The organism is Vibrio sp. Vb0667, from assembly GCF_033391095.1.
Genome location: NZ_JAWPOL010000005.1, coordinates 57,672 through 115,342 on the forward strand (window position 1 = coordinate 57,672; position 57,671 = coordinate 115,342).

A 57,671-nucleotide genomic window follows, 5' to 3' on the forward strand; every position below is an offset into this window, starting at 1 on the left:
TTTCACGAGCTAAACGTTCTTGCTCAGCTTTTGCTATAGCCGCCTCTTTTGCTAAACGCTCCTGCTCAGCTTTACGCACGGCTTCTTCTTTTTCCTTGCGCTCTTTTTCTAGCTTAGCAGCTCGCTCTTTTTCTTTGCGAACACGTTCTTCTTCCTGCTTGCGCTCTTGCTCTTTTTTCTTACGTGCAGCTTCTGCTTCTCGTGCCGCTTGAGCATCTTTCGCTTGCTGCTCTTTCAACTTGCGAATTTGCTCTTCTTCAGCTTTGCGGTTTTTTTCTAGCTGCTCTGCTTCGCGTCTCAGTTTATCAAGACGCTCTTGTTCTTTTTTCGCTGCCTTTTCGCGTTGCTGGCGAATTTCTTTCGCTTGTTGCTGCACAAGTTTTGGATCGATGACAACAGCTTGAACCATTTGTCCTGTAGGCTCTGGTTTAGACATGTTGAAGTCCGTCCCCCAAAGCAGGGCTGCAACTAGAATTGCATGCAAACCAACCGATATTGCTATCGGTTTGGCGTATTGGTTGGGTTTCTTCTTGTGATCTTTCATAGATAATTGATGTCTATTCCCTGATATCGGTCATTAGACCTACCTTAGGGATACCAGCTCGACTTAGTTCATCCAGCAATAGAACAACATCGGCATATGGTGTTGCCGCGTCGCCACCTACCGCAACTGGTGAATCCGGCTTAACCTCTCGCTCCGCTTTCACTCGCACAATAACATCTTGCAACGACAAACCTCGCTGAACTTCTTCATCATTTACGCTTAGGCCTAAATTACCCTCGCTATCAATTTCGATGATAATAAAGCTACTGTCAGTCTCGCCAGCAAGGTCTTGCATAGATTCTGCGGTCGATGTTTTCGGAAGATCAACGTCGACGCCTTGAGTCACAAATGGAGCGGTCGCCATAAAAATGATCAACAGTACGAGCATTACGTCGATATACGGAACAACGTTGATCTCCGCTGTCATTTTTCGCTTTTTAGGTTGATAACCCGCCATGCTTTATTCCTTATCCGCGCTGTCTCGGCCAGCCATCGCTTGACGATGAAGGATGCTGTGGAATTCTTCAGAAAATGTTGCGTAAGTGTGCTCTAGTTTACTCACTTTATTGCTTAGGCGGTTGTACGCCATTACTGCCGGAATAGCCGCAAATAGCCCCATCGCTGTCGCGATAAGTGCCTCGGCGATACCCGGTGCAACCATAGACAGCGTAGCTTGCTTTACTTCACCCAGCGCAATAAAGGCGTGCATGATGCCCCAAACGGTACCAAATAGGCCGATATAAGGGCTTATAGAACCGACTGTTGCCAAAAACGGTAAGCTTGTTTCTAGCTCATCTACTTCACGAGAAACAGCAACGCGCATTGCGCGGCCAGTGCCTTCCATGATGTAAGCTGGTGAATTTGCGTTGCTCTTACGTAGGCGAGCAAACTCTGTAAAACCTGCGTAGAAGATTTCTTCTGTGCCTTCAATTTCGTCTTTACGCGCTTTTACTTTTTGGTAAAGCTGAGAAAGATCAGTACCCGACCAAAATTTGTCTTCAAACTGCTCTGCATTTTTTGATGCTTGAGAAAGCACTTTGCTGCGCTTGATGATCATTGCCCATGACACAATTGACATGCCAAGCAACGTCAGCATCACAAGCTTTACCAACAGACTGGCCTGAAGAAAGAGATCTAAAATGGAAATATCAGCAGTCACTATTTGTTAGCTCCGAATTTATAAAGGTTGGAATAGCTATTGGTTTCATTTTCTTATTATCGATACATGCTACCTTAACCGAGGCCTTGCACAATATCTTGCCTTGATCATTGACCAACTCTTGACAGAATTGCAGAGAAGCACGTTTTATTTCTGACACTCGGGTTACGACTGTCAGATGCTCGTCCAGCCTAGCCCCTTGGTTGAAATCGATATCCATGTGTCGGACAACAAAGCCGATATTTTGTTCCAGTAACACATGTTGAGAAATGCCTTTAGCACGTAACATCTCTGTCCGTGCGCGCTCAAAGAATTTTAGATAATTAGAATGATATACAACACCGCCCGCATCAGTGTCTTCATAGTACACGGTGATCGGCCAGTGAAAGAGATTTGATGTGTCTTGCAAGGGAGTACCAATATATTCAATTCTTTAAAGTAATTACTATAACTGAAGCGACAGCAATTGGTACCGAGCTAAGGAAATATTTTTGAAATTTGTAGAAAAAATAAAAGCTAGGCGAGATACCTAGCTTTTATTCGATGATTTAGTAACCGACTTTATTACAGCATATTTCTGCCTAAATGAAATAAAGTGCCGTTAGATAAATTAAGATAGCTAACGAGAAATAAGGACTAAACAAAACTTGCCAGTACCAGTTTCTTGGCTTGAAGCCCACCCCATACACCATGCTTGAACATACAGACCAAATCAGTGCTGGTGCGATGATTGAGTTAAAACCACCAATTGCTTGATGGTAAGCTTCAGGGTCCCACATCACCAATCCTACGTGCATAAAGCCAAGGATGAGAGATAAGACTCGTAGCAGAGTCTTATCCATTGGTGCGTGAAGTTTCGCTACCTTATCAGCGAGGTTACTCACTGTCTTTATCCATCATTTCTGAGTGCTCTAGCCAAAGAGCGTTGATGATACCGAATGCACAAGCAAGTAGTACACCTAGAATCCATGCGAAATACCACATAGTAAATGCTCCTTAGTAAAGTGAGTTTTTGTTGTCTTCAATGTACTGGTCATCAAGGCGACCAAACATCTTGTAGTAAGTCCAAGATGTGTAACCAAGGATGATTGGCACCATAACAAACGCAACGCCTGTCATTAGGTTCAGAGTCAGCTCAGATGACGTTGCATCCCACATTGTTAAGCTGTGGCTTGGCATTAAGTCTGAAGGCATGATGAATGGGAACATCGCAAAACCTGCAGTAAAGATAACACCAGCAACACCCAAGCTTGAAGTAATGAACGAAATCGCACATTTTTCAAGACGAGATGCCAATACAGCGAGAAGCGGCATTGCAACACCTAATACAGGAGCAGCCCATAGTAGTGGGTAGTTTTCAAAGTTCTTCATCCACGCACCAGCTTCACGGATAACCTCTTTGTTTAGAGGGTTAGAAGCAGCGTTAGTGTCGATACCGCCAACAATGACGTAGCCATCGATATTTTGGATCCAGAAACCAGCCGCTACAAACGCAGCAACCGTCAGTAAACCAGCCAACTGAGCAACGTTGCGCGCACGCACATGCACTTCGCCTGTTGTTTTCATTTGTAGCCAAGTAGAACCTTGCATCAAAATCATGAACAAGCTTACTAAACCACACAACAGTGCAAATGGGTTTAGTAGACCAAAGAATGAGCCATGGTATGTTGGCATCAAGAACTCACTCAATTGGAATGGTACACCTTGTAGAAGGTTGCCAAACGCTACACCAAAGATGATTGGCGGAACAAAACCACTGATTGAGATACAGATATCCCAGGTATTGCGCCATTTTGGATCTTCGATTTTAGAGCGGTAGTCTAGGCCCAGAGGACGAAGCCATAGCGCTGCTAGTGTCAAAATCATCGCTAAGTAGAAGCCTGAAAATGACGTTGCGTAAACCAAAGGCCAAGCTGCGAACAGTGCACCACCAGCAGTGATAAGCCAAACTTGGTTACCATCCCAGTGAGGAGCAATTGAGTTAATCATGACACGGCGTTGCGTGTCGTTTTTACCGATGATAGGTACAAGCGCGCCTACACCCATATCGAAGCCGTCTGTTACTGCAAAACCAACTAGTAGAACACCGATTAGTACCCACCAGATGAGTCGCAAGATTTCGTAATCAAACATCTTGTTATCTCCTTACCTTACGCTTCTACTTGGCGACTAACTTTGTCTTCAACAGAGTCAGCATTTTGCTCGAAGTGGTAGCGACCCGTTTTCAGGCTACTTGGACCTTTACGAGCGAATTTCAACATTAGGTAAACTTCTGCAATCAGGAATACCGTGTATAGCGCCAGAATTGCGAAGAGTGAAGTCCAGATTTCACCTGCAGTTAGTGCAGAAGCTGCAACATGCACTGGTAAAATTTCACCTACAGCCCAAGGTTGACGGCCGTACTCAGCGACGAACCAACCCGCTTCAATTGCAATCCAAGGTAGTGGAATGCTAAATAGTGCAGCTTTTAGAATCCATTGTTTCTGCTCAATCTTCTGACGACACGTTTGGATAAACGCCGCACCAAAGACAAACAACATGATGAAGCCACAAGCAACCATGATACGGAATGACCAGAATAGCGGCCATACTGTTGGGATTGAGTCGTCCGCAGCAGCTTGGATTTGCTCTTCTGTTGCATCAACAACATTGTCTGTGTAGCGTTTTAGAAGTAGACCGTAACCTAGGTCACCTTTCACTTCATCAAACGCAGTCATGTTTTCTTCTGACTTATCGCCCGCACGAAGCTTCTCTAGAAGTTCATAAGCGTACATGCCGTCACGAATACGATCGACGTGTTCATCACGTAAATCACGAAGACCTGTTACTTGCTCATCAAAAGAACGTGTCGCGATAATACCCATTACGTAAGGGATCTTAATTGCGTAATCGGTATGCATCGTTTCCTGGTTAGGAACACCAAATAACGTAAATGCGGCAGGTGCAGGTTCAGTGTGCCACTCTGCTTCAATTGCAGCGAGTTTCACTTTTTGAACTTCACCAAGCTCGTAGCCAGATTCGTCACCAAGAACGATGGTAGATAAGATAGCTGCAATACCGAAAGAAGCAGCAATAGCAAACGAACGACGAGCAAACGCAATGTCACGACCTTTTAATAGGTAGTATGAACTGATGCCTAGAATAAACATTGCGCCACAAGTGTAACCAGAAGCAACCGTATGCACGAACTTAACCTGAGCAACTGGGTTTAGTACAACCTCAGAGAAGCTCACCATTTCCATTCGCATGGTTTCGAAGTTGAAATCTGCGCCTACTGGGTTTTGCATCCAGCCGTTTGCGATAAGAATCCAAAGAGCAGAGAAGTTAGAGCCTAGTGCAACAAGCCAGGTAACCGCTAAGTGTTGGCGTTTAGATAGACGATCCCACCCGAAGAAGAATAGACCAACAAAAGTTGACTCCAGGAAGAATGCGACAAGTGCTTCGATCGCTAGCGGTGCACCGAAGATATCACCTACATAGTGGGAGTAGTAAGACCAGTTCGTACCAAACTGGAACTCCATGGTAAGGCCTGTCGCCACACCAAGTGCAAAGTTAATACCGAATAGCTTACCCCAGAACTTGGTCATGTCCTTATAGATTTGCTTGTTCGTCATTACGTACATCGATTCCATAATGGCCAGAAGGAAGGCCATACCAAGGGTCAATGGTACGAATAGGAAGTGATACATCGCTGTCAGTGCAAACTGCAACCGCGATAGATCAACTACGTCAATCATGGTAACTCCTATGTGTCGGCTGAATGACACTCTCTACATATTGCAATCCATATTCAGGTGTTATTTACACTTGAAAAATGTTGAATTATCACAACTCATTGTTGCAAAAATGTGCTTCATTGGTTAGTTAACTGTTAAGCATCAGCTAATATAGCTGGGGCTAATATTACTTGTAAAAACAGATTGTTTCAAAAGGTTTATAGCCGTAACGCGCTTTGATATACATCAATGTTTATGCGCGGAATTTGCACAAAAATCCATCACATTGATCTAGATCAACCAGTATTGGATACGGATGTTAAGAGAGAGTAATCAGGAGAGAAATTAACCAGTTGCAAGCAAACATCGAGTTAACAATCAATGCTTTTTACTTACTAAACCAGTATGAGAAAAAATTCAAAAAATGTGAGTTTGGTCAACTTTAATGAAGCGCTGGGCAACAAAGGCCCAGCGAGGGAATCTTATTTTTCAATTCCGAAATGCAAATACGCACGATCTGTCGCGATTCTTCCACGCGGAGTGCGTTGTAAATAACCTTGCTGAATAAGATAAGGCTCAAGAACGTCTTCAATAGTGTCCTTTTCTTCACCTATCGCCGCTGCCATGTTGTCGAGCCCGACCGGACCACCACCAAATTTTTCCATAATCGCGAGTAGTAGCTTACGGTCCATGTAATCGAAGCCTTCGGCGTCCACATCAAGCATATTCAACGCCTTATCAGCAACATCGGCACAAATGTGACCATTGCCTTTTACTTCCGCATAATCACGAACACGGCGTAGCAAACGGTTAGCAATACGTGGTGTGCCACGCGCACGTCTTGCCACTTCCAATGCACCTTCAGGTTCCATTGATAAACCTAAACAATCCGCGCTTCGCTGCACGATATCTTGGAGGTCTTTTATCTTATAAAACTCAAGGCGCTGAGTAATACCAAAGCGGTCGCGCAATGGTGACGTCAAAGAGCCCGCTCGGGTCGTCGCACCAATTAACGTAAACGGTGGTAAATCGATCTTAATAGAACGAGCGGCCGGACCTTCACCGATCATAATATCCAGTTGATAATCTTCCATCGCCGGATACAGCACCTCTTCAACCATCGGACTCAAGCGGTGAATCTCATCGATGAACAACACATCGTTTTCTTCAAGGTTGGTTAACAGCGCGGCCAAATCGCCTGCTTTCTCAAGTACAGGGCCTGAAGTAGTGCGAATGTTCACTTCCATTTCATTGGCAACGATATTCGCAAGTGTGGTTTTACCCAAACCTGGGGGACCAAAAATCAAAAGGTGATCAAGTGCTTCGCTACGTAACTGAGCAGCTTTAATGAAGATCTCCATTTGGTCACGGACATGGTCCTGACCTTGGTAATCCGCTAATTTTTTTGGCCGAATAGCACGATCAATGACATCTTCATCACGAAAGGCAGGGTTTTCTGGCGCGATTAAACGATCGGCTTCAATCATCTTTTTACCTTGAAAAATGGTTACCTGAGAGAATAATGCCGCTCGTTTAACAGCAAGTGGCATATTTCTATATCTCGTCATCCTGTACAGCGACGAAGGAGCGTGATACAGGATCTTCTATCCGAGCGATTTATGGTCAAATTGTTTCATTAACCGCTCAGCGTGCTGCTATTAGATTCCCAGTCTCGCCAGGCTCGCTGAAATGACACAAAAAAACATCGTTAAGCGATTGGCATTAACCTTAGAGAATGAGTTATCTTGAACAAATGTTCACTGTGCAACCAGCGTTACACCATTGATTTTAGAGCTTCACGGATCATTTGCTCACTGCTCATGTCCGGTTTAGCGATCTGAGATACCACTTTCGACGCTTGAGTCGGCTTGTAACCTAGAGCTAGAAGCGCACTGATTGCCTCTTCTTCCGCGTTGTTGGATGTCACACTAGAATCCGCAGGAGCAGCATCCGTAAATGGTGTAAATAGATCGCCTGCGCCCCACCCTTTCAAGCGGTCTTTCATTTCAACAACCAATCGCTCTGCGGTTTTCTTGCCAACGCCTGGAAGCTTAACCAGCGTAGAAACGTCTTCATGTTCCACACAAGTAACAAATTGCGTTGCTGTCATACCAGAGAGAATACCAAGACCGAGTTTAGGACCAACGCCATTGGCTTTGATCACTTCACGGAAAAGTGCTCGTTCTTTTACCGTGTTGAAACCATATAGCAATTGCGCATCTTCACGGACAACAAAGTGAGTATAAATAATGGCTTCTTCGCCAACATTTGGCAGTTCGTAAAAACAGCTCATTGGCATCTGGACTTCATAGCCAATGCCATTAACTTCAATTAATACTTCAGGTGGTTGCTTTTCAATCAGTATGCCACGAAGACGTCCAATCACTATAAATACTCTTTGGAAATGAATTTGCGACAGGATAATAAAGAACTGGATAGACATCCAGTTAATTTTATCGATAGCGCCCTTTTCTGGCACTGGTTGCTTTGCCCGCTAAGGCAACGAGAGTCTTGTTAGTATTGGCATGACAAATCGCCACACCTAAAGCATCGGCCGCATCCGCTTGAGGCTTGGCGGGCAATTTAAGCATCTGCTGAACCATATGCTGAACTTGCGCTTTGTCCGCGCCACCAGTGCCTACGACAGCTTGCTTAATAAGACGAGCCGCGTATTCAAATACCGGCAACTCCGCATTCACCGCAGCAACAATTGCACTGCCACGAGCTTGGCCAAGTTTTAGCGCTGAATCCGCGTTTTTGGCCATAAACACTTGCTCGATCGCGAAAACGTCCGGTTGAAACTGGGTAATGATTTCCGTGACGCCTGCATAAATCTGTTTAAGCCGACCCGGAAGTTCTTTTTCTGAAGTACGAATGCAGCCACTACCAAGGTATTGCAAGTGGCGTCCATTTTGACGAATGACCCCATAGCCGGTAATGCGCGAACCTGGGTCAATGCCCAAAATAATTGACATGAATGTTCCTAAAAATGAGGCCTAATTCGGCCTCAGTCTTTTTATTATTACTTGCTAACTTCGGAGCAAATACCGCTCCCGACACCTTGAGTTTAATCTAGCGTAGCCGCAACGTCGTCAGAGATATCACCATTGTGATAAACCTCTTGAACGTCGTCCAGATCTTCCAAAGCGTCAATCAAACGAAGTAGTTTTGGCGCAGTATCCGCGTCCAAATCTGCTTTCGTAGATGGGATCAGCGACACCTCCGCGTTCTCTGCCTCAAACCCTGCGGCATCAAGAGCATCTTTTACGAGTCCAAAATCGCCTGGGGCCGTGTAGACATCAATCGAGCCATCTTCTGCCGTTTCAATGTCATCAGCACCACTTTCTAATGCTACTTCCATTACCGCATCCTCATCTAAACCTGGGCCATATGAAATCACGCCTTTCTTGTCGAAAAGATAGTTGACGCTACCATCCGTCCCCAGATTACCGCCTGACTTTGAGAATTCATGGCGCACGCCAGATACCGTACGATTTCGGTTATCCGTCATACATTCGACCATGACCGCCGTACCACCTGGACCATAACCTTCATAGATCACGGTTTCCATGTTGTCGTCGCCTTCACCACCAGCACCTCGGCTGACAGCGCGGTTGACAGTGTCACGTGTCATGTTGTTAGACAGTGCTTTATCAATTGCTGCTCGCAAACGTGGGTTATTTTCTGGCTCACCGCCCCCCTCTTTTGCCGCAACAACGATTTCACGAATTAATTTAGTAAAGATTTTGCCGCGCTTCGCATCTTGCGCTGCTTTACGGTGACGAATATTCGCCCATTTACTATGACCAGCCATAATTCACCTTTTAATGTATTTTGACGCTTAATAACAAAAACATGTTCTAAAAAGCGTTGCTTGGGAAATTGCTTTGGAAGTTTCTTGGGTTTATTTAAACAAAAACTCCCGCAGTTGCGGGAGTTTTCTTCAAATGTTGTGCGCTTATTCTGCGTCTTTTTCTTTCGCTGCAGTTACTGCGATTGCTAGCTCTTCTAGCGCTGCTGGGTTCGCAATACTTGGTGCGTCTGTTAGTAGACACGCCGCTGCTGTTGTTTTAGGGAACGCGATAACATCACGGATGTTCTCTGTGCCACATAGCAGCATTACTAGACGGTCTAGACCAAATGCAAGACCAGCATGTGGAGGCGTACCGAATTTCAGCGCATCAAGCAGGAAGCCGAACTTAAGCTGTTGCTCTTCAGGTGTGATACCTAGAATATCAAATACGGCTTCTTGCATATCTGCGTTGTGGATACGAACAGAGCCGCCGCCCACTTCGTAGCCATTTAGAACCATATCGTAAGCGTTAGAATTTGCCGCAGCAGGGTTTGCTTTTAGCTCTTCTGCAGTCACACCTAGAGGCGATGTGAATGGGTGGTGCATCGCGTGTAGGTTGCCTTCGTCATCTTCTTCGAACATTGGGAAGTCAACAACCCATAGTGGAGCCCATGAAGACTCATCCGTTAGCTCTAGGTCTTTACCTAGTTTCAAACGTAGCGCACCCATTGCTTCTGCAACGATACCCGCTTTATCAGCGCCAAATAGGATAATGTCACCAGATTCCGCTTGAGTACGATCTAGAATGCCGTTGATCACGTCTTCATTTAGGAACTTAGCGACTGGAGATTGGATACCTTCCATGCCCGCTGCACGGTCATTAACCTTCATCCAAGCTAGACCTTTCGCACCGTAGATGCCAACGAATTCACCGTAGCCATCAATTTGCTTACGAGTCAGAGAAGCGCCACCTGGAACGCGAATAACGGCAACGCGGCCTTTTTCATCGTTTGCTGGACCTGAGAATACTTTGAACTCAACGTCTTTCACTAGGTCAGCAACGTCTACTAGTTCCAGTGGGTTACGTAGGTCTGGCTTGTCAGAACCGAAACGACGAATCGCTTCGCTGAACGGCATTACTGGGAATTCACCTAGGTCAACGTTTAGTAGCTCTTGCCACATTTCACGAACCATTTTCTCAGTCGTTGCACGAACTTGGTCAGCCGTCATGAATGACGTTTCGATATCGATCTGAGTGAATTCTGGTTGACGGTCAGCACGCAAGTCTTCATCACGGAAACACTTAACGATTTGGTAGTAACGGTCAAAACCAGACATCATTAGAAGTTGTTTGAATAGCTGTGGAGACTGAGGAAGCGCGTAGAAGCTGCCTTTGTGAACACGGCTAGGTACTAGGTAGTCACGAGCGCCTTCTGGAGTCGCTTTTGTTAGGACTGGTGTTTCGATGTCTAGGAAACCGTTGTCATCTAGGAAACGACGAACAAAGCTAGACGCTTTAGCTCGTAGCTTGATGCGGTCGCTCATTTCTGGACGACGTAGATCTAGGTAACGGTACTTCAGACGCTGCTCTTCAGAGTTCTTTTGGTTGAAGTCTAGAGGCAGAACATCAGAACGGTTGATGATTTCAAGACCTTTCGCAAGGATCTCAACTTCACCTGTTGCCATGTCTTTGTTTGCTTGGCTCTCTGGGCGAACGCGCACTTCACCCGTTAGTTTGATACAGAATTCATTACGAAGTGTGTTCGCCACTTCATACGCATCCGCCATATCTGGATCAACAACTACCTGAACGATACCTTCGCGATCTCGCATATCAATAAAAATAAGACCGCCTAAATCACGACGACGGTTAACCCAGCCGCAAAGTTCTACAGTTTGTCCTGCAAGGGACTTGTTCAGGTGACCACAGTAATGGGTACGCATAATGAAATTCCCAATCTCTCAAATGTTGTTAACTACGCTCTGTCAGCCTCATTGCTAAGCAGAGTAAAGATTCAGTTATACGCTGAATGTCCACGAAAATCGACTACTCAACATACAATTACGTGTGTTTTATCATTCACTGGTGCTTTTTAGTACAACAAATGTTCAAAAGCGCACCAAAGCGAAAAAATTGGGGAGGATTATAGCGTGAAATTACCTATTTCAGCAAAACTCTCGTAAAGTATTCACACGAGTAGCAAGCAGTAAAGAATAATGGATAACTTACCTCTTCGACTTGGATTGACGATGTGGTCGCACAATCAATGGCAACAAAGTTTTTACGGCAGCGGGACAAAGCCCGCTGAACGTTTAGAAAGGTATGCGCAAGTGTTTCATACCGTGGAAGGCAACACGACATTTTATGCCACACCGACGCTCAATACAGTGCAAAACTGGAGAGCCGCAACCCACGATGATTTTCGCTTTACTTTCAAACTTCCTAAAGCCATCACTCATGAGCAAATGCTAAGAGGTTGCAGCGAACAACTGAGAGACTTCATGAAAGTCATGGAGCCTTTGCATGACCGTGTGGGCCAATGGACAATTCAATTACCAGCCGCATTTGGTCCTGAGCACCTTGATCGGCTGAAAAAATTCTGTGCGAACTTTCCACCTAACTTCCCTCTCGGTGTTGAGGTTCGCCATATGGCATTTTTCTCCAAAGGCGAAGAAGAGCGAGCACTTAACCAATGGTTAGTAGAGAATAATATTGACCGCATTATTATGGATAGCCGCCCAGTCTTTGCCGCTAAGCCCGACAATGAGGCGATTATTGATGCACAAATGAAAAAACCACGAGTCCCTGTTCACGCCATTGCTACCGCTTCACACCCTTTGATTCGCTTTATTGGTCATCCAGAAGAACAGCAAAATTACGAGTTTTTTAAACCATGGCTCAACAAGTTGCCACAATGGATTGCCGAAGGTAAACAGCCATATGTCATGATCCATACCGCAGACAATATAATTGCGCCAGAGTTGGCCGCAAACCTATATAAAGACATACAAAAGCTTATCACACTCCCTGAGTTATCACCTTTCCCAGCTGACGATGGCAACTCGCAGTTACAGATGTTCTAACGCAACACATGACAGAGGCGCGAAATTCCCATAAAATACGCGCCTTTTTTGGTGCCTGACATTTTCAGGCGGCTTGTATGCAGAGACTTAGTTATGAACCCTAAGAGCAATCCAGATACTATTTTTTCGGCTCCAATCGATAAAATTGGGGATTTCACGTTCGATGAACGCGTAGCGGAAGTATTTCCTGACATGATTCAACGATCGGTACCGGGTTACAGCAATATCATTTCTGCAATCGGTATGCTGGCAGAGCGTTTTGTAAAACCTCACTCAAACATCTATGACCTTGGCTGTTCTTTGGGTGCTGCAACATTGTCTATGCGTCGCCATATCAAACAAGAAGGTTGCCAAATCATCGCAGTGGACAACTCTCCTGCGATGGTTGAGCGTTGTAAACTTCACGTCAACGCTTACCGCAGTGACACTCCTGTGGATGTAGTAGAAGCAGACATTCGCAATATCGAAATTGAAAACGCGTCAGTGGTGGTGTTGAACTTCACTTTGCAATTCCTCTCTCCAGAAGATCGTTACTCCTTGCTCGAGAAAATTTACGCAGGCCTGCGTCCAGGCGGCATTTTGATTCTATCGGAGAAGTTCGTCTTCGAAGATGAAGTGTCGAACGAACTGTTAATTGACCTTCACCACGACTTTAAACGTGCGAATGGTTATAGCGAACTAGAAATCAGCCAAAAGCGCAGCGCGATAGAAAACGTAATGCGCCCAGATTCAAAGAAAGAACATAAAGAGCGTTTCGCTAAAATTGGCTTTTCTAGCTACGATGTTTGGTTCCAATGCTTTAACTTCGGCTCCATGTTCGCGATTAAATAGACCATGCATACAAAGCCTGAACCATACCGATTTCGGCTTTTGTTAATAATTTATACCCATCAACTCAGCGATTAACTAACTATGTTTAACTTTGCAAATTTCTACCAATTGATTGCCCAAGACACCCGTCTTCAACCTTGGCTTAATGTGCTTCCACAACAGCTAACGGATTGGCAAAATGCAGAGCACGGTGACTTTGGTCGCTGGTTGAAAGCCCTGAACAAAATCCCAGCGGGTAGACCGGACAGCATCGACATTGTTGATTCTGTCACGATTTCAAACAATGAGCCGATGCCTCAAGGGGAACTTAAAAAGCTAGAAAGCTTACTTCGTACATTCCATCCTTGGCGCAAAGGCCCATACCACGTACACGGCATCCATATTGATACTGAGTGGCGCAGTGATTGGAAATGGGACCGCGTGCTTCCACATATTTCTCCATTAAAGAATCGCAGCGTACTCGATGTAGGTTGTGGTAACGGCTACCACATGTGGCGCATGCTAGGCGAAGGTGCACGCTTAACTGTCGGTATCGATCCATCTCACCTGTTTCTAATTCAGTTCGAAGCAATTCGTAAACTAATGGGCGATGACCAACGTGCACACCTACTGCCATTGGGCATTGAACAACTACCTAAGTTGGAAGCGTTCGATACAGTATTCAGCATGGGCGTGCTTTACCATCGCCGCTCGCCTCTCGATCATTTAGTGCAACTAAAAGATCAATTGGTATCTGGAGGTGAACTCGTATTGGAAACACTCGTGATTGAAGGTGATGAGAATGCAGTACTGGTCCCGACTTCTCGTTACGCGCAAATGCGTAATGTCTATTTCTTCCCTTCAGCAAAAGCCCTAAAAGTGTGGCTAGAATTGGTCGGTTTTGAAGATGTTCGTATCGTTGATGAAAACATCACATCCGTAGATGAACAACGTACCACAGATTGGATGACGCATAACTCTCTACCTGACTACTTAGATCCGAACGACCCAAGCAAGACTGTAGAAGGCTACCCTGCCCCTCGCCGCGCGGTTCTTGTCGCTCGCAAATCATAATTCGCTGAGATTCCTGACATTGTCTTAACTCATTTTACGAGTTAAGACATTACCCTCTTTCCTCGTAATGAGCGAGTTTGATTTTTGAATCCATTTTTCACGTCAAAATATAAGCACGCTCTAAATAAGGATGCGCTTTTATGTCCTTGATTTTTGGCTTTTCATCACTATTCCTCAAACAATAAGTAATAGAGAAACATTCTTACTTGTGAGGCTTTATCGATATAAGCTAAACTCCTAAAAAATAAACAACTTAATCCAATCCCAAGGTTTTCAATGTTATTACGATTGACCCCGATTGTTGCCATCGCCTTACTATCTGGATGCTCACTAACCAAAGGCGAACAGTACCACCAAGAAACGTTAGCGGCGATTCAAAATTCAGAAGCGAATGTCAATAATCGCATTACCAACCTAGAGCTACAGCTCAGCAACCAATCGGACTATATCGACAGCCTTGAAGAACAAGTCGATAAACTACAGGTTGAACTTCTTACATTTCGCGATGAAGCAATGGCAGAAGTAAAAAAACCGAAAGAGCCGATTATTGTCCAATCTCCCGCTCCTGTGGAACCAACCCCAACTCACGATATTGTCCTTGGCTCTATCGAAAAGGTCACTGTAGAGTCGATTAAGCAAACTTTTGATGCACGTATCGACACTGGTGCCGCGACGTCGTCTTTAAATGCCGTTGATATTGAAGAGTTCGAAAGAAATGGTAAAAAATGGGTCCGATTCCACTTAGCAGACACCAGTAAATCCGAAGAAGAGAAAAGTACTTGGATCGAAGCTCCTGTCATTCGCTACGTCAAAATCCGCCAGGTTACCAGTGAAGAGTTAGAACGCCGCGCTGTGGTAGAACTTTGGGTGCGCGTTGGAAAAATTCATGAAAAAGCGCAATTTACGTTGGCAGATCGCTCACATATGAACCATCCTATTTTACTGGGTAGAGAATTTATGCGCGACATAGCACTTGTCGATGTAAGTCGTACCTATATCCAAACGGACGAAGATAAAAAATAATAAGGTAGATTATGACGTCAAAAATACCGTTTTACCTTTCTATCATCTTATTGGTGATTGCGGGCATTGCTCTGAGTGTTTTCAGACATGAAAACTACGGCGTGCCTTGGACGCCAGGCGAAACTCGCCAGGTGTGGGATGTAGAAGCTCGTATTGAGTTCAATGCTAACGGCAACGAAGTAAAAGCGTCACTTGCAGCACCTCATACGCAAAGTGGTTACACACTTATAGGTGAATCTGCTTCCTCATCAGGTTATGGCGTTTCCTACATCAATGACGATTCAGGCCGTCGTGCAGAATGGTCAATTCGCCAAGCTCAAGGGCCACAAACCATATACTACAAAGCCCAGTTCTTAGTAGACCCTCAGGCTAAAGTCACTCCTTTACCGCCAACGGAAGACATTACGCCACCAACGCTATCAGCACCACAAGCAGCAGCGGCAAATGCCCTTATCGAACGTGCGATGAGTCGCTCAGCCGATAATGTGACGTTTACTCGTGAGCTTATCAAAGCGCTTAATGACCCAGATAGCCAAAACTCGTCGCTACTACTGAACGATTTCAGCCGTACTGATGCACTGCATAATATTTTGCTTACCGCAGGTATACAAAGCAAAACCGTCGGTGTTATCGAACTAGAAGATGGTCGTCGACGCCAAACAATTCAACCAATGGTTCAGGTTTGGTCAGGTAAAGATTGGGTACTGTTTTCGCCAAAATCCGAACAAAAAGCAGTGAAACCCAACTTGTTAGTGTGGGATGAATCAAACGTATCCTTACTTGACCTTGTTGGTGGTAAAAATAGCCAAGTGCATTTCTCGATGATTAAGCAAGAAATGACACCACAACAAGCTACAAACAACAAAATAGAAGCAGATGGATTACTGAATATTTCAATTCATAGCTTACCTTTGGAAGAGCAAGCGATGTTCAAAACCATCATGCTCATCCCTATTGGTGCTCTGATCGTTGTGTTCTTGCGTGTGATTATCGGCCTGAAAACATCCGGTACCTTCATGCCTGTGTTGATTGCCGTTGCTTTTGTTCAAACTCAACTATTAACGGGTATTGTCGGTTTCTTGCTAATTGTAGGTACAGGCCTGATTATTCGAAGCTATTTGTCTAGGTTGAACTTATTGCTGGTAGCAAGGATATCTGCGGTCATTATTACCGTTATCATGATCATCTCGGTGTTCACCGTTGTTGCGTTTAAGATGGGCTTAACGGAAGGCCTAACAATTACCTTCTTCCCTATGATAATCTTGTCTTGGACGATTGAACGTATGTCAATCCTATGGGAAGAAGAAGGTGCGAAGGAAGTTGCTCTGCAAGGTGGTGGTTCATTGCTGACAGCGGTATTAGTTTACCTTGCAATGACGAACTCATACATTCAACACTTAACCTTTAACTTCATTGGTCTACAGTTGATTGTTCTGGCCGGTATTCTATTACTAGGTACTTACACAGGTTACCGCCTCACTGAGCTACGACGCTTCAAACCACTAGCGGAGGACTAAACGATGTTCGAAAGTTTTACTTCGCCGTCTAAGCTTCGCCATAAAGGCATTATGGGGATGAACAAGCGTAACCACAGCTATATTGGCCGTTACAATGATCGTTCTAAATACCCACTTGTCGATGACAAGCTAAAGACCAAAATTATTGCACAGGCAGCAGGAGCAACAGTTCCTGCCCTGATCGGTGTCATTCATAACCAAGCTGAAGTTAAGACTATCCACAAAATGGTTGAGAACTGGCCTGGTTTTGTAATCAAACCTGCACAAGGTAGTGGCGGTAAAGGCATTCTGGTTGTTACGTCTCACAAAAACGGGGTATATACCAAACCCTCCGGCTCTACAATTGGTAGGGATGAGGTCGAGCGTCACATTAGTAATGCGCTTGCTGGCCTTTTCTCTCTTGGTGGTAAAAATGACGTTGCTGTGGTTGAAAACTTAATCAAGTTTGATGACTGTTTTGATGGCTTCAGTTATGAAGGCGTACCAGATGTTCGGATCATCGTATTTAAAGGTTATCCAGTTATGGCGATGATGCGCTGTTCTACAGCGGCTTCCGACGGCAAAGCAAACCTTCACCAAGGTGCCGTAGGAGTAGGCATTGACATCGCGACAGGTAAAGCCGTCAGAGCGGTGCAGTTCGATCATCCAGTGACTCATCACCCTGATACAGGTAAAGACCTTTCGACCCTTCAAGTACCGCATTGGGAGCGCTTGCTGGAGCTTGCGTCAAGTGCCTGGGAAATGACAGGTTTGGGATACATGGGTACGGATATGGTGCTGGATAAAGATGAAGGACCTATGGTTTTAGAGCTTAACGCTCGCCCTGGTCTGGCAATCCAAATCGCTAATGGTGCAGGCTTGCTTCCTCGTTTGAAACACATAGAGAGCCTTGGCACACCTGCTGAGTATCCAAAACCGATTGAACGCGTCGCTTACGCAGCAGAGCAGTTCGGTGTGAAGCCGTTGTTCTAACCCTCCGACCTAATGTTCGTTATTACTCGCCAGTAATTGTCATGATTACTGGCGTTTTTGTTCCCGCATCCAAAAACCTTGCACTTGCTCTCCTTATTAAACACATCCTTCTCATATAAGTTGAATCAATGATCGAGCTAACAAAATCAACATAGATCGTTTCTTTTCTACTTTGCCTTTTGAGTATGATGAGAGCTCCCCTTACTCAACTTGAGAGGTTGGGAAATGCTAATAAAAGAAACAAATAATGATGAACCAGAGCTTGAAGAACAAGAGAGCTTAGACCAACACCTACAACGCTTGTCTGAGCTTTCTGTCCAAGCACTTGAAGAGCTTGCTGAAATGATCGAAGTCAGGGACGATATTCCAGAGGAATAAACGTCGCTTCCTCATTAAGTTCCGTTAATAAGCCGAGACTGCCGTCCTACAGTCTCGGCTTATCTTATGTATTTCGAAGCCTGCCTCGTAAACAGATACAAAAACGCCCGCGTTCATTGCGGGCGTTTTGTTAGATTCGAAGTTTACGATTCAAACTCTTCAATCATCTCTTGTGCTTCGGTCTTAGGCTTATCCGTTTGACCAAAACCGCGCAGACCCACTACGTGTACGTGTTCGTGGTCTTTAAACACCTTACGCACCAGTTTGTAGGTCGTACCTTTCTCTGGGCTGATGTTTTCTGGTGCCGCGATAAGAAGCTGCATATCCAGACGGTCACACAATTCGAACAATGTCGCGATCGATTTCGCATCCAGACGCGCTGCTTCATCTAAGAACAGCAGACGACAAGGCACAATGTCTTTACTGCGCAGGCGGCGTGATTCTTCTTCCCAGCTTTGAACAACCATCAGTAGGATTGACTGACCAGTACCGATCGCCTCACCTGTTGATAGCGCGCCAGACTCAGCCTGTAGCCAACCATCTGTACCACGGTTCACTTCTACACTTAGCTCTAGGTAGTTACGGTAATCCAGTAGCTCTTCACCCAAAACCTGAGGAGAACGTTGACCCATATCGATATGTGGGTTCACACGTTGGAACAGCTTCGCCATTGCTTCGGAGAAAGTAAAGCGAGTCGATTCAAACAGGTCTTTGTGCTGCTCTTGTTGTGTCGCTAGACCGTTCAGTAGCACTTCGTGACTTTCGCGGATCTTCACGTTTAGACGTACGCCCTTCACCTGACCAAACGAAATGTTCGACAAGCCTTGATTCAGCATACGAATACGGTTTTGCTCACGCTGAATCGTCTTCTTGATAATGCTCGCTACCGACTCAGAGCTGATCGCTAGACGGTTTTCACGTTGCGTTAGCTCTTCCGTTAGACGCGCCAGCTCGACTTCCATCTCTTCGATTGCTTCAACTGGGTCATCAGTACGGATGATATCCTGACGAATACGCTCACGAAGGTGTTGGTATACAGCAATATAGAACAGAACTTTACGCTCTGGGCGAGCGTTGTCTTCTGATAGACGCAGCGCATCACGCAGGTCGTCATTGTTCGCAACCGCTAGACGCAGCGCACCCAGTGATTTATCCGACATCGAACGCAGTTCATCCGCTGACATGTAAGCCAGTTCACGCTTGTGTAGACGACGTTCAACATCGTTCTCGCGCGCCAGACGAAGTACAGAGCACCAGCCAGCTTTCGCTGCAACCACGAACGTACGCAGCTCAACGTATTCTTTCTGAACTTTCTTCAGACGTTTTGCCAAGCCTTTCATCTCTAGTTCAGTAGAGGTGATCGTACGCTCGTATTCGCTCTTACGGCTGCGAGACGTATGTAGACGCTCATGCAATTCATCACGACGACGCATTGCACGTTCTTCAGCACCTTCGTCCGCGTTCACGCCAAACTCTTGAAGTTCTTGTTTGAACTCTTGAACCGTTTCCAGTTTCGCTTGGTGTGAACTCTTCAATGACGCCAATACTTGGTTGTATTGGTTCATTTGGCCTTGCGACTGTTTCAACTCTTCACGAGAGCGTGTACGCATTTGTTCAGCTTGAACCAGTTTTGCTTTTAGCTGCTCGCTCAGTTCGCTACTCTTGTTCAGTAGGTCTACTGAATCTGAGTAAGCGAAGTAGTGGCGACGCTCAACGAGATCTGAGAGTGCAAAGATTTGCTTCTTAAGATCTTGTAGCTGTTCGTCTGCCGCTTTGTATTCTGCTTCTAGCGCGTCGAATTGCTCTGGGTCAGCATCAAGCGCAGACGCAATATTCTCTAATTGCGCGACGGCTTTTGCATGGTTGCTTAAGAAGTTCTTCGCCTCTGCAAGCTGAGCGATTTTCTCTTCTAGCTCATCAAAACGCGCTTGCAATGACTCATCTTCAACAAGCACCATGTGTGACGCTAGCTTGTCCAGAGAAGACAACGCTTGCTTGCTGGTTTGAAGCTGAGAACGTTGTTGTTGCTCTTTCGCATCCAGATCCGCCAACACGCGAGCAATTTGGTTACGCTTATCACGAATAGTTGCCAGTGCTTGTTCTGGATCGGCGTCAAAAGCAACCTGAATGTGGTTAGACACAAATAGGTTAAACGCTTGGTACAAGCGCTGCATTTTCTGAGAATCAAACGCCGCTTTTGCGTGTTTCTCTACCACTTCTTCTCGTTCGTTACGCAGCAACTCTAGACGCTGCTCACGTGCCGCACGGCCAAACAATGGGATCTCAGGCAAGCGAGAGTAACGCATTTGGCGATCGTTCATACGAACGCAAACCGCGCCCTCTAACTCTTCTGCATCGAACGAGCTGTCATCAAAGGCATCGATGTCACCTTCAATGATGTACAAGTCTTCTGGACAGTCGTCTAGCTCTACCAGTTTCTCTTCGATGCCTGACAAGTCAGAAACAACGATAGCGTGACGAGCCGGACCGTACATCGCACTGAAGTAAGGCGCGTCATCAATCGTGATGTCATCGTAGATCTCAGACAGCAATACACCGCCCAGCGTATCTGCCAAACCTTTCAGGCGAGGGTCATTTGAACCACCAGGAGAAGCAAGACGCTCAATCTCAGAGTCTAGCTGGCTACGGCGCTCAGCAAGCTTATCTTTAGCTAAAGACAGCTCCCTTTCTTGTTCAAGGACAACTTGCATGTGGTTCATTACCGCATGGCGATCCTCAAGCTCTTCACCGCTCTGCTCTCTCAGTTTCTCTAGCGCATCGTTCGCCGCGATCCAAGCTGGTGCTATTGCTTCAAGCTTACTGATTTCTGCCACCGCGTTTTGCTCTAGACGGCGCTGTTCACCACGCTGATCACGAACTTCTTCTTGAGCTATCTCTAGTGATTCGATTTGCGTCGCATGACGTTCACGTTCTTGTTCAAACGTAACCTCATCGGTTAGTTCAACGTGATATTGCTTTTTGTATTCAGCAACCAGTTCACGTGCTTGACGCTGCTGGTTAAGGCTGCGTTCGAGATCACGGTGTTGTGCTCGCCATTGCTGTTCGTTTTGTGCGATTTGTTGTGACTCACGCGCTTTCGCGATTGCAGTTTTCGCATGTTCAGACGCGTCTTTGCGCTCAACTTGACCAACGATGCTTTGTACCAGTTTAAGCGCGGTTTCAAACTGCTCTGCCGCTGCAGAAGACATGTCCAGTTTGTGCTTAACCGATAGCAACGCATTGGTGTGTTCTGATTCTTTGCTCTTAAGCTCAGAGACAAGCGCTTGAGCCGATTCCGCCGTTAGGCTGTCATCGCCAAGTAGCTGCTTCGCTTTCTCCAGCGCTTGAACTGCTTGTTGATATTGAAGGGCGCGAGTTTGCTGAACGTCAAGAGCTTGCTGGTAATCAGCAAGTTGCGTCTTAAGGCTATCCACCTCTTCTTCTGCAACGGTAGCTTGCTCTTCAGCCATCATCACGCGTTCTTGCGCTTCTTCCACTACCATCATTTGTTCTTCAAGACGCTCGCTCAGCTCTTCAAGATCTTCTTGGTAGCGTTCGATCTTCTCTTGCTGACGCAGCGCGTTTTGCACCAGTTGCAAGTGATCAGAAGCCGCTTGGTAGTCTTGCTCTAAAGAAGATTCTGATTCGATCAGCAGTTCCAGCTCTTCTTGAACGCGATTAAGCAGATTGTTTTGCTCAATCAAGGTCTCGCGAGAACCAAATAACTCTGAACGCAAAGACAATGTCTGTTCTAGTTTTTTACGACGCTCGTTAGCATGGCGCATATAGTCCGCTGCCACGTAGTTAGTCGACTCTGTGATCAAGTGTTTGAACAAGTCACGGTCTGCTTGCGTAGTTTTGATCGCTTCTAGCGTCATGCGGTTTTCACGCAGCGCCGATTCCATATCTTGGAACGCTTTCTTCACGCCGCCGTTTTGTGGCAGAAGGTAGTCACGTAGCGAACGGGTAATCGCACTTGAGATACCACCGTAAAGCGATGCTTCGATCAGGCGGTAGAATTTAGAACGGTCACCAGAGTTACGCAGTTTCTTCGGAATCACACCGAATTCAAACATTTGTGCGTGGTAATCCACGATAGAAGAGAAGGCTTTAAATTGAACGCCTTCAAATTCTGCGATTGATTCTTTTACTTCATTGATTTGACGTACACGAGCTTGAGTCGCAGATACGCTTTCAACCAAGATATCTGTTGGTTTCACATGGCTTGGAAGACCTTGGATAACAAACGGTTTGATATCTACTTTCTTATCACGACCTGCAACTTGCTGCAGTTTTACTGCGAACAATAGGCGTTGGTTACGTGAGTTAACCACGTCAAGCGCCGCATAACACGCGCCCGGCTGTAGCTTACCGTACAGACCTTTGTCGCGAGACGATTGGCTGCTGCCTGCTTCTGTCGTGTTACGGAAGTGCAGCAGCGTTTGGTCAGGAATCAATGCGGTGATGAACGCCGCCATTGTGGTTGATTTACCTGCACCGTTACCACCTGATAGCGTGGTGACCAGACCATCGATGTCAAACGTACGGGCAAAGAAGCCGTTCCAGTTGACCATGGTCAGCGATTGGTATTTACCGCGTTCAATCATGCTCATGCTTCACCCTCTTCTGTTGTTTCTTCTTGGGCTTGGTCGTCTTGATCTTCTTCAGACAATAAGCTGCCTTGGCTTGGCTCTTTGGTGTGCACTACTGCTTCACCATCACGGATCAGACGCAGCTGCGCTTCACGCATGTCATCGCCAATACGTACATCGGCACCAAAGCGGAATACCGCTTCACTGATGCTGAATTTACCGGTTTCACCGATGTTGATGATCATGCCTAGACGGCGTAGACGACGAAGTGACGTACGTACTTTTTCAAACAGCTTTTCTTTATCAAGGTCGGAACCAGTCGCACGGTTCGTCACTAGCTTCATCAGCTTGTTTTCATCTGCTAGAGCAAGCAGTTCGTCGTACAGCTCTTGGTTAGTGAAGATGCCTTCGTGCGCAAGACGCTCTGGGCTTAGATAAAGGAAACACAGTACCTTACCCACCAGCATATCCAGTTCAGAAAGAACACTACGGCCAATCAGAGACGTTGAACGAGGACGAAGATAGAAGAAACCTTCTGGCGCTTTCACCAATTCGGTGTTGTAGCGTTGGTAGAAAGAAGAAAGCTCAAGTTCGAAATCCGACAGCAACGCGTGGTTGTCTAGATCTTCACTTGAGATATGACGCCCTGCTCGAAGCATGCTGTCTAGCGCTGGGAACAGAGGGTTAGAAATTGCTTTTGCCAGATTCTCTGACATGTATTCATTAGTATCGGTCGATGACATTCGCTTGTACCTTTGCCCCAAATTCGTTGATTGCTTTCCAGTCTGGTTGAATCGCTTGGTAATCCGATTCTGAATACCCTAGACGTACAGCTTGATCGACGATAATGCGAGCTAAATCAAAATGATGAGTATAAGGGTGCTGTGCAAGGTAATCTCGCAGTACCACACTCAAATCGATTGGTGTGCCTTGATCTTTATGCGCTTTTAGCATGTCACCAATTCGTTCAGACAACTCATCATTGACTTGTTGAAACTCTTCGTATTCTACTTCCATCGGAACTTGCCCCGTGACCTCGTCATCACGCAGTACTAGGGCCTCATCACGAAGGTCGGAAAGCCTCTCCGCATCTGCATAAGTCAGATACCAAGGCGCATCGAAGTAATCTTTGACAGATTGACGCAGACGCGAGCTAAACGCACGATTCTTATCCATATCGATTGCAGTACGGATAAACTTGTGCACGTGTCGGTCGTAACCAATCCAAAGGTCGATAGCTTGCTGGCCCCAGCTTGTGATTCGGTCCAGCTTCATTTGCAGACCAAACAAGGCTTCTTCGATAAACTCCAGCTCAGGGTCACCGTAAACAATTTCTTGAATATCGAGGATCTGAGTTTGCAGTTCATCACTGGCGGCTTGCAGCGTATCTTGAAGTTCACGCAACGTGCTTGATGTTTCTGACAGAAGTGCTTCACAGTTGTTGATCGCTTCACGCCAGTCTTTGTTAAGCAGGTCAGCAATCTGTTGTTTCACTGACTGTTGCTGCTCATCCATAACACGTTGGTTGAGGTCAATTTGATCGAAAATTTCGCCTACAGAATATTTTAAAACACCGTATACGTTTTTCTTCCAGTGACCCGGTGTGCCACCTTTTTGTGCTGCCTCAATCGCTTTCGCCATTTCATCCGCTACCATGGATAGCTGGATAGATAGACGCAGTTTTGAGAACTCACGATGACGCACGTAGTAGTCGGTTATTCCTATCGCTAATGGCGACAAGCGGTAAATGCTCGCTCCGTCAGTAATCTCACTGACAAAACGGCTCATAAGACGCTGCTTAACCATCTCGTTGATCGCATTGTTCGCACGAAAAGCGGAGGCTTCGCCGGTCTCATCAAATAGTCGAGTGACGATGGCAAATGCATCATGCAGTTCACCTTCACCCAGTTCTTCATCGAACCTTTCATTACTCAGTACGGCAATGGCTATCAAAAATGCCAATCGCTCTGTGGTCAGGTTCAACGAGAAATCGTGCTGCTTAACCCAGCCAACCAGCTCATCGATTGGTTGCTCTGCAGCATTGAGAGTCATCTCACTCATTGTTATTCCTGTTTATCGTTCTTTTTAGCCCACACATGAATGTAGCGGCCTAATGAGAGGTATGGCTCTTGTCGACAAAGTTGTTTTTCTAGCGCCAACACATCTTCAAACTCGTAATCACCCATGTATTCCATATTGCCTATGTAATCACTAAATGAGCGAATACCAGATTTGCCACAAATATTAAAACCTGAATTTTCTATCCACTGGTAGACTTCTTCAGGTTTTAAGCCTTTTTGCGGCTGTAGTTTAAATCTTTTTCGGTGAGGCATGCCGTCTAATATATGAGGAATGTTGCCACAAACCACGTTTTTATAGACTAAACCGTGGTGGTTGTAGAACATGACTGATGCGATACCTCCCGGTTTTACTTGTTCAAGAACTGTTTCAAGTGCGGCCTTAGGATCAACCAGCCACTCCATCACAGCGTGGAACATAACCAGATCGACCTGTCCATCCATATGTTCACCGATGGATTGGACAGGCGAATGAATCAGGCGATACTGCTCAAGCAAACCGTTTTTTTCAATATCCTGCTTAGCCAACTGCAGCATTTCCGAAGATAGATCACATAAAGCGATTCGATGTCCGAGCTTAGCAAGCTTTTGCGACATTTGTGCCAAACCACCACCAGCGTCTAACACTTCTAGGGGTTGCTGGTCAGCATCTAATTCACTTAGAATCTGTAGAAAATCTTCCCACACAATGATTTGGCGGATCTCCCCTTTATCGGAGCCGTAAATATTTTTTGCAAATTTGTGGGCGATATCGTCGAAATTGCGGTCTTCTGTCACTTCTGCTGAGTTATCATAACGGATTGTGCCGCTATTCTGGCACAAGGAAAGCAGGAATAAAGAGGGATACCCTCATTTTTATTATCAATTGATGTTTTTTCGGACTATTTATGTATGTTTGAGCTGAAAAAAGTAGTGTCAGCCATGCTTATGCCCCTTCCGGCATTGCTGCTGATAGGCTTGTTGGGTCTTGCTCTCATTAGTTTTACTACAAAACGTAAAACTGGCTGCTTCGTTGTTCTATTCTCTTTTGTTGGCATTTTTCTTGTTGCCTTCCAGCCTGTTTCAACCAAGCTTCTTATGCCGTTAGAGCGAGAGCATAAAGCCTTTTTGCCAGTTTCTGGCACCATCGACTACGTGATGGTTTTAGGGAATGGTCATGTTATCGATGACGAAATTCCACCCACCTCGCAGTTAAGCCGTGCAGCATTAATGCGCTTAACTGAGGGCATTCGTATTTTAAGAATGTATCCAGGCGCGAAATTAATCTTATCCGGCTATGCTGGCGGATCTGAAATTAGCCACGCGCGAATGATGGCGAACGTTGCCCTTGCGTTGGGAGTCGCGAAATCCGATATCATTTTATTAGAAGATGCGAAAGATACGTGGGAAGAGGCGCGTCAAGCGGCTGCATTCGTTCAACAAAAGGAAATTGTGTTAGTCACTTCTGCGAGTCACATGAGCCGTGCATTGTATGAGTTCAACGCAGCAGGCATTAAACCAATCCCAGCCCCGACCAACTTCTTAGCTATTAGCGAGATAAGTCAACCTTGGGATAAATACTCACCTAAAGCGCGTTACTTAGAACAAACAGAGCTTTATTGGCATGAGTACTTGGGCAGTATTTGGCAAAGGTTGCGTGATACTGTCGGCCAAACACCAATGGTTGAAGCAAACTAGTATTATCTTGAAGCCACAAAAAAGGAGAGCCGAAGCTCTCCTTTTTCTTTTTACGATTGAGTTATGTTCAAACTAGTCACCAGCAAACATATAGCCCTCGCCGTGTACCGTTACAAAAATTTGTGGGTTCTTAGGATCGAACTCCATTTTTGCGCGCATACGTCGAATAAGAACATCAATGGTGCGGTCATTCGGCGCATCCACTCGATGGCTGATCATGTTCAAAATACGCTCACGACTTAACACCTGGTTAGGGTAAGACGATAATGCCACCAAAAGTTCATACTCTGCTTTAGTTAGTTTTACTGGCTCACCGTTGCGGCTAAGTGCGCGACGTTGAATGTCGAATGTCCACTCCCCAAAGCGCACAATGTGCTCTTCACTGGTTTCATTCGCTTTCGAGCTGCCACTGCGCGCTGCTGAAATACGCCACAGCAAGTTTTTAACGCGAACTAACAGCTCTCTCAGTTCAAAAGGTTTTGTCACATAATCGTCAGCACCCATTTCTAGGCCTACGATTTTATCAATGCTATCCGTGCGTCCTGTTACTAATATGATACCAATATCCGATTGGCTACGTAACTCACGAGTAAGCATCAGGCCGTCTTCACCAGGCAGGTTAATATCCAGCATGATCAGGTCTACATCGCCCGCTTGCAAAACTTCACGCATTTCTGCGCCACTCTCTGCTTCGCTGACTTGGTAGCCCTCATTTTGGAAATACCCCGCAAGCTTACTACGAGTTACAACATCATCTTCTACGACTAATACGTGATAGCTCATTTACACCACTTTTCTGTCTTCTTATTATCCAAGACGTATTCTATTCATAACTAGTAACATTTCTAGTCATAGATACATTAAAACGCAAGATTTAGCGTTTTTATTGATTCAAAACAAGCTTGCCCATTGCTATTAATAAACGGTCATTTTTGACCATAAAACATAACAATTATAGTTACTGCTATTCATTTTAATTGATTACACTTAGGGGATATCCCTAATTGACTTTGTGATGCATGACTTGAAGCATCATTCAGGAGCCCAAAATGCAAGAAGTGAAAGCTTTTAATGAAAAACGCGCTGAAATTTACTGGTGGTTTTCGAGCTTGTTCGCAAAAGAACTAACAGAGAAAGAATTGGAAGCCTATCACAGTGTTGAAATTCGCAGTTTTCTCGCAGGTTTAGGTGAAAATGAGTCGCTGAAACCAGCTGTTGATAGCCTAGTTGATGCATTGAATCGGTTACAAGATCGTGAAGATGCACAACTAGAGCTTGCAGCTGACTTTTGTGAACTGTTTTTGAAGACAGAAAAATACGGCGCTCTTCCTTACGCATCCATGTACATTGGTGAATCAGGTTTACTGAATGACAAGCCAGCTGAGGAAATGGAAAAGTTGATGGCTGAATTTGGCGTTCAAGTAGACGAAAACCTAAAGGAACCTGCGGATCACTTAGCCGTTGAGCTCGACTTTCTCGGGAACATGATTATCCGCTCAAACGAGCTTGAACAAGAAAAACACATGGAAGAAGCCTTCGTTAAACAAAACGACTTTATCCAGCAACAATTGATGTCTTGGTTACCTCAGTTTTCAGACAAATGTAAAAAATTCGACGAATTTGGATTTTACTCGAGTGTCGCGAAACTATTAGTTGCATTTTGTAAACTAGACAGCGCCTACCTTCTTGGTGAATAATTGCCGCCTATTTTTAGGGAGCCTGCCTATCGGGCTTCCTGTATGCCTGAAAGTGACCAATTGTAAGTAACTTGGGTATAATATTCGTTTGCCTTAACTTAGCGCAAAGACGCTTGGTTATTTAGCAGTCAAAATGTGACTTCAAATACACAAATCTCTTGCTGAAAACATTGCTAGTCAGTCCACATAGGGCTAAAATGTGAGCGCAAACGATTAAATATGATTTATATGTAAACCGCTGAAATATAGCGGTTTTTGTGTTTTCTTAACAGGTTGATGGCAATTTCTCATCAGATAGAAAAAAGATAAAATTCATCGACCGATGCTGCTACGCACCCTTTTGTCGCACTTGGATCAACCGCTGCCGAGACACTTAGCGCCAATTTTAGATTGCTAGGTGTGAAACCACTAGAGCATCAGGTACATCCAATACGACATATTTCAGTAGCTCGATACAGGACACCATTTATGGCCACGATAAAAGACGTTGCTCGCTTAGCCGGCGTTTCCACTACGACAGTTTCGCACGTTATCAATAAAACGCGTTTCGTTGCAGAAGCAACGCAAGAAAAAGTAATGAAAGCCGTTGACGAGCTGAATTACGCGCCAAGTGCCGTTGCACGCAGCCTAAAATGCAACTCAACTCGTACGATTGGCATGTTAGTAACTCAATCAACTAACCTATTTTTCTCAGAAGTGATTGATGGCGTTGAGAGCTACTGTTACCGCCAAGGCTATACTCTGATTTTATGTAACACAGGCGGGATTTACGAAAAACAACGCGATTACATTCGTATGCTGGCTGAAAAGCGCGTTGATGGCATCCTTGTGATGTGTTCTGACTTAACCGAAGAACTAAAAGAGATGCTTGACCGTCATGCGGACATTCCTAAAGTGGTCATGGATTGGGGCCCAGAGAGCTCACAAGCAGACAAGATCATGGATAACTCAGAAGAAGGTGGCTACATTGCAACCAAACATCTGATTGACAATGGTCATACGGATATCGCTTGTCTAAGCGGTCATTTTGAAAAGCTTGCTTGCCAAGAGCGCATTGCAGGTTTCCGTCGCGCAATGAGCGAAGCGAACCTAGCTGTAAATGAAGACTGGATCCTTGAAGGTAACTTTGAATGTGATACGGCCGTATTAGTTGCAGATAAAATTACCGCAATGGACAAGCGCCCGACGGCGGTATTCTGTTTTAACGACACAATGGCTCTAGGCCTAATGAGCCGCTTGCAACAAAACGGGATCAAAATTCCTGAAGATATTTCAGTGATCGGCTACGACAACATCGAGCTTGCGGAATACTTCTCTCCACCGCTAACGACTATCCACCAACCTAAACGTCGTGTTGGTAAAAATGCATTCGAAATTCTACTTGAGCGTATCAAAGATAAAGAACACGAAAAACGAATTTTCGAAATGCAACCTGAGCTTGTAATTCGAAATACTGTGAAAAAAATGAACTAAATTTCACTGTATTTAACCGTGTTAAATAAGCGCTCTACAGGGGCGCTTATTTTTTTGGGAAAATTAAGCATTCTCTAATACTTCACACTGCTCTAATAACAATTGACTAACGTTAACTCCCTGTTTTATATAAATGTAATATATATTAAGAACTCCTTTTCAAAGGCCAATTTGCACCTTTCCATATGCAAAATAGAGCATTCAATCTATCATTTTTATTGAACCAAAATCACACTTTTAACGCTAAACCGTGATGTTAATTCAATATAAGAAGTATGCTCATTGTGTCACGCACAGGGCAAACCATTCGAAAGAGTGGGACGCAAAGCCTCCGGCCTGAACCATATTACGATATGGAAGGTAGCGGGGTTACCGATGGCAAGTGTGTAAGCAATGACTTTACTCTGTAATGACATTGTTTTTACGCATGTTTGCTACTCTCTCGGACCTGACTTTTGGTGGCGTAATATTAATTACACCGAGATAACAAAACATGGATAAACCGATACTCAAAGACTCTATGAAGCTATTTGAGGCACTTGGTAATATCAAGTCGCGCTCAATGTTTGGTGGCTTCGGACTATTCGCTGATGAAACAATGTTTGCACTAGTGGTAAACAATCAGCTTCATATCAGAGCAGACCAAAAAACTTCATCTGACTTCGAGAAACAAGGGCTAAAGCCTTACGTTTATAAAAAACGTGGCTTCCCAGTCGTTACAAAGTACTACGCTATTTCCAGCGATTTATGGGAATCAAGCGAACGCTTAATCGAAGTAGCGAATCAATCATTGAAAAAGGCAAAGCTTGAGAAAGAACAGCAAGCAAGTACAAAGCCTAACCGTTTGAAAGATTTGCCTAACTTACGACTGGCTACCGAGCGCATGCTAAAAAAAGCCGGCATCGAATCCGTAGAGAAGCTTGAAGAGGAAGGTGCGCTTAACGCCTATAAAGCGATAAGAGATACGCACTCTGCAACCGTCAACATTGAGTTGCTATGGGCACTAGAAGGTGCTATCAACGGCACTCATTGGAGTGTGGTACCTCAAGCTCGCCGAGATGAGTTGATGAACGGCCTCCAATAAAAGTCGGCCTAAAAACTATCTTGTAAAACCGCAGTCTAATCTGCGGTTTTTTTGTGAAATTTTTTCGGTTTTCCTACTGTCTTATTACATATATCCCAAATTGGAATCAAAATTATGAATAAGAAACTGATTTTAGGTCTCATCCTACTAGCGGCTATCGTCTTTTTAGGTATTAACTTTGGCCAGTATTTAACCTTAGAGAATGCAAAAGCCCAACAAGAAGCACTAACTACATACATCGATCAGAATTTTGTATTCTCGGCTGCGATTTACTTTTTTACCTACATTGCAATTACCGCTTTTTCTATCCCAGGAGCGGCAGTAGTCACCTTACTTGGTGCAGCCTTATTTGGTTTTTGGACAAGCTTGCTACTGGTTTCTTTCGCTAGCACTATGGGGGCAACACTGGCCTTCTTGAGCAGCCGATACTTATTGCGTGACTGGGTACAAAACAAATTCGGAAATAAACTCAACGCAATTAATCAAGGTGTCGAAAAAGACGGAGCTTTTTATCTATTTTCCTTGCGTCTAATCCCTGTATTCCCTTTCTTTCTAATCAACTTACTGATGGGCTTAACGCCGATGTCTGTAGGTAGATTTTATCTCACTAGCCAAATAGGTATGCTGCCAGGCACAGCCGTATATCTGAATGCAGGTACTCAATTAGCAACAATTGAAAGCCTATCGGGCATTGTTTCACCCGCAGTATTAGCGTCTTTTGCGCTATTGGGACTATTTCCAATCATCACTAAATGGGTTATGAATAAAGTAAGGCCGACACCAAGTCAGCAAAACTCGTAATTGGTGAAGTGGGTATTTTGATGAAAATATTTATCGCTAAAAACCCAGCAGAAGCACACATTGTATGTGAGCTGCTTAAAGTGGAACAAATTTACTGTGAAGTTCGCGGAGAAGGTATTTTCGGCTTAAAAGGAGAACTGCCGTTTGGTGATGATACCGATCCTTATGTGTGGCTTTTTGACACTGCACAAAAGATGAAAGCTGAAGAAATAGTAAAAGCATATCGAAAACAATCCGATAGGCATGAGTATCAAGATTGGCAATGCCCAAAATGTCATGAAATAAACGAAGGGCAATTTGGTGCATGTTGGCAATGTGGATATCAACTAGGAGAGCTATAGCGGCTCTCCTATTCAGTGGATGCACTCAGTTTTAAGCACATACAGCTTGCTGTTTAATAAACTCGATGGAGTGTTGATTGAAGTCTTCTGGACGCTCTACATTGCATACATGACCACAATTCGGGATTTCTCGTAGAATGCTGAGCTTATGCGCTGCAACCATTTCTTTGACAGGTTTAATAAACATGTAATCCCTGTCGCCCATTAAGTAAAGAGTCGGAATGGGTAACTCTCGATCTTTAAAATATTTCATTAACGGATTTACATCAGCGGCAAGAATAAACCAACGTTTAAATTCTTTTTGGCAAAGCTTCTTGGCTTCGCGAATAAAAAGGTGGCGAGATTCTCGTTGGCTTCTTTGAGGCATAACAATATAAGCGAACAGTTTGTAGAGCCACATGTACGGTAGGATATGCTTACAAAAACTACCTAATTTCACCAATATCTGAGAACGAGTGTTAAGCCTTGTGACAGCACCGCCGAGCACCATCGAACGTACGCGCTCTGATGACAATTCAGCAAGGTTTCGAACAATAATAGTACCAAGCGACATACCGACAAAATGAGCGGATTGGATCTTTAAATGGTCCAATACTTTCAAAATATCTTGGGTAACTTCCGTAAAGGTATAACGGCTAGCAATGAGCTCTTTAAGTAACTGATTTGACTTTCCATGACCTCTTAAATCGATCAGCAATAAGTTAAAGTGTTGCTTGTAAGCTTTAATTTGCTTGAACCAGATAGAAGAGCTACCACCAGCACCGTGCACAAATACAACCCACTCATTACTAGTAGGGTGCAAATAGGTTTTATGAAAAAGTAGCGGCTGGGTCATATTGAGTATCAAAAAGATCGTGCTATTGAGTAAAAAGCCATCCTACCACACTCCCCTTACTCAAGATAATAAAGGCACCTCATTAGGTGCCTTTCGTTACAATTTTAAGTCAAACTAACGCTGAGTGGTAAAGCTGCAAATAAGATTCTGCGGCCTTTTGCCAACAAAAGTCTCGTTGCATCGCGTGCAACTGTACTTTATTCACTTCAGGCTCGTTTTGAGCGTAGAGCAACAGTGCCCTTAGCATCGTTAACAACAATGCCTGCGGTGTCGGTTCGAAAAAAACAAACCCCGTTGCTTCAGATGGGTTTACATCATAATCGCTAACGCTGTCCTTTAAGCCACCAACACCGCGTACTATCGGTAATGTCCCATAAGCCATACTATAGATTTGGTTTAAGCCACATGGTTCAAACTCAGAAGGCATCAAGAAGAAATCAGAACCAGCTTCAACGATATGCGCAAGTTCATTGTCATACGCTTCTACAAAGGCAAATTTGCTAGAAAACTGCGCGGCAACCTCTCGTAACTGAGCGGCAAGAACAGGGTCTCCGGTCCCAACGACAACTAGCTGAACATCGTGCTTTAAAAAATCGGCCAAAGCAGGCAACAAGTAATGAACGCCTTTCTGCTGGGTCAACCGACAAACCATACCGAACATAGCTACATTTTTTTCGGGCAAATTTAGTCGTTGTTGTAATGCTTTTTTACAAGCTTTCTTCCCTTGCGACATACTTTGCTGGTCGGCGCAGTAATTAACCGGCAAGTAGGTATCAGTTTCCGGATTCCAAGCACTGTAATCACAACCATTCAAGATGCCGACTAAGTCCTGCGCGCGTTGCTGAAACTCCCAAGCCATGCCGTGACTGCCAAGCTCTGTTTTTAGTTCCTCTGCGTACGTAGGGCTAACCGCGTTTATCTTATCTGCATTCATTACACCAGCTTTAAGCATCGTAATATGCGTTGCACTCACCGCAGCATCGGGAACGTTTCTACAATGAAACTCTGGCAAACACTGCACGTCTTCATAACTAAATACGCCTTTAAAGACCGCATTGTGAATTGAAATGACGCTTTTAGTATGAGCAAAAAACGGATCATTGCCATACCTGTGCTTGAGCAAAAATGGAACAAGACCTGTGTGCCAATCGTTCGCGTGTATGATATTAGGTTGAAAGGCGAGCTTGGGTAACATATCGAGACATGCTGCACTAAAAAACGCAAAGCGCTCGCCGTTATCAGTATACGCTTGGTTGTTCTCCGCATACATTGATGGTCGATTGAAATACGGCGGACAATCAATCAGGTAAACAGGATTTTGACCTAATATGAGCCGCAAAACTCGATACTCCGTATGCGGCCATGATGTTAATTCTGTTTCTAATACAACTTCTGCGTCTGCGAGTTTATCAATACTGCTGTACGCAGGGATGGTAATTCTTACGTCTTGCTGTAGGTTTTGAAGGGCTTCCGGTAGTGCCTTGGCAACATCTGCCAAGCCACCACTTTTAATGAGGCCTTCAACCTCAGAAGCTACAAACAGAATAGATAAGTTGTTAGTAGCCAACTCGAGCTCCTTTCGGAATAACAACAATGCCCTCCTCAGACACGTGGAAGTGTTTTTTATCTTCTTGAAGATTCACACCAATCTGAGTACCAGGAGCAATATCGGCATCCTTGTCGACAATCACACGACGTAAAACACATCCTTCGCCAATTTTTACGTCACCAAGAAGTATACATTCGCTGATATCGCAAGCAGAAGCAATATTACTGCGAAAACCAAGCACCGACTTTTCGATTCTTGAGCCTCTAACATAGCTGCCATTACACACTAAACTATCGATTATCTGCACACGACCATTATCAGAGTCGGTAAATGTCGCAGGTGGCAATGGTGGGTAGTAGGTATGCAATGGCCATTTACGGTTGTACAGCGAAAATGGTGCATCTTTTTCTAGCAGATCCATATGCGCTTGCCAGTACGCATCAATAGTTCCGACATCACGCCAGTACACCTCTTCTTTTTCGCCACTGATTTTGTTGGTACTGAAGTCATACACGAACACATCACCTCTAGGGAACATCTTTGGAATGATGTCCTTTCCAAAATCATGTGATGAAGCTTCATTATCCGCATCTTCGACCAACTCTGAGAACAGTACCTGAGCTTCAAAAACATAGTTACCCATTGAAACTAAAGCGTAATCAGGGTCACCAGGAATCGACTTCGGATTTGCTGGTTTTTCTTCAAAGCCAATCATACGGCCTTCGCTATCCACTTCGATAACCCCAAATTGCGACGCCTCTTTTAGTGGCATGCGCAATGCAGATACCGTCAGAGAAGCCTGTTTTTCTGAGTGGAAGTTCAGCATTTGTTTGATATCCATCTTATAGATATGGTCAGAGCCAAAAATACAAACTTGCTCTGGTTCCTCTAACTCCATAAAACGCAGGTTTTGATAGATCGCGTCCGCCGTCCCTTCGTACCAACGTTTACCAGTACGCATTTGAGCGGGAATAGGATCGATAAAGCGGTCTGTAATGCCGTTGATGTTCCACCCCTTTTTTAAGTGATGGAATAAAGATTGAGATTTAAATTGGGTTAGGACGTAAATGCGCATCAGATCCGCATTAACAAAATTGTTTAGAGCAAAATCGATCAATCGATAACTACCACCAAACGGTACCGAAGGTTTACTGCGAGATTCCGTTAAAGGTCTCAAACGAGAGCCTTCACCGCCAGCAAGAATCATTCCCAAAACACCAGCCATTTGTTGTTCTCCATATCGTTATAGCTTGGATTTGGTACTCGCTTGAATGAGTCATACTCGGGGAGTCAAGCGAATACATTTAGCAACCGTCTCTGAGTTTCTGTGAACTCTTACAACACGGATAAAAAAGCTACGGCACTTCCAGTATGCAACGTCCACTCTTTCCTTATTTTTTGACGCAAACAATGCACACAGTTGCACTAATTTTTGTAATAAATTATCTAAGCGGGTTCTAAATTACAATTTTTAATACGCCATTCTGTGTACCATACAGCTCTTGCGTACTCAAGACGATATCTAGATCACACATGGAAAAGCAAACGATTACATTGTGAAAACAATTTACGAACGGATTCACTACACCGCCGATTTTTTAGCCCAATGTATAACAAATATGTGAATGCAAAATGAAAGTTACAACGAATATTTTTTACATAAAAAATACATCAGCGACTACGAAATATTGATACTGGGATCTTCTCGCGTCAGCAAAACTCAGTCAAAGCAGCAAAGATCTATACGAACAACACAGTGGCCTTTACGCAAAAACAAAACGCAAAAAAGGCAGCGATATCGCTGCCTTTTTACATTACTTAGATCGTACGCTTTTATGCTTTCGCTTTTTTACGCTTATCAGTGACTTCCCACTTACCGTCAACAAAGAGCGCTGTCCAACCAGATGGTTTGCCATTCTCTTCCGAACGAACGTAGTTCTCTTTTGTTTTGCGACTAAAGCGTACAACTGCAGGACGACCATCAGGATCTTCTTGCGGTGCGGTCGCTAGGTATTTGAACTTCTCAGGTAAACGCTCTTCAAAACGTGCCAGTTCAGCAACCAAAGGAGCACGTGTCTCGCGCGATTTCGGGAAGTTGCTTGCCGCCATAAATAGACCTGAAGCACCATCACGAAGTACGAAATACGCATCTGAGTTTTCACATGGCAACTCGGGGAAATGAACAGGATCTTCTTTCGGGGGCGCGACTTCGCCATTCTTCAAGATCTTACGAGTGTTCTTGCACGTTTCGCTCGTACAATCCATGTATTTACCAAAGCGACCGTTCTTAAGCACCATATCAGAGCCACATTTGTCACATTCAACAACTGGACCATCGTAGCCTTTTACTTTGAACTCGCCGTATTCAACAAGGTAGCCTTCACAGTTCGGGTTATTACCACAAACATGCATCTTACGCTTGTCATCAATCAGGTATGCGTCCATCGCTGTTTCACAGATCGGACAACGCTTTTTAGCACGAAGAGCTGCGGTTTCAACGTCTTCTTCTAGAACGTTAATAATACCTTCTTCGTCACCCAAGTTGATGGTTGTCTTACACCGCTCTTTTGGTGGTAACGCGTAACCTGAACAGCCTAAGAACACACCTGTCGAAGCAGTACGGATGCCCATTGGACGGCTACACGTCGGACACTCGATATCCGTCATGACGATGTGGTTTAACTTCATACCGCCTTCTGACTCATCCAGCTCCGCTTTTTCAAGATCGCCAGTAAAATCAGCAAAGAAGTTGTCTAACACAGCTTTCCAGTTCACTTCACCTTCAGCGATTTGGTCCAATTTCTGTTCCATACGCGCAGTAAAGTCGTAGTTCATCAAATCGTTAAAGCTGTCATCAAGGCGGTCAGTAACAATTTCACCCATTTTTTCAGCGTAGAAACGGCGCTGATCAACTTTCACGTAGCCACGATCTTGAATCGTAGAAATGATCGATGCGTAAGTCGACGGACGACCAATACCTCGTTTCTCCAGCTCTTTAACCAGTGCTGCTTCAGTGTAGCGCGCAGGTGGCTTTGTAAAGTGCTGTTTAGGGTCAAGTGACTCTAAGCTTAGCTTATCGCCAAGTTGTACCGCAGGAAGGATTGTATCCTCGTTTTTGCCCATTGGACGCTGTACACGAGTCCAGCCGTCAAATTTAAGGATACGGCCTTTCGCTTTAAGCGTGTATTCTGCCGCTTTTACACTGATGGTTGTTGAATCGTATTCTGCTGGCGTCATTTGACACGCTACAAACTGATTCCAAATCAAAGCGTAAAGTTTGTGCGCATCAGCATCGACACCTTGCAGGTCTTCCGCCTTAACACCCACATTTGAAGGACGGATCGCTTCGTGCGCTTCCTGTGCCCCTTCTTTGCTACCGTACGTCAATGGTTTCGCTGGCAGGTACTTATCACCAAACTCAGAACCAATAAAGTCACGTACAGCGTCCACAGCCTCGGCACTTAGGTTAGTCGAGTCAGTACGCATGTAAGTGATGTAACCGGCCTCATAGAGGCGCTGAGCTAGCATCATGGTCTTTTTCACGCCGTAGCCCAGACGTGTACTCGCTGCCTGTTGAAGCGTAGAGGTGATGTAAGGTGCAGAAGGCTTGCTCTTTGTAGGACGGTCTTCACGCTTACATACTTCGTAACTTGCATTCTCAAGTACAGACATCGCTGCTTTGGTTTCTGCCTCATTAACTGGCTTAAACGCAGAACCGTCTTTCTGCGCAACAAGCAGTTTAAAGTCCGCTTTGTCTTTCGTTTTCGTATTCGCATGAATGTCCCAGAATTCTTCTGGTACAAACGCGTTAATCTCACGCTCACGCTCAACTAACAATTTCACCGCAACAGACTGCACTCGACCAGCAGATAAGCCACGAGCCACTTTTTTCCAAAGTAAAGGTGAAACCATAAAACCAACGACACGGTCCATGAAGCGACGTGCTTGTTGGGCATTTACACCATCCATGTTCAGCTCGCCAGGTGTCTGGAAAGCTTGTTGGATCGCGTTTTTCGTAATTTCGTTAAAAACTACACGTTTGTATCGCTCTTCATCGCCACCGATGATCTCACGAAGGTGCCATGCGATTGCTTCCCCTTCGCGGTCCAAATCGGTTGCGAGATAAACGCAATCTGCGTCTTTGGCGAGTTTTTGTAGTTCGTTGACAACTTTTTCTTTGCCTGGAAGGATTTGGTAATTCGCTTCCCAGTCATGATATGGGTTAATCCCCATTTTTTTGATCAACGCTTTGCGGTCTTTCTCTTTTTTAACGCGCGCTTTCTCGTCCGGACTCATCCCTTTAGTTGAGATGGCTGCGGCTTTTTTCTCACCAGTGCTTTGACCGGCCGTAGGCAGATCACGCACATGACCAACACTAGACTTAACAATAAAGTCTTTACCAAGGTACTTATTTATCGTCTTTGCCTTGGCTGGTGACTCCACTATAACGAGTGATTTACCCATAACTGACTCTAACGTCCTTCATAATAATGCGGGTAGAAACCTTGTTTAAAGGCCACCCGCATAATGTTCTATTTCATTGCTTCTTTTTTTACTATTGTGCGAGATGAAAAGAAGATCAACTGCTTTTTTGAAATTCAGATCCGATTGGTTGACAATTCATCGTCTTTATACTTCAAAGAGACAGGGTTCTGAAAGGTATTGAGCGGCATATCTAAACAGGCAAACTTAGCATCCGCTAATCCAATGCAATAAATTTTGTTACCCATCACAAAATAGTTTGGTTCAATGCTCTGCCATCTTCCTCCGCATCATGCTTATACTCTAAAAATTGATCTGTTTAGTCTTACTGAACGATTGACTGAATTAATCATGCAAACCCATTTTAGTTGTAGGTATACTCAGCATTCTTAACTAAATAGAATGGTAGAAAGAATATGTCTGATAGAACGTTTATCGAAGAGTTCGACCTTCTTTTGATCGCTAACCAAATCATCCAAGAGCACGATGATTACATCGAGGGAATGCGAGCAACAAGTGTAGAAGAAAAAGAAGGTGTTTTAGTTTTTAAAGGTGAATACTTCCTTGATGACAAAGGTTTACCAACTTCAAATACGACTGCAGTATTCAATATGTTCAAATACTTAGCGCATCACCTTTCTAAGGAATTTACGCTGGTTAAATAGTATTGGGAAACAAAAAAGCCAGAGTGTTATTCACTCTGGCTTTCCTGTTTTAGGTCAGAATATTTAGCAGCTTAAAGCCTTAAGTTTGTCGAAGTAGTCAGGGAACGTTTTCGACGTACACTTTGGATCGTTAATCGTCACAGGCGTATCACTAAGTGCCACCAGCGAAAAACACATCGCCATTCGATGATCATCGTAAGTATCAATCGCAGCATGCTTTAACTGAGAGACAGGTTTGACGATGATGTAGTCTTCCCCTTCTTCCACTTCCGCACCGACTTTACGTAACTCAGTCGCCATAGCTGACAAACGGTCTGTTTCTTTTACACGCCAGTTATAAACGTTACGAATAGCGGTAGTGCCTTCGGCAAATAGCGCTGTTGTCGCGATGGTCATTGCAGCATCAGGGATATGGTTGTAATCCATATCGATGCCTTTCAATTGACCAACACGTGAAATTACGTAGTCATCACCCCATTCAATTTCTGCACCCATTTTTTCAAGCGCATCAGCAAATTGAATATCACCTTGAATGCTGTTTTTACCGATACCCGTTACTTTAACTTCTCCACCTTTGATGGCTGCCGCCGCCAAGAAGTAAGAAGCAGAAGACGCGTCACCTTCAACCAAGAAATCACCTGGAGCGATGTATTGCTGACCGGCTGGAATCACAAACTCTTGATAGTCGTTGTTGATCACATCGACCCCAAACTGCTTCATAATATGCAGGGTGATATCGATATAAGGCTTAGAAACCAAATCGCCTTCGATGTTGATGCGAATTTCACCTTCAGCCAATGGCGCAGACATTAAGAAAGCGGTCAAGAACTGACTTGAAATGGACCCATCGATAGAAACTGTACCTGCTTTTAGGCCAGTACCAATTATTTTGAGAGGTGGAAAGTTCTCGTTTTCCATGTACTCAACGTTCGCACCAGCATCTTTCAGTGCCGTGACAAGGTGACCAATTGGACGCTCTTTCATACGAGGTTCGCCCGTCAGTACATACTCCCCTTCTCCAAGACAAAGAGCCGCAGCTAATGGTCGCATCGCAGTGCCAGCATTGCCGAGAAATAATTCTACTGGTTCTGAGACAGAAAACGGACGCCCAAGGCCTTCAACGAGACATTCTGTTTTATCTTCGGAAAGTTGGTATTGAACGCCTAGTTTAGTCAGCGCATTCAGCATATGACGAATATCATCACTGTCGAGGAGATTAGTAAGGCGAGTTCTGCCTTTAGCAAGAGCAGCAAGTAAAAGAGCTCGATTAGAAACGCTTTTAGAGCCAGGAAGGTTCACTTCCCCTTGAATTTTATTGATAGGTTGTAACGTTAGGCTTTCCATTAAAAGTTGATAATCCTTTGTGCCCTCAACATACGATTTTTTATGAGGGCTAAACAATTCTTCGTGAATTCAGACTACCCAAAAAAACACGACAAAACCAGAGTAAATCGGCGCTAATTTATGAATATCCTCAAGCAGCCTAAAGATACAGAATTAAAGGCATTGCCAGCGATGTAAATAAGAGCGAAAGAAGTACGGCGAAACAGCAAACTATTTCGACTTTATTTGACGATAAGCCAGCCCGACTGTACATGCCTGATTAAGCTTCGTTAGGCTAAAACAACCTAGGGTTAATAAGTGATATCAACCCTGACTCCATCATCAAAATATAAGATACGAACTTCATCCCCTCGACTAAATAACATATTTTTATCAACATCTTGGATGACATTAATTAGCTTATCACCCTTCACTTTGATGAGTAGCTCAACTAACTTATATTCAACCGTGTATTGGTAATTACTTTGGTTTTGAGCAACTGCGGCACCTGCAAGCGCACCCACTGCCGTCGCGACTTCTCTTCCCGTACCGCCACCAAATTGATTACCGACTAAACCACCGATAGTGGCACCAAGTAGTGTCTTCCAACCGTTACTTTTCGATTGAACAACCTCTTGTTGAGTAATATAACGGACAGAGTCAATCTTCCCGTAAACTACTTCATTAACTGGCTTGGCAACATTTCTTTCATAGGCTGCGTTGGCGACAAGTGGTAAAAACAGTATGATCCCAAGCCATACTTTTACGATATTTCTTAACCAGGTCATCATAAACTCCTCTGACTCCAATGTTGGTAACGACTTCTTATGGCTATTTATTTAACTGAACTCGATGAAACGTTCAACTTTCCCTCACCCTATAAAGCACTCAGCGACCCCAATGGTTTGCTGGCTTTTGGTGGTGACTTAAACCCCATGAGAATCCTCAATGGTTACTATCAAGGCATTTTCCCTTGGTATGGTCCTGGTGAACCTATTTTATGGTGGAGCCCTTCTCCGCGCGCTGTGTTTGACCCATTGCAGTTTAAGCCATCTAAAAGTCTCAAAAAATTTCAGCGTAAACATAACTATAAAGTAACACTCAATTTCGCGACAGAAGAAGTGATTAGACTATGTTCTTCAACACGCCCTGTAGAGGAAACATGGCTCAACGAGGAAATGCAAGCTTCCTACATTGAGTTAGCCAAACTTGGTCACTGTCACTCTGTAGAAGTATGGCATGACAACAACCTGATTGGCGGACTATATGGCATCTGCGTGGGCCAACTTTTTTGCGGAGAGTCGATGTTTAGTCTAAAAGATAACGCATCCAAAATTGCATTGTGGTACTTATGCAACCATTTGGCGTCAAAGCAAGGTCAATTAATCGATTGCCAAGTTATGAATTCTCACTTGGCATCACTTGGCGCATTTGAACTTGAGCGTGACGAATTTATGCAAAAACTACTATCTTTAAGAGAAAAGCAAACACTATTTGATGCCTATCAGCCCCAAGTTTTGCAGGATTCAGTATGAGTACGGATATACAACATATTCGAATAGGGTTGACGAATAATCACCCTTGTAGTTATTTGCCTGAACGGCAAGAGCGGGTTGCGGTGGCGCTTGATGAAAGGCTGCATACTGAAGAAAATTACCAGTTGCTCATAGCTAACGGTTTTCGTCGTAGCGGAGATACCATATATAAACCGCATTGCGAGCATTGCACCGCTTGCCAGCCAATTCGAGTCTCGATTCCAGACGTTAGACTATCAAAAAGTCAGAAGAGGCTGCTTAATAAAGCACAGTCTTTACGCTGGGAAATGAAACCTGAAATGGATGAGGAATGGTTTGAGCTTTACAGTCGGTACATCTGCAAACGGCATAAAAACGGCACTATGTACCCACCAAAGCGTGATGAGTTTGCTCGATTTGCTCAAACCAGCTGGCTGACAACGTCGTTTTTACACATTTACGATGAATCAGATCAATTGCTCGCCATTGCAGTGACAGATTTGATGCCACAATGCTCGAGTGCTTTTTATACTTTCTTTGACCCTGACTACGAGTTATCTCTTGGCACGTTAGCAGTGCTTTATCAAATTAAATACTGCCAAGAAAACAAACAACAGTGGCTATATTTGGGATATCAGATTGATGAGTGCCCAGCAATGAGCTACAAAACACGCTTTCAACGCCACCAAAGGCTAGTAAATCAGCGTTGGCGAGGGTAGAATACGCCTCAACTTTACATAATTACTATTTAGCGGCAGAATATAGCCCGCTAATATTGCCTAATTTCTAAAGAGGATTAAATGGCTAAAGAAGACGTAATCGAGATGCAAGGCACAGTCCTTGACACTCTACCAAACACTATGTTCCGTGTTGAACTTGAAAACGGTCACGTTGTGACTGCTCACATCTCTGGCAAGATGCGTAAGAACTACATCCGTATCCTAACGGGTGACAAAGTAACTGTAGAGATGACTCCATACGACCTGTCAAAAGGCCGCATCGTCTTCCGCGCTCGTTAATCTCTGATTTTCGGATGCAATAAAAAACGGAGCAAGCTGCTCCGTTTTTTATTGCACAATTTTTTCCGATTTAGTTCAGATAAAAAAGCGCACGATCTTCTCGTGCGCTTTTGCGTTTGTTACCGAATAACGATTAATGCATCGCTGTCTCTTTCTCACTTAAGTATTCAAACTCAAGCGTATCGTTGACCAGCGTTACTTTCACTGTACCGCCGTCAACTAAAGATCCAAACAACAGTTCGTTAGCTAAAGGCTTCTTAAGCTGTTCTTGGATAACACGCCCCATTGGGCGAGCCCCCATAGCTTTGTCATAACCTTTATGTGCTAACCAATGGCGAGCGTCTTGCGATACTTCCATTGAAACGCCTCTCGCATCAAGTTGCACTTGCAGTTCAACAATGAACTTATCAACCACTTGATGGATAACGCTTTCATCAAGGCTGTTAAACCAGATGATGTTATCAAGACGGTTACGGAACTCAGGAGTAAACACCTTCTTAATTTCCGCCATTGCATCGTGACTGTTGTCTTGTTGAATCAAACCAATTGATTTCTTCTCGGTTTCCGCCACACCTGCGTTAGTTGTCATAACAAGAATGACATTACGGAAGTCTGCTTTGCGACCATTGTTGTCCGTTAGCGTACCGTTATCCATGACTTGCAACAGCAGGTTAAAGATATCAGGGTGCGCTTTTTCAATCTCATCAAGTAATACGACTGAATGTGGGTGCTTAATAACAGCATCAGTTAGCAAACCACCTTGGTCATAACCGACATAACCAGGAGGCGCACCAATTAAGCGACTTACGGAGTGACGCTCACCATACTCAGACATATCAAAACGAAGTAGCTCGATACCTAGAAGCTTAGATAACTGCACTGTCACCTCTGTTTTACCAACCCCTGTTGGGCCTGCAAACAAAAATGAACCAACAGGTTTGTTGTCTACACCCAAACCTGCACGTGTCAGCTTGATCGCCTCGGACAATGCATCAATCGCATTATCTTGACCAAATACCAACATCTTCATTTTGCTATCTAAGTTTTTCAAAATGTCTTTATCTGAAGAAGAAACCGACTTCTCTGGAATTCGCGCCATTTTGGCAACCATTGATTCGATATCAGCCACTCCGACCGTTTTTTTACGACGGCTTGCAGGAGCAAGACGACTACGCGCACCAGCTTCATCAATGACATCAATGGCCTTATCTGGTAGATGGCGTTCATTAATGTATTTAGCCGACAGTTCTACCGCGGCACGCAGTGCTTTATTGGTATAACGTACTTCATGGTGAGCTTCGTACTTCGGCTTCAAGCCCATCAAGATTTTAGTTGTGTCATCTAATGAAGGCTCTACAACGTCTATCTTTTGGAAACGGCGAGACAACGCACGCTCTTTCTCGAAAATGTTGCTGTATTCTTGGTATGTCGTCGAACCAATACAACGCAACTTACCGCTACTCAAAAGAGGCTTAATAAGATTTGCTGCATCGACTTGACCACCAGATGCCGCGCCTGCACCGATGATGGTATGTATTTCATCGATGAACAAAATGGCATCTTCTTCTTTTTCAAGTTGTTTCAAAATCGCCTTGAAGCGCTTTTCAAAATCACCGCGATATTTGGTACCAGCGAGCAAAGAGCCAATATCTAGTGAATAAATCACGCTGTTTTGAATGACCTCAGGGACCTGCCCTTCGACAATTCGCCATGCAAGACCTTCCGCAATGGCTGTTTTACCAACCCCTGCCTCACCCACTAGTAGTGGATTATTCTTGCGGCGTCGACAAAGTACCTGAATAGTGCGCTCTAACTCTTTATCACGTCCAATGAGTGGGTCGATGTTTCCATCTTTAGCGACTTGATTAAGATTCGTCGCAAAGCTTTCTAGGCGTTCTTCAGAATTAGGCTCTTCAACACTTTCTGAGCTAAACGAGTCTGATGATGAATCCTCACCTGCACCTGATGCTTTAGTAATACCGTGGGAGATGAAGTTAACAATATCTAATCGGGAGATGTCATTTTTCTTCAGTAAGTAAGCGGCATGCGACTCTTGTTCACTGAAGATAGCAACAAGCACGTTGGCGCCTGTTACTTCATTACGACCAGACGACTGTACATGAAAGACGGCGCGTTGTAGTACACGTTGAAAACTCAAAGTCGGCTGCGTTTCACGCGTCTCATCACTATCTGGGATAAGAGGCGTAGTTTGATCGATGAAAATATCGAGTTCGTTGCGTAAAGCGTCAAGATCCGCCTTACAAGCTAGAAGGGCTTCCTTAGCTGCATCATTTTCCAACAATGCAAGTAGGAGGTGTTCGACAGTCATAAACTCGTGGCGTTTATCTCGCGCCCGAGCAAATGCACCGTTAAGGCTTGACTCTAGTTCTTTATTTAGCATAAGTACCTCCCGAAAAAACAACTGGGGTTGTTCGAGCAAGTCTTCTTTGTTTACGCTTGCTCCATAGTGCAAAGTAGCGGATGTTCATTTTCCCTTGCGTACATCGTAACTTGCGCTACTTTTGTTTCGGCAATTTCTGCGCTGTATGTGCCGCAGATTGCCTTTCCTTCATAGTGGACCTGAAGCATGATTTGAGTTGCTTTATCAATATCATGTGAGAAAAATCGCTCAAGCACCTCTATGACGAAATCCATAGGTGTATAGTCATCATTATTGAGTACGACATTGTACAGCTTAGGTGGCTGGACTTTCGTACTTTCTCGCTCCAGAAGATCAGAGTCCGGAGTGACCCATTCAAAATTTTTACTCATGGCAATCTAAAGATATCGTATCAAAGGGTTGATGTTTTCGACCTATAAAAACAATCTACCACAAGCGTGCAGCGCGGTGTAGTGAGTTATGGCACCGAATTCGATCTTTGATCGATAAAAGTTGCTACCTAATATAGAGACTAATGCACGTCTTGATACGGCGCAAATAAAAGATGCTTGTCGATAAGTTACACATTTTTTCTTATAAAAGAACTTTCTATTTATTGCTTTCGGACTATTGCAAACCACCCCATCATCTTCTATCTGGATCACACTTCCTCATTGAGAATACGGTAATTATCACGAAAACTTCATTTTTTATTCAGTCAGAGGATTCTTCTCCCATAAGCAACACGGACAGTATGGCTTTTTCAGTATGAGCCACTTCATAGGCAAATTGACTAAACTTCTGCGTATATACGAAAAACTGTTTGCAAATTTGTTAATCTCAAAAGTGATTTGTTTTCAATTATGTTTCTGTTTGTTGCTCACTGCTATTGACTGTCGAAATTCATTGACTACAGTGGAAAGTGTCGATGCATAAATCATCATTTTGAAACCTCTCTTCTTTAAGTGGTTTGATGAATGTGACTTATCATTGATTTGTCGTTTGTTGGCATTCGCTGACAATGGTAGTACCAAGTTAAAGGTATAACTTGGTTGCAGTAACAACATCAGTAAAAAATGCATGAGGGATGTAAAGCATGGCTACAGGTACAGTAAAGTGGTTTAACAATGCCAAAGGATTTGGGTTTATTTGTTCAGATGAAGAAGAGGGAGATATCTTTGCCCACTACTCAACTATCCAGATGGACGGTTATCGTACACTGAAAGCAGGCCAACAAGTCTCTTACGAGATTGAAAAAGGTCCCAAAGGCTGTCACGCGAGTAGCGTCGTGCCTCTTGAAGGCCAAACCAAATAATTAGAGCGCTGTCGAAATATAAAAATATTGCTCTCGAAACGCCACGTTGATGTTTTGAAGAGAAAAATAAACCCGCCAAGATAGCGGGTTTCTTACTATTTAGAGCACGTGTTACAAAAGGAACACTTACAACGCACTTACAGGATAGGAAACACGCCGAAAACGACGTGTTTTTACACTAACTTACTTGTTAATGATTGCGTTAAAGGTTTCGCTTGGACGCATCAATTTAGAAACCAATGCATCGTCTAGTAAGTAGTAACCTCCTAGCTCACCTTTCACGCCTTGCGCATTATTTAGCTCAGCAACGATCGTTTCTTCCTGCTCTGACAGCGCTTTTGCAATTGGTGCAAATTCAGCAGCAAGATCCGCATCATCCGTTTGCTCTGAAAGCGCTTTCGCCCAGTAAAGTGCAAGATAGAAGTGGCTTCCACGGTTATCTAGCTCACCCACTTTACGTGACGGAGATTTGTTGGTGTCTAAAAACTCACCGGTCGCTTTATCTAGTGTATCTGCGAGAACCTGAGCCTTAGGATTGTTTGTCGCTACACTTAAATGCTCTAACGAAGCTGCAAGCGCTAGGAACTCGCCCAAAGAATCCCAACGAAGGTGATTCTCTTTTTCTACTTGTTGAACGTGCTTAGGAGCAGAACCACCAGCGCCTGTTTCAAATAGACCACCACCATTCATCAATGGAACAATAGATAGCATCTTAGCAGACGTACCTAACTCGAGAATTGGGAACAAGTCTGTTAGGTAGTCACGAAGAACATTACCTGTAACAGAGATAGTATCTAGGCCCGCTTTCATACGCTCTAGTGAGTACTTACAAGCTTCAACAGGAGATAGGATCTTAATCTCTAGACCGTCAGTATCGTGATCTGGTAGGTAGGCGTTTACTTTCTTGATGAGCTCAGCATCGTGCGCGCGGTTTTCATCTAGCCAGAATACAGCTGGAACACCTGTTGCACGTGCGCGAGTCACTGCTAGTTTAACCCAATCTTGGATTGGTGCGTCTTTAACCTGACACATACGGAAGATATCACCTTCTTCAACCGCTTGCTCTAACAGTACGTTACCTGAAGCATCAACAACGCGAACAGTACCCGCAGCGTCTAGAATGAATGTCTTGTCGTGAGAACCATACTCTTCAGCTTTCTGAGCCATTAGACCAACGTTAGGTACGCTACCCATAGTGGTTGGATCAAATGCGCCGTGCTCTTTACAGAAATCAATAACCGCTTGGTAAATACCTGCGTAGCTACGATCTGGAATCATCGCTTTGGTGTCTTTTTGTTTACCATCTGGTCCCCACATTTGACCCGAAGAGCGAAGCATTGCTGGCATAGAAGCATCTACAATAATGTCACTTGGTACATGTAAGTTTGTGATACCACGATCAGAGTCAACCATCGCAAGTTCTGGTTGAGTTTGGTAAACCGCTTGAATGGCCGCTTCAATTTCTGCTTTTTGCGCTTCAGGTAGAGACTCAATTTTTGAGTAAACATCACCGATGCCATTGTTTACATCAACACCTAGCTCTTCAAACAGCTTACCGTACTTATCGAAAACGTCTTTGTAGTAAACTTTTACTGCATGGCCGAAAATGACAGGGTCAGAAACTTTCATCATCGTCGCTTTCATATGAAGAGACAGCAGCACGTCTTGTGCTTTCGCTTCAGCAATCTCTTTCTCGAAAAATTCAACCAACGCCTTCTTCTTCATTACTGAAGTATCAATGACTTCTTTATCTAGTAATGGGAACGCAGACTTAAGCTCTTTAACTGTACCATCATTACCGACAAACTCGATTTTGACCTCTGTTGCACCAGAGATAGTTGTAGACTTTTCGCTACCAAAGAAGTCATTGTCTGACATGCTCGCAACATGGGACTTAGATTCTGCTGACCATGCACCCATTGAGTGTGGGTTTTTCTTCGCGTAGTTCTTAACCGAAGTCGGAGCACGACGGTCTGAGTTACCTTCACGAAGTACTGGGTTAACCGCACTACCTTTGATTTTGTCGTAAGCCGCTTTAATCGCTTTCTCTTCGTACGTGCTCGGCTCTTCTGGGTAGTTTGGTAAATCGTAACCTTTCGCCTGAAGCTCTTTAATCGCCGCTTTAAGCTGAGGAACTGAAGCTGAAATGTTAGGTAGCTTGATGATATTTGCTTCTGGAGTTTGAGCTAGTTCACCAAGCTCAGTCAACGCATCGCCAATGCGCTGTTCTTCTTTTAGATGCTCTGGGAAGTTAGCGATAATTCGACCTGCTAGTGAAATATCACGAGTATCTACATTGATGCCAGACGATGCTGTGAATGATTGAATGATTGGTAGTAATGAATAAGTTGCTAGCGCCGGCGCTTCATCAGTGATGGTGTAGATAATTGTAGGTTTTTCTGTAGGCATGAAATTTCCCTATTTTTTAATCAACTTGTTGGCTGATCAACTCAGCGTCTGAGTTGGTTTAATTGACGCATTGCTGCGCGTTAGCAGTACATGTCTCCTCACTAACGCCACATGCGGTTCGCACTCTTTGTTGTAGTTTGAAGCTCTAAGCTCTGAATCCATGAGTGCACTGATATAATTAAACAAATAACACGAATTAGTCTATCATTCTGTGCGCGTTTGTTAGTTTTAGGCGCGCAAATCATATCCGATCATGAGAAAACTTAAAACTTTCAAACACAGTTCATTTACATTTTTGCAGGGTAGTTAACATGTCATCTCGTACAGGTCAGGAAAAAGGTCGCAGTCGTAACCAGTCTAAAACGGGCCATTTTAAACACTCAGGAGCTCGCAATGGCTCGAAGACTCGTACTCAGCAAGACCGCCGCCCTAATCGCCCAACAAAGAGCCAAAAGCCAAAAGTGCCCCCTAAAGATCGTAAAGTCATTATTTTCAATAAGCCTTACGATACGCTCAGTCAATTTACCGATGGCGATGGTCGCAAAACGTTAGCGGACTATATCCCGATCAAAAATGTCTATGCGGCTGGCCGATTGGACCGAGACAGCGAAGGTTTAATGGTACTCACTAACGATGGCATCTTGCAGGCGAAGCTAACGCAGCCAAAGTCAAAATCGCCGAAGACTTATTGGGTTCAAGTCGATGGCGCTCCTCAGGAGCAAGATCTTGAAAAATTGAGAAAGGGAGTAGAGCTAAAAGATGGTATGACTCTACCAGCCGAAGTTGAAGTTATTCCAGAACCACAAGTCTGGGACAGAACGCCTCCTGTTCGTTTTCGAGCAAATATCCCTACAACTTGGTTAGCCATTACCATTATTGAAGGAAGAAATCGTCAGGTGCGTCGCATGACTGCGCACATTGGCTTCCCTACCTTGCGCCTCATTCGTCATTCGATGGGTGATATCGTCCTTAACGACCTAATGCCTGGTGAATGGAGAGAAATCTCTCTCTAATAAGCAGAAAAGATAAAAGCAGGCTTAAAGCCTGCTTTTTAGATTCGTACTTTTTCAGTTAAGCCCTATCTAATGAACTAAGGGATTACTGCTCAGCAAGCCAGTTTTTAAAGGCCTCTTTTTCCGCCGGAGACGCTTTCTGGTACATCGTCTTTAATACATCAACCATTGGGCTGTCGTTCGATGCGGCTGTTGAACGGGTATCACTAGTCTCAACTCGAGGCTCGATATCACTTACTGATTGTTGATGCTGATTCACTGTTACATAGCTAACAGCAACACTCGCGATACCGCCAGCAATATTGTAGTTACGAGTTTCTTGAGGGTAATTACGACCAATTTGAACACCATCTGACTCTAATACATCTTCGACCAAAGCAATAGGTTGGCCTTTGGTATCCAGTAATTGCCAATCTAGAGGCGAGATGTTGTTTTGCGCTTGGCGAAGAGTTTTAAACTCTGGCAGTTCAAACGTTAGCTTTTCGTTTTCAGCATCAAATTTAGCAACGATTACATCACTGTAAACCGTCTTAAGGTTTTCGTTAATTTCGAATGTAGGTTGATATTTGAAGACAATTTGATTCGTTCCGTCAGGTAGTTCGATTGTCTTCTCACTAGAAAAAAGACCACCTTCTAGATCTGGCTTCTCCATGTTGACGGCCAATAACTTCACGTCTTCTGGAACCACTAAAGTCGTTGCAGCGTAGAGGTTTGTACTGGCAAAAATAGACAGTGCCATTGCCACTTTTAATGATAACTGCATAGAATTTTTCATCCTTATCTTCATAGTAAAAGACCCAGCATATAGCTGGGTCTTACAATATCAAACTGGGTATTGATTACCAGTAGAAACGAGCACCAACACCGAAGTTAGTTGCGTCGTCTGTGTCTTTGTTGTCGAAGTCAGTACCTTCGAAAGTGTAACCCGCTTCTGCGAATACACGTGCCCATTTAGAGAACTTGTATTCAACACCAGCGTAGAACCAAGAAGAGTCTGCGTCTACTTTACCTGCTTCGTCAGTAGACTGAGCTAGGTACTCGTAACCAGAGTATAGAGTTGTTTTAGGAGCGACAGCGAACATACCAGCTACAACGATGTAGTGTGAATCAACTGTTGATTTACCTAGCTTATCTTCGTTTTCGTTGTAGTAGTACGTAGCACCTAGAGTGTGCTCGTTTAGTGCGTACTCAGCAGTTACTTCAAAAGATAGGTTTTCGTTATCAGTACGCTCTGTGTGAGAAACTGTTTGCTCTACACCATTAAGAACTAGTTTTTTCTCTTTAGTTACGTTGATGTCGTTGTTCGCAGTAAGTACACCAGCGTGTAGAGATAGGTCGTTGAAAGATTTACCAACGAATACTTCTAGTACTTCTTCGTTAGAATCTTTTTCGCCTAGCGCGTAACCAGCTTTTAGCCAGAACGCGTCATTTTCGTAAGCGTATTTGATTTGAGAATCGTTGTTCCAAGCGTGACCGTATGCAGTTTCCGCTGCGTTACCACCGAAGAAGTAAGAGTAATCTGCGAAGTATACGTCATCAGCCCAAGTACCTTCTTTACCGAAGCGAAGAGTACCCATATCACCCATATCAAAACCGATGATGTGGCGACGTACGTATACAGAGTCATCTGTACGCTCGCTTGAATCAGCACCTGCGTCGTAGTTGTCACCTAGAGCAACACCGATTTCAACTTCACCCAGAACTTTTAGGCTTTCGTCAACAACGTAAACCGCGTTCACACCAGTACGAGAAGAGCTAGTGTTTAGCTCTGCTGTGTGATCAGTTTTTTCTGTGAATAGAAGAGTTGGACGTAGCTGACCGTAGAAATCTACAGAACCTTCTTCAGATTTGAATACTTCAGCTGCGTTCACTGAAGTTGCAGACGCAACTACAGCTAGTGCTAATAGAGTTTTTTTCATAATTAATCCACTGCCTTTTCTTAGTTCGGGATATCCTTGTCCGGTTCCCTTTTTTTATATGTTTGAGGTAGAGCGTTAACAAAACGTTATACAGCACCTCCTCAAAATCTGGAGCTAAGAGTGCAAAAGATTATTCTGGCTGTCAAATTTTCTAAATACCAATGTAAAAAAAACAAAATACCATTACAAAACAATAACTTGATAAGTTTACCTTTATTTATTCGACGAACATCTAACCAATCTCCATTATTATTTGTAATTTACAAAATTATTAACAAATGGTTTTTTAATCCAATAAGTAAATTTAAAAAAACAAAAAAAAGAATAAAAACCCACAAATCAGACCAAGTTGGAGTTTTATATTTTTCATATAATGAAATTAATTTCATTAAGATAAGGTTCAATATTTTTTTGTGAAGGAGATCTACATTCCTTATAAAAGCATTCCGTTTTGTGAACTACTGTACAACTAGTGATGTGTGCTACTATTCGCCTCCAACGCATTTGAGGCCCGTATGCTGACCAGTAACATTCAAAAATCGATTCGTAATAGCTATCAAAACCTTCAAGATCAACTTGATAACTTTGTGCCTAGAAGAGCACAAAACTACCTTGTTGCAGAGATTGCAAAAACGCTGTGCGGTCAGTATCACAAATCTAACCGAATACTCGTTGCAGAAGCAGGGACTGGAATTGGTAAATCGCTCTCCTATCTAATGGCGACCATTCCCGTGGCTGTACATAACAATAGAAAAGTGGTTATCTCAACGGCGACCGTCGCTCTGCAAGAGCAGCTCATAAATAAAGACCTCCCTCTTTTTCGTCGGATTACCGACCGAGAGTTTTCTTTTATTTTGGCAAAAGGCCGTCAACGCTATTGTTGTGCAGAAAAGCTCGCTACTGCTAGCGGTGCTGATGGTGGCCAGTTAGCCATGTTTGAAACCAAACCTAAGCAAAAAGATATAGAGCTGTTAGAAACAATGCATCGCTCTCTTGCGCAAGGTAAATGGGACGGTGACCGTGATTCTTGGCCTAAACCCATCGACGATAAGCTTTGGCAACTGATTGTCAGTGATAAACACAGTTGCAATAACAGTTTACCAGGCCACCGCGGCTGCCCATTCCAAAAAGCGCGCTCAGAGTTGGATAAAAACGATGTCATCATTGCTAACCACTCTCTCGTCATGGCAGACGCAGATTTAGGTGGCGGCGTGATTTTACCTGAGCCAGAAAATACGATATACGTCTTCGACGAGGCACATCACTTACCTCACGTCGCTCGTGACCATGCTTCAGCATCTGCGAGTTTAAAAGGTGCGGCAGCATGGCTTGAGAAGTTAAATCAGTCGATTAGTAAGTTTTCATCACTCGCAGACGAGAAACGCGTAGCTCGATTTCGCAACGACCTTCAAGACGCGGTTCAGAACTTGATACCGGCACTGACTCAATTGCCCAAACAGTTCGACCCAGCTCAATTTGAAGAGGGTATCTACCGCTTCGAACACGGTGAACTACCTGAGTGGCTAGAGAACCAATCCAAAGAACTAAAACAGTTCAGTAAAAAAGCAAATCAGAGCGTGGCAAAAATTGCCGACCTTATTGCGGAAAGAGTAAAAGACGGGGAGCTTGCGACAAGGTTGGCTGAACCAGCGCTTGCAGAGCTCGGTTTCTACATTCAAAGGTTAGAAAACCTAGCGCAAGTATGGCATTTAATGGCTGAACCAACTCGTGAAAAAGGTGCGCCTTTAGCTCGCTGGTTAGAAACCCACCCCGATCGCGAGGGTGATTTCATTGTGAGTGTTTCGCCACTTGAAATTGGATGGCAACTCGACCAACAGATTTGGAGCAGATGTATTGGCGCCATTTTGGTTTCCGCAACGATGCGTGCATTAAACTCTTTCCATTACTTTTGCCATCAGGTTGGTATTGATGGAAAACCAGAATCAGGCACTCAGTTTTTAGCGCTTGCGTCACCATTCGATTACCAAAACCAGGCAGAATTGCTCATCCCTGCGATGAAATATGAACCACCAGCGCCTCAATTTACTGAATATCTTATCGAGATATTGCCTAAGTACTTGGAAGACAAGAAAGCCAACTTAGTATTATTCTCATCCTATTGGCAGATGAACCAAGTCGCGAAGGCACTCTCTTCGGAGTTCATAAAAAAAGGCTGGGCGTTGCAAGTTCAAGGTGAAAGCTCACGTCAAGAAATTCTAAAAAAACATAAAAAGTTAATAGAATCAAATAAAACCAGCGTCTTATTTGGTACTGGCAGTTTCTCTGAGGGGCTAGACTTACCTGGCGAATTACTTGAAAACTTGGTGATTACAAAAATTCCATTTGGCGTTCCAACCTCCCCTGTTGAGCAGGCTCATTCCGAATACATTGAGAAAAAAGGAGGAAACCCGTTTATGCAAATAACTGTACCAGACGCAAGCAAAAAGCTGATCCAGAGCGTAGGTCGCTTACTGCGTAAAGAGAGAGATTCTGGTAGAGTAACGATTCTTGATCGACGCCTAGTCACTAAGCGATACGGACAAGCCTTAATCGACTCACTACCTCCATTTAAACGTAAAATAGAATATTAGAAGAATCACCATTTATGGAAATGATTGAGCCAACCATGCTGTTGGTGTTGGCGCTTGTCGCTTTTGTCGCTGGATTTATTGATGCAGTTGCCGGTGGTGGTGGCATGCTTACCGTACCTGCTCTACTGTCGCTGGGCTTGCCGCCTCATATTGCACTAGGCACCAATAAACTTGCCGCTACCTTTGCTTCTTCTACTGCGGCATTTACGTACTACAAAAAACGTCTATTCAAGCCTCAATGCTGGAGGCGTGCATTCGTGGCAACACTCGTCGGAGCGACATTAGGTACGCTATTTGTAGATGCGATTAGTACGGATTGGCTGGAAAAAGGATTGCCGCTTGTTATTTTGGCGGCAGCGTTGTATACCGTTTTTCATAAAACACCCCACTCTGCTCATCAAAGTCCAATACCCGAGCCTTGCCCAAAACTTCATAAAAAACAGTACATGCAAGGCTTATCCATAGGATTCTACGACGGACTCGCAGGGCCTGGAACTGGGGCTTTTTGGACAGTAAGTTCAATGGCGCTGTACCGGCTGAATATCTTGCTCGCCTCTGGCTTAGCAAAAGCAATGAACTTTACCAGTAACTTTACCTCTTTGATCACTTTTGCATTCCTCGGACATATCAACTGGGTGCTAGGCTTAACAATGGGAGTATGTTTAATGGCTGGTGCTTTTGTTGGCGCGCACTCCGCTATTAGATTTGGTTCTAAATTCATTCGTCCTGTATTTGTTACTGCCGTCAGCATACTAGCCATTAAATTGGCTTATGACGCATGGTTTGTAGGTTTGTCATGAACATTTCTCAACTCCAGGAAAATCTAGAACAAATGGCGAAGCAAGCCGCTGTTCTTGACCGTCAAAGAGGCGAACATCATGTTCCGCTTTTTGATGAGCGTTTATTTGGTTGCCGCTCTCGCTTACTTACTCCTTGCGTAAAAGAAGCAAAAGCCACGCTGGGTGCGATTGTGCGTGAGCAAAATGAAGGTAAGCTCACCGCTTTGCGTGCTGAGTACCTCACTGAACGGTTAGTGGCGCAAATCGGTGCGATTCAACGCGAGATTTCTACCACTAAAATTCGTAAGAATGAAATCAAACATAGCAGCCATTTCCGTAAGCCTATCAACGTGCTTTATCAGGAGCTCGCTCAACATCAAGAGTGGGCAAGACGCTTGCGCGAGATGGTGTTAGAAAAAGAACGTGCTGTCGAAAGCGCTCCTAGTTTTATGCGTGCCGACGCTCAAAAAGTATTACTAGCAACCGAGCAACGTTTAGCGCGTTGTGAAACAGCACTTCTTAAGCTAGAGAACCAAATTACACATAGGGAAAAACATCAATAATGGCTGATCAACCAACCTCGCCTTTAGATGACGCACCTGAAGAGATCAAACTGGCTGTCGATTTAATCTATTTGCTTGAGAGCAATGAGATAGATCCAGAAGTTGCGCTTAACGCTTTAAAGATCGTGCAAAACGACTTAGAAAACAAATTAAAAGCAAAGTAGCTCAGAGCGTTTCACTCCTTTCACCGAGACTCGTTTTCAGTGCTCTTACACAATGATACTATTCATAAAAAGTACGCCCCCAAAAAGGATAAATAATGAAAGTAATCAGCTTTAACATCAATGGACTACGTGCGCGACTGCACCAACTCCAAGCGCTAATCGACAAACACCAACCTGATGTGATTGGTCTTCAGGAAATTAAAGTTCACGATGAAGCATTCCCGATTGAAGCTGTCGAAGCCATGGGCTACAAAGTGTATTTTCATGGTCAAAAAGCACATTACGGCGTAGCAATGCTTTGTAAGCAAGAGCCTCTACACGTACAAAAAGGGTTCCCGACGGATAACGAGGAACATCAAAAGCGCATGATCATGGCAACGTTTTTAAATGAAAACGGCGAAAAGGTCACTGTACTAAACGGCTATTTCCCTCAAGGGGATAACATCAGCCACGAAACCAAATTCCCATACAAGCGCCAATTCTATAAAGATCTGATGACCTACCTAAACGATCATCACAATAACGACGAGCAATTGATTGTTATGGGTGACATCAACATCAGCCCTATTGATGCAGATATCGGTATCGGCGAGCCAAACCGTAAACGTTGGCTAAAAACAGGTAAATGTTCATTCCAACCTGAAGAACGCGAATGGTTGAAAACCTTACTAGACTGGGGCTTTGTGGACACCTTCCGTAAGCTATACCCAGAGGTGAACGATCAATTTTCGTGGTTTGACTACCGTTCTCGCGGTTTTGATGATAACCGTGGCCTACGAATTGATGTCATTTTGGCAACCCCTTCTCTAGCGGAAAAGTGTATTGAATCTGGTATCGACTATGAGCTTCGTGGTATCGAGAAGCCTTCAGATCACGCACCAATCTGGTCAACATTTAAGTAATATATTGCAAAGCTATAAGCGAGACTCAACGCTAAGCTTAATCCAATAAAAAGGGAGACTCAGTCTCCCTTTTTCATACAAATTACCATTTAATCACTGATTCAGCGGCCAAACCGTTTGACCATCAACAGTTATCGGTGTTTGTGCAAATTCGTTCAGACAGTAGCCTGTATTACTACTTGCAAAGTAAGTGAGCGGCATCGGCGGTAGATTCAGCGCCACAACCTGCTGTTTCGCTTTTTCTGTGAGCGAGAACCCCCACATATCGAGATAGTTAGTCATATCTCGCTGAGAGATGTAGCTCAGAGCAATAAGCAACCAGTCGTTGTTCGAGATGCTATTTGCTTCTTCCCGAGAGTAGTTGGCGAAACCAATACTCAATCGTCTCTCATCCCAAAGCGCATCGTCCGATTTTAAGCGGTTAAACTCACGTTCA

Annotated in this window: 54 protein-coding genes and 1 riboswitch (2 of these 55 cut by a window edge); of the genes, 24 read left to right on the top strand and 30 right to left on the bottom strand. The window is 44.2% G+C overall.

Annotation, left to right across the window (positions count from 1 at the left end; translation table 11 throughout):
* The 13 genes from tolA to aspS form a co-directional block, all read right to left on the bottom strand.
* Positions 1-544 carry the 5' portion of a cell envelope integrity protein TolA gene (gene tolA / locus R8269_RS08305; protein WP_215810636.1) on the bottom strand. 524 nt of this gene lie to the left of the window's left edge, so only the first 544 of its 1,068 coding nucleotides appear in the window; its start codon is at positions 542-544; the stop codon falls past the left edge of the window.
* A gap of 13 nt (positions 545-557) precedes the next feature.
* On the bottom strand, positions 558-1,001 hold the full coding sequence (locus tag R8269_RS08310) for an ExbD/TolR family protein (RefSeq protein ID WP_005378298.1): 444 nt from the start codon (positions 999-1,001) through the stop codon (positions 558-560).
* Positions 1,002-1,004: 3 nt separating this feature from the next.
* On the bottom strand, positions 1,005-1,703 hold the full coding sequence (tolQ, locus tag R8269_RS08315) for a protein TolQ (RefSeq protein WP_005378301.1): 699 nt from the start codon (positions 1,701-1,703) through the stop codon (positions 1,005-1,007).
* Positions 1,693-2,112: a tol-pal system-associated acyl-CoA thioesterase gene (gene ybgC / locus R8269_RS08320; protein WP_258476568.1), complete on the bottom strand. Its 420-nt coding sequence runs from the start codon at positions 2,110-2,112 to the stop codon at positions 1,693-1,695. Before ybgC ends, tolQ begins: the two co-directional genes overlap by 11 nt.
* A gap of 172 nt (positions 2,113-2,284) precedes the next feature.
* Entirely contained in the window at positions 2,285-2,587 is a 303-nt protein-coding gene (gene ybgE, locus R8269_RS08325) for a cyd operon protein YbgE (RefSeq protein ID WP_005378304.1), read from the bottom strand.
* Positions 2,580-2,687, bottom strand: a complete 108-nt coding sequence (cydX, locus tag R8269_RS08330; RefSeq protein ID WP_000270284.1) for a cytochrome bd-I oxidase subunit CydX — start codon at positions 2,685-2,687, stop codon at positions 2,580-2,582. The genes ybgE and cydX overlap by 8 nt, the downstream gene beginning before the upstream one ends.
* A gap of 12 nt (positions 2,688-2,699) precedes the next feature.
* The gene (cydB, locus tag R8269_RS08335) at positions 2,700-3,836 is read right to left on the bottom strand and encodes a cytochrome d ubiquinol oxidase subunit II (RefSeq protein WP_006742909.1); all 1,137 of its coding nucleotides are present in this window, start codon (positions 3,834-3,836) and stop codon (positions 2,700-2,702) included.
* A 17-nt stretch (positions 3,837-3,853) separates the two neighbouring features.
* Positions 3,854-5,440, bottom strand: coding sequence for a cytochrome ubiquinol oxidase subunit I (cydA, locus tag R8269_RS08340; RefSeq protein ID WP_005378311.1), 1,587 nt, complete (start codon positions 5,438-5,440; stop codon positions 3,854-3,856).
* 461 nt (positions 5,441-5,901) lie between these two features.
* Positions 5,902-6,906 (bottom strand): Holliday junction branch migration DNA helicase RuvB, encoded by a 1,005-nt coding sequence (gene ruvB / locus R8269_RS08345; RefSeq protein WP_005378312.1) that lies wholly within the window; start codon positions 6,904-6,906, stop codon positions 5,902-5,904.
* A 287-nt stretch (positions 6,907-7,193) separates the two neighbouring features.
* Complete coding sequence (gene ruvA / locus R8269_RS08350) at positions 7,194-7,805, bottom strand: Holliday junction branch migration protein RuvA (protein ID WP_213885388.1); 612 nt, start codon at positions 7,803-7,805, stop codon at positions 7,194-7,196.
* A gap of 67 nt (positions 7,806-7,872) precedes the next feature.
* A complete protein-coding gene (ruvC, locus tag R8269_RS08355; protein WP_005387909.1) occupies positions 7,873-8,394 on the bottom strand; it encodes a crossover junction endodeoxyribonuclease RuvC in 522 nt (173 codons plus the stop codon).
* A 92-nt stretch (positions 8,395-8,486) separates the two neighbouring features.
* The gene (locus R8269_RS08360; protein ID WP_258476569.1) at positions 8,487-9,233 is read right to left on the bottom strand and encodes a YebC/PmpR family DNA-binding transcriptional regulator; all 747 of its coding nucleotides are present in this window, start codon (positions 9,231-9,233) and stop codon (positions 8,487-8,489) included.
* Positions 9,234-9,377: 144 nt separating this feature from the next.
* Entirely contained in the window at positions 9,378-11,156 is a 1,779-nt protein-coding gene (gene aspS, locus R8269_RS08365) for an aspartate--tRNA ligase (RefSeq protein ID WP_258476570.1), read from the bottom strand.
* 273 nt (positions 11,157-11,429) lie between these two features.
* Between aspS and R8269_RS08370 the strand changes: the two genes are divergently transcribed.
* The 7 genes from R8269_RS08370 to R8269_RS08400 all read left to right on the top strand — a co-directional run bounded on the left by R8269_RS08370 (position 11,430) and on the right by R8269_RS08400 (position 18,070).
* A complete protein-coding gene (locus R8269_RS08370) occupies positions 11,430-12,296 on the top strand; it encodes a DUF72 domain-containing protein (protein ID WP_170897174.1) in 867 nt (288 codons plus the stop codon).
* A 93-nt stretch (positions 12,297-12,389) separates the two neighbouring features.
* Positions 12,390-13,127, top strand: a complete 738-nt coding sequence (cmoA, locus tag R8269_RS08375) for a carboxy-S-adenosyl-L-methionine synthase CmoA (protein ID WP_017635063.1) — start codon at positions 12,390-12,392, stop codon at positions 13,125-13,127.
* 81 nt (positions 13,128-13,208) lie between these two features.
* Positions 13,209-14,180 carry a tRNA 5-methoxyuridine(34)/uridine 5-oxyacetic acid(34) synthase CmoB gene (gene cmoB, locus R8269_RS08380; RefSeq protein WP_054700774.1) on the top strand — a complete coding sequence of 324 codons (972 nt, stop codon included), beginning with the start codon at positions 13,209-13,211 and terminating at the stop codon, positions 14,178-14,180.
* A 276-nt stretch (positions 14,181-14,456) separates the two neighbouring features.
* Entirely contained in the window at positions 14,457-15,203 is a 747-nt protein-coding gene (locus tag R8269_RS08385; RefSeq protein WP_005378391.1) for an ATP-dependent zinc protease, read from the top strand.
* A gap of 11 nt (positions 15,204-15,214) precedes the next feature.
* Positions 15,215-16,720: an inactive transglutaminase family protein gene (locus R8269_RS08390; RefSeq protein WP_005378389.1), complete on the top strand. Its 1,506-nt coding sequence runs from the start codon at positions 15,215-15,217 to the stop codon at positions 16,718-16,720.
* Between the two features lie 3 nt (positions 16,721-16,723).
* Entirely contained in the window at positions 16,724-17,692 is a 969-nt protein-coding gene (locus R8269_RS08395; RefSeq protein WP_005378387.1) for an alpha-L-glutamate ligase-like protein, read from the top strand.
* 225 nt (positions 17,693-17,917) lie between these two features.
* Positions 17,918-18,070, top strand: a complete 153-nt coding sequence (locus tag R8269_RS08400) for a hypothetical protein (RefSeq protein ID WP_005378381.1) — start codon at positions 17,918-17,920, stop codon at positions 18,068-18,070.
* A gap of 143 nt (positions 18,071-18,213) precedes the next feature.
* Here R8269_RS08400 and mukB read toward each other — a convergent pair whose 3' ends face one another.
* From mukB to cmoM, 4 genes are read right to left on the bottom strand one after another with little or no spacing between them, the layout of a single operon-like run.
* Positions 18,214-22,677, bottom strand: a complete 4,464-nt coding sequence (gene mukB, locus R8269_RS08405; protein WP_064369083.1) for a chromosome partition protein MukB — start codon at positions 22,675-22,677, stop codon at positions 18,214-18,216.
* A 2-nt stretch (positions 22,678-22,679) separates the two neighbouring features.
* Positions 22,680-23,405 carry a chromosome partition protein MukE gene (gene mukE, locus R8269_RS08410; RefSeq protein WP_005378379.1) on the bottom strand — a complete coding sequence of 242 codons (726 nt, stop codon included), beginning with the start codon at positions 23,403-23,405 and terminating at the stop codon, positions 22,680-22,682.
* A complete protein-coding gene (mukF, locus tag R8269_RS08415) occupies positions 23,386-24,723 on the bottom strand; it encodes a chromosome partition protein MukF (protein WP_017634722.1) in 1,338 nt (445 codons plus the stop codon). Before mukF ends, mukE begins: the two co-directional genes overlap by 20 nt.
* A 2-nt stretch (positions 24,724-24,725) precedes the next feature.
* Complete coding sequence (gene cmoM / locus R8269_RS08420; RefSeq protein ID WP_025766915.1) at positions 24,726-25,517, bottom strand: tRNA uridine 5-oxyacetic acid(34) methyltransferase CmoM; 792 nt, start codon at positions 25,515-25,517, stop codon at positions 24,726-24,728.
* 114 nt (positions 25,518-25,631) lie between these two features.
* On the opposite strand from cmoM, the gene elyC reads away from it, so the two are divergent.
* Entirely contained in the window at positions 25,632-26,417 is a 786-nt protein-coding gene (gene elyC, locus R8269_RS08425; RefSeq protein WP_005387893.1) for an envelope biogenesis factor ElyC, read from the top strand.
* Positions 26,418-26,489: 72 nt separating this feature from the next.
* Here the strand turns inward: elyC and torR are convergent, their stop codons facing one another.
* Positions 26,490-27,200 carry a two-component system response regulator TorR gene (gene torR / locus R8269_RS08430; protein WP_005378370.1) on the bottom strand — a complete coding sequence of 237 codons (711 nt, stop codon included), beginning with the start codon at positions 27,198-27,200 and terminating at the stop codon, positions 26,490-26,492.
* A gap of 266 nt (positions 27,201-27,466) precedes the next feature.
* Here torR and torD point away from each other — a divergent pair, with 266 nt between their 5' ends.
* The 5 genes from torD to R8269_RS08455 all read left to right on the top strand — a co-directional run bounded on the left by torD (position 27,467) and on the right by R8269_RS08455 (position 31,813).
* The gene (gene torD / locus R8269_RS08435; RefSeq protein WP_005378369.1) at positions 27,467-28,114 is read left to right on the top strand and encodes a molecular chaperone TorD; all 648 of its coding nucleotides are present in this window, start codon (positions 27,467-27,469) and stop codon (positions 28,112-28,114) included.
* A 468-nt stretch (positions 28,115-28,582) separates the two neighbouring features.
* On the top strand, positions 28,583-29,587 hold the full coding sequence (gene purR / locus R8269_RS08440; protein ID WP_005378368.1) for an HTH-type transcriptional repressor PurR: 1,005 nt from the start codon (positions 28,583-28,585) through the stop codon (positions 29,585-29,587).
* Positions 29,588-29,874: 287 nt separating this feature from the next.
* Positions 29,875-29,964, top strand: a riboswitch (cyclic di-GMP riboswitch).
* Between the two features lie 116 nt (positions 29,965-30,080).
* A complete protein-coding gene (locus R8269_RS08445) occupies positions 30,081-30,671 on the top strand; it encodes a TfoX/Sxy family DNA transformation protein (RefSeq protein ID WP_005378367.1) in 591 nt (196 codons plus the stop codon).
* A gap of 114 nt (positions 30,672-30,785) precedes the next feature.
* The gene (locus R8269_RS08450) at positions 30,786-31,472 is read left to right on the top strand and encodes a TVP38/TMEM64 family protein (protein ID WP_005378366.1); all 687 of its coding nucleotides are present in this window, start codon (positions 30,786-30,788) and stop codon (positions 31,470-31,472) included.
* 20 nt (positions 31,473-31,492) lie between these two features.
* Entirely contained in the window at positions 31,493-31,813 is a 321-nt protein-coding gene (locus tag R8269_RS08455; protein ID WP_017820033.1) for a DUF2007 domain-containing protein, read from the top strand.
* A gap of 31 nt (positions 31,814-31,844) precedes the next feature.
* On the opposite strand, the gene R8269_RS08460 is transcribed toward R8269_RS08455, so the two are convergent.
* The 4 genes from R8269_RS08460 to topA all read right to left on the bottom strand — a co-directional run bounded on the left by R8269_RS08460 (position 31,845) and on the right by topA (position 38,661).
* Complete coding sequence (locus R8269_RS08460) at positions 31,845-32,648, bottom strand: alpha/beta fold hydrolase (RefSeq protein ID WP_053303237.1); 804 nt, start codon at positions 32,646-32,648, stop codon at positions 31,845-31,847.
* Positions 32,649-32,757: 109 nt separating this feature from the next.
* Entirely contained in the window at positions 32,758-34,215 is a 1,458-nt protein-coding gene (glgA, locus tag R8269_RS08465; protein ID WP_318222507.1) for a glycogen synthase GlgA, read from the bottom strand.
* On the bottom strand, positions 34,205-35,422 hold the full coding sequence (gene glgC / locus R8269_RS08470; RefSeq protein ID WP_017634726.1) for a glucose-1-phosphate adenylyltransferase: 1,218 nt from the start codon (positions 35,420-35,422) through the stop codon (positions 34,205-34,207). The genes glgA and glgC overlap by 11 nt, the downstream gene beginning before the upstream one ends.
* Positions 35,423-36,030: 608 nt before the next feature.
* Positions 36,031-38,661, bottom strand: a complete 2,631-nt coding sequence (gene topA / locus R8269_RS08475; protein ID WP_213965357.1) for a type I DNA topoisomerase — start codon at positions 38,659-38,661, stop codon at positions 36,031-36,033.
* A 434-nt stretch (positions 38,662-39,095) separates the two neighbouring features.
* Between topA and R8269_RS08480 the strand changes: the two genes are divergently transcribed.
* Complete coding sequence (locus R8269_RS08480; protein WP_005387884.1) at positions 39,096-39,344, top strand: YciN family protein; 249 nt, start codon at positions 39,096-39,098, stop codon at positions 39,342-39,344.
* Positions 39,345-39,407: 63 nt separating this feature from the next.
* Here R8269_RS08480 and aroA read toward each other — a convergent pair whose 3' ends face one another.
* Positions 39,408-40,688, bottom strand: coding sequence for a 3-phosphoshikimate 1-carboxyvinyltransferase (aroA, locus tag R8269_RS08485; RefSeq protein WP_005387883.1), 1,281 nt, complete (start codon positions 40,686-40,688; stop codon positions 39,408-39,410).
* A gap of 290 nt (positions 40,689-40,978) precedes the next feature.
* Positions 40,979-41,455: a glycine zipper 2TM domain-containing protein gene (locus tag R8269_RS08490; RefSeq protein ID WP_005378348.1), complete on the bottom strand. Its 477-nt coding sequence runs from the start codon at positions 41,453-41,455 to the stop codon at positions 40,979-40,981.
* A gap of 39 nt (positions 41,456-41,494) precedes the next feature.
* Between R8269_RS08490 and aat the strand changes: the two genes are divergently transcribed.
* The 3 genes from aat to infA all read left to right on the top strand — a co-directional run bounded on the left by aat (position 41,495) and on the right by infA (position 43,200).
* A complete protein-coding gene (aat, locus tag R8269_RS08495) occupies positions 41,495-42,202 on the top strand; it encodes a leucyl/phenylalanyl-tRNA--protein transferase (protein WP_182038218.1) in 708 nt (235 codons plus the stop codon).
* Positions 42,199-42,900 carry an arginyltransferase gene (locus tag R8269_RS08500; RefSeq protein WP_213965358.1) on the top strand — a complete coding sequence of 234 codons (702 nt, stop codon included), beginning with the start codon at positions 42,199-42,201 and terminating at the stop codon, positions 42,898-42,900. The genes aat and R8269_RS08500 overlap by 4 nt, the downstream gene beginning before the upstream one ends.
* Positions 42,901-42,981: 81 nt before the next feature.
* On the top strand, positions 42,982-43,200 hold the full coding sequence (gene infA, locus R8269_RS08505; protein WP_001040192.1) for a translation initiation factor IF-1: 219 nt from the start codon (positions 42,982-42,984) through the stop codon (positions 43,198-43,200).
* Between the two features lie 133 nt (positions 43,201-43,333).
* On the opposite strand, the gene clpA is transcribed toward infA, so the two are convergent.
* Both clpA and clpS read right to left on the bottom strand, forming a co-directional pair.
* Positions 43,334-45,601 carry an ATP-dependent Clp protease ATP-binding subunit ClpA gene (clpA, locus tag R8269_RS08510; RefSeq protein WP_005387879.1) on the bottom strand — a complete coding sequence of 756 codons (2,268 nt, stop codon included), beginning with the start codon at positions 45,599-45,601 and terminating at the stop codon, positions 43,334-43,336.
* A gap of 50 nt (positions 45,602-45,651) precedes the next feature.
* On the bottom strand, positions 45,652-45,972 hold the full coding sequence (gene clpS, locus R8269_RS08515) for an ATP-dependent Clp protease adapter ClpS (protein WP_005378419.1): 321 nt from the start codon (positions 45,970-45,972) through the stop codon (positions 45,652-45,654).
* A gap of 704 nt (positions 45,973-46,676) precedes the next feature.
* On the opposite strand from clpS, the gene cspD reads away from it, so the two are divergent.
* Positions 46,677-46,895, top strand: a complete 219-nt coding sequence (gene cspD / locus R8269_RS08520; RefSeq protein WP_213910983.1) for a cold shock domain-containing protein CspD — start codon at positions 46,677-46,679, stop codon at positions 46,893-46,895.
* A 183-nt stretch (positions 46,896-47,078) separates the two neighbouring features.
* Here cspD and R8269_RS08525 read toward each other — a convergent pair whose 3' ends face one another.
* Positions 47,079-49,304: an NADP-dependent isocitrate dehydrogenase gene (locus tag R8269_RS08525; protein WP_005378404.1), complete on the bottom strand. Its 2,226-nt coding sequence runs from the start codon at positions 49,302-49,304 to the stop codon at positions 47,079-47,081.
* Positions 49,305-49,615: 311 nt separating this feature from the next.
* Between R8269_RS08525 and R8269_RS08530 the strand changes: the two genes are divergently transcribed.
* Positions 49,616-50,317 (top strand): pseudouridine synthase, encoded by a 702-nt coding sequence (locus tag R8269_RS08530; protein ID WP_042522115.1) that lies wholly within the window; start codon positions 49,616-49,618, stop codon positions 50,315-50,317.
* An 85-nt stretch (positions 50,318-50,402) separates the two neighbouring features.
* Here the strand turns inward: R8269_RS08530 and R8269_RS08535 are convergent, their stop codons facing one another.
* A complete protein-coding gene (locus R8269_RS08535; RefSeq protein ID WP_017820027.1) occupies positions 50,403-51,080 on the bottom strand; it encodes a DUF2057 family protein in 678 nt (225 codons plus the stop codon).
* A 76-nt stretch (positions 51,081-51,156) separates the two neighbouring features.
* Positions 51,157-52,236, bottom strand: coding sequence for a porin (locus R8269_RS08540; protein WP_005378424.1), 1,080 nt, complete (start codon positions 52,234-52,236; stop codon positions 51,157-51,159).
* A gap of 515 nt (positions 52,237-52,751) precedes the next feature.
* Between R8269_RS08540 and dinG the strand changes: the two genes are divergently transcribed.
* From dinG to xthA, 5 genes are all read left to right on the top strand, one after another.
* Positions 52,752-54,827, top strand: a complete 2,076-nt coding sequence (gene dinG, locus R8269_RS08545; RefSeq protein ID WP_017634733.1) for an ATP-dependent DNA helicase DinG — start codon at positions 52,752-52,754, stop codon at positions 54,825-54,827.
* A gap of 14 nt (positions 54,828-54,841) precedes the next feature.
* Complete coding sequence (locus tag R8269_RS08550) at positions 54,842-55,627, top strand: sulfite exporter TauE/SafE family protein (RefSeq protein WP_115385848.1); 786 nt, start codon at positions 54,842-54,844, stop codon at positions 55,625-55,627.
* Entirely contained in the window at positions 55,624-56,169 is a 546-nt protein-coding gene (locus R8269_RS08555; RefSeq protein ID WP_017820026.1) for a primosomal replication protein, read from the top strand. The genes R8269_RS08550 and R8269_RS08555 overlap by 4 nt, the downstream gene beginning before the upstream one ends.
* Positions 56,169-56,333 carry a pleiotropic regulatory protein RsmS gene (rsmS, locus tag R8269_RS08560; RefSeq protein WP_005378432.1) on the top strand — a complete coding sequence of 55 codons (165 nt, stop codon included), beginning with the start codon at positions 56,169-56,171 and terminating at the stop codon, positions 56,331-56,333. The genes R8269_RS08555 and rsmS overlap by 1 nt, the downstream gene beginning before the upstream one ends.
* Positions 56,334-56,428: 95 nt before the next feature.
* A complete protein-coding gene (xthA, locus tag R8269_RS08565) occupies positions 56,429-57,235 on the top strand; it encodes an exodeoxyribonuclease III (protein WP_005378433.1) in 807 nt (268 codons plus the stop codon).
* Positions 57,236-57,328: 93 nt separating this feature from the next.
* Here the strand turns inward: xthA and R8269_RS08570 are convergent, their stop codons facing one another.
* On the bottom strand, positions 57,329-57,671 hold the 3' end of the coding sequence (locus tag R8269_RS08570) for an ImpA family metalloprotease (RefSeq protein ID WP_318222508.1). The gene runs 2,381 nt beyond the window's last position; 343 of the gene's 2,724 nt are visible here — the last part of the coding sequence; its start codon lies off the right edge, out of view; it ends in the stop codon at positions 57,329-57,331.

Coding starts and splice junctions, on each gene's coding strand:
- R8269_RS08310 (WP_005378298.1), bottom strand. CDS start 1,001: ATGGCGGGTTATCAACCTAAAAAGCGAAAAATGACAGCGGAGATCAAC.
- cydX (WP_000270284.1), bottom strand. CDS start 2,687: ATGTGGTATTTCGCATGGATTCTAGGTGTACTACTTGCTTGTGCATTC.
- cydB (WP_006742909.1), bottom strand. CDS start 3,836: ATGTTTGATTACGAAATCTTGCGACTCATCTGGTGGGTACTAATCGGT.
- cydA (WP_005378311.1), bottom strand. CDS start 5,440: ATGATTGACGTAGTTGATCTATCGCGGTTGCAGTTTGCACTGACAGCG.
- ruvB (WP_005378312.1), bottom strand. CDS start 6,906: ATGATTGAAGCCGATCGTTTAATCGCGCCAGAAAACCCTGCCTTTCGT.
- ruvC (WP_005387909.1), bottom strand. CDS start 8,394: ATGTCAATTATTTTGGGCATTGACCCAGGTTCGCGCATTACCGGCTAT.
- R8269_RS08360 (WP_258476569.1), bottom strand. CDS start 9,233: ATGGCTGGTCATAGTAAATGGGCGAATATTCGTCACCGTAAAGCAGCG.
- aspS (WP_258476570.1), bottom strand. CDS start 11,156: ATGCGTACCCATTACTGTGGTCACCTGAACAAGTCCCTTGCAGGACAA.
- R8269_RS08370 (WP_170897174.1), top strand. CDS start 11,430: ATGGATAACTTACCTCTTCGACTTGGATTGACGATGTGGTCGCACAAT.
- cmoA (WP_017635063.1), top strand. CDS start 12,390: ATGAACCCTAAGAGCAATCCAGATACTATTTTTTCGGCTCCAATCGAT.
- cmoB (WP_054700774.1), top strand. CDS start 13,209: ATGTTTAACTTTGCAAATTTCTACCAATTGATTGCCCAAGACACCCGT.
- R8269_RS08385 (WP_005378391.1), top strand. CDS start 14,457: ATGTTATTACGATTGACCCCGATTGTTGCCATCGCCTTACTATCTGGA.
- R8269_RS08390 (WP_005378389.1), top strand. CDS start 15,215: ATGACGTCAAAAATACCGTTTTACCTTTCTATCATCTTATTGGTGATT.
- R8269_RS08395 (WP_005378387.1), top strand. CDS start 16,724: ATGTTCGAAAGTTTTACTTCGCCGTCTAAGCTTCGCCATAAAGGCATT.
- R8269_RS08400 (WP_005378381.1), top strand. CDS start 17,918: ATGCTAATAAAAGAAACAAATAATGATGAACCAGAGCTTGAAGAACAA.
- mukB (WP_064369083.1), bottom strand. CDS start 22,677: ATGATTGAACGCGGTAAATACCAATCGCTGACCATGGTCAACTGGAAC.
- mukE (WP_005378379.1), bottom strand. CDS start 23,405: ATGTCATCGACCGATACTAATGAATACATGTCAGAGAATCTGGCAAAA.
- mukF (WP_017634722.1), bottom strand. CDS start 24,723: ATGAGTGAGATGACTCTCAATGCTGCAGAGCAACCAATCGATGAGCTG.
- elyC (WP_005387893.1), top strand. CDS start 25,632: ATGTTTGAGCTGAAAAAAGTAGTGTCAGCCATGCTTATGCCCCTTCCG.
- torR (WP_005378370.1), bottom strand. CDS start 27,200: ATGAGCTATCACGTATTAGTCGTAGAAGATGATGTTGTAACTCGTAGT.
- torD (WP_005378369.1), top strand. CDS start 27,467: ATGCAAGAAGTGAAAGCTTTTAATGAAAAACGCGCTGAAATTTACTGG.
- purR (WP_005378368.1), top strand. CDS start 28,583: ATGGCCACGATAAAAGACGTTGCTCGCTTAGCCGGCGTTTCCACTACG.
- R8269_RS08445 (WP_005378367.1), top strand. CDS start 30,081: ATGGATAAACCGATACTCAAAGACTCTATGAAGCTATTTGAGGCACTT.
- R8269_RS08450 (WP_005378366.1), top strand. CDS start 30,786: ATGAATAAGAAACTGATTTTAGGTCTCATCCTACTAGCGGCTATCGTC.
- R8269_RS08455 (WP_017820033.1), top strand. CDS start 31,493: ATGAAAATATTTATCGCTAAAAACCCAGCAGAAGCACACATTGTATGT.
- R8269_RS08460 (WP_053303237.1), bottom strand. CDS start 32,648: ATGACCCAGCCGCTACTTTTTCATAAAACCTATTTGCACCCTACTAGT.
- glgC (WP_017634726.1), bottom strand. CDS start 35,422: ATGGCTGGTGTTTTGGGAATGATTCTTGCTGGCGGTGAAGGCTCTCGT.
- topA (WP_213965357.1), bottom strand. CDS start 38,661: ATGGGTAAATCACTCGTTATAGTGGAGTCACCAGCCAAGGCAAAGACG.
- R8269_RS08480 (WP_005387884.1), top strand. CDS start 39,096: ATGTCTGATAGAACGTTTATCGAAGAGTTCGACCTTCTTTTGATCGCT.
- aroA (WP_005387883.1), bottom strand. CDS start 40,688: ATGGAAAGCCTAACGTTACAACCTATCAATAAAATTCAAGGGGAAGTG.
- R8269_RS08490 (WP_005378348.1), bottom strand. CDS start 41,455: ATGACCTGGTTAAGAAATATCGTAAAAGTATGGCTTGGGATCATACTG.
- aat (WP_182038218.1), top strand. CDS start 41,495: ATGGCTATTTATTTAACTGAACTCGATGAAACGTTCAACTTTCCCTCA.
- R8269_RS08500 (WP_213965358.1), top strand. CDS start 42,199: ATGAGTACGGATATACAACATATTCGAATAGGGTTGACGAATAATCAC.
- infA (WP_001040192.1), top strand. CDS start 42,982: ATGGCTAAAGAAGACGTAATCGAGATGCAAGGCACAGTCCTTGACACT.
- clpA (WP_005387879.1), bottom strand. CDS start 45,601: ATGCTAAATAAAGAACTAGAGTCAAGCCTTAACGGTGCATTTGCTCGG.
- clpS (WP_005378419.1), bottom strand. CDS start 45,972: ATGAGTAAAAATTTTGAATGGGTCACTCCGGACTCTGATCTTCTGGAG.
- cspD (WP_213910983.1), top strand. CDS start 46,677: ATGGCTACAGGTACAGTAAAGTGGTTTAACAATGCCAAAGGATTTGGG.
- R8269_RS08525 (WP_005378404.1), bottom strand. CDS start 49,304: ATGCCTACAGAAAAACCTACAATTATCTACACCATCACTGATGAAGCG.
- R8269_RS08530 (WP_042522115.1), top strand. CDS start 49,616: ATGTCATCTCGTACAGGTCAGGAAAAAGGTCGCAGTCGTAACCAGTCT.
- R8269_RS08535 (WP_017820027.1), bottom strand. CDS start 51,080: ATGCAGTTATCATTAAAAGTGGCAATGGCACTGTCTATTTTTGCCAGT.
- R8269_RS08540 (WP_005378424.1), bottom strand. CDS start 52,236: ATGAAAAAAACTCTATTAGCACTAGCTGTAGTTGCGTCTGCAACTTCA.
- dinG (WP_017634733.1), top strand. CDS start 52,752: ATGCTGACCAGTAACATTCAAAAATCGATTCGTAATAGCTATCAAAAC.
- R8269_RS08550 (WP_115385848.1), top strand. CDS start 54,842: ATGGAAATGATTGAGCCAACCATGCTGTTGGTGTTGGCGCTTGTCGCT.
- R8269_RS08555 (WP_017820026.1), top strand. CDS start 55,624: ATGAACATTTCTCAACTCCAGGAAAATCTAGAACAAATGGCGAAGCAA.
- rsmS (WP_005378432.1), top strand. CDS start 56,169: ATGGCTGATCAACCAACCTCGCCTTTAGATGACGCACCTGAAGAGATC.
- xthA (WP_005378433.1), top strand. CDS start 56,429: ATGAAAGTAATCAGCTTTAACATCAATGGACTACGTGCGCGACTGCAC.